This is a genomic window from Auritidibacter ignavus (genome assembly GCF_029853775.1).
In the GTDB taxonomy this organism is placed as follows: Bacteria; Actinomycetota; Actinomycetes; order Actinomycetales; family Micrococcaceae; genus Auritidibacter; species Auritidibacter ignavus.
In genome coordinates this window covers 2,421,027-2,478,697 of the sequence record NZ_CP122564.1, presented here as the reverse complement: position 1 = coordinate 2,478,697, position 57,671 = coordinate 2,421,027, and the positions used below count along the sequence as shown (strand labels likewise).

Below are 57,671 nucleotides of genomic sequence, written 5' to 3'. Positions count from 1 at the left end.
TGGTCTCGTCCTTGGTGATGGTCACCTTCCGAGCGGTACCCAGCATGTCAACGGTGGCGTTCTCCAGGGTCAGGCCGACTTCTTCAGAGATGACCTGCCCGCCAGTGAGGACAGCGATGTCGTTGAGCATCGCCTTACGACGGTCACCGAAGCCCGGAGCCTTGACCGCCACAGATTTGAAGGTGCCACGAATCTTGTTGACCACCAGGGTAGCCAGGGCTTCGCCTTCAACGTCTTCAGCGATAATCAGCAACGGCTTGCCGGACTGCATGACCTTTTCCAGCAGACCGACCATGTCGCGAGCGTTGGAAATCTTGGAGTTGACGATCAGAATGTAGGGATCTTCCAGAACCGCTTCCTGACGGTCAGTATCAGTGACGAAGTAACCGGAAAGGAAGCCCTTATCGAAGCGCATGCCTTCGGTCAATTCCAGGTCCAGGCCAAAGGTGTTGGACTCTTCAACGGTCACCACACCTTCCTTGCCGACCTTATCTAGGGCTTCCGCAATCAGTTCGCCGATCTGTGGGTCAGCAGCAGAAATAGAGGCGGTCGCTGCGATCTGCTCCTTGGTCTCGACCTCGTGGGAGCGAGCAACCAGCTTCTCAGTCACAGCCTGTACGGCCTTGTCGATACCGCGACGAATCGCGATGGGATCAGCCCCGGCAGCGACGTTGCGCAGTCCCTCTTTCACCAGGGACTGAGCCAGCACGGTCGCAGTGGTAGTACCGTCACCGGCAACATCGTCAGTCTTCTTCGCGACCTCTTTGACCAGTTCGGCCCCGATCTTCTCATAGGGGTCATCGAGATCAATTTCTTTAGCGATAGACACACCGTCGTTGGTAATGGTCGGAGCGCCCCAGGATTTCTCCAGGACGACGTTACGACCACGCGGGCCGAGCGTCACTTTGACGGCGTCAGCCAGCGTGTTCAAACCCTTTTCGAGGCCACGGCGTGCTTCTTCATCGAATGCAATGGTCTTAGCCATGAAATGCACAAGTCCTTTCTGGACGAATCTCTCGGTGAAGTCCCACACTCAAGTGCCCGCGACGGACGGTGAGGAGCAACCACCGGGTGGCGGTTTACTCCCGACCTCACTGGAGTGAAGGGCGTCTACTTCTTAGGGCAACTTTGGCAGTCACAACCTAAGAGTGCTAACTCCATTATTAGCACTCCCCCCGGGCGAGTGCAAGTAGAGTTCCGGGGCTGTTCATCGCAAGACGAGCCCTACTGAACGACCACTACGGTCAGACCGCTGACCGTGTCATTCTGCTGGGCTTGGCCACCCACCTGAGAGGCAACTTCTTCGGCGGTGGCTTGCAGTGCTGGATCATCAAAGTAGACGATGTTGGAGGTCACCGGGCCCCCATTCCAATCTCCGACGGTCACAACATTGAACCCAGCTTGGGTCAACTCAGCTTCGGTTTGGGCAGCGAGACCGTTAATGGTGGTCGAGTTATATACCGAGACGGGAGCTTGATAGTCAACCTCCGCGGATTCCTGAGTCTCTTCCGTGGCAGAGGGCTCAGCACCGGTTGCGTCCTCGTCGACAGCCGTCTCAGCGTCGTCCGGGACGGCGGAATCAGCGGGATCCGGCGAGCCAACATCGTTGCTAGCATCCGAGGCGTCTGTGGGTGATTCCAAGACAGCGTCCGGATCCTCCTCGGGCGAGGGGCCTGCCACCACAGGAGCATCAGCGAAAATTTGCGACCGTAGTTGAGGGAGCAAAATGAAACTGAAAGCACCAATGGCCAACGCCAACCCTGCGGCCAGAATGATCCAGATCAGGTGGGCGCTGGATTCGGGGCCACGGAAATCTGCCCGGTGGGCCCCGTGCTCGGTGGTGTATTCCGGAACGTGAGAGAACCGGTCTGGCTCATACTCTGTCTTGGACATCTTGTTCATCTAGTGGTGCTCTGTGGGTGGCGGTCGGCGCGGTCGGCGGTGCGACGACGTTGGCGAATGCGGTTGATCAACATCGGGTCGGCGGCGATGGCGCGTTCGTCGTCAACGAGCCGTGTCAGCAACTGGTAGTAGCCGGTGGGCGTCATGCCCAAGTCATCTTGAATGGCCCGGTCCTTCGCTCCGGAGTACCGGAAAGAACGGCGCTCCAAGTCCAGCACCTTTTTTTCACGGTCGTTCAGCGGTTCCAACTTCGTCATCGTGGCCCAGTCTAGTAGAGCAGGCTGGTTCTCACCGGTTAGGCTCGCACTATGGTTGCACCTTCGGCAGACTCCTCCAGACCCTCCAGCGCCTCCGGCTCGGCCCGTGACTCAGCCGCTACCGCCTCACAGTTACCGCCGATGCGTCATCCATTGGATCCTGGCTGGGCCCAGGCGTTGGCACCGTGTGCGACACAGTTTCAGCTCATTGCTGACCGGCTGGGTGACCTGAACGCACGGAATGTGGAAGTCTTGCCGGAACCCGACAACATTCTCCGGGTGTTTCGCCAGCCTTTTGATCGCGTACGGGTCTTAGTGCTGGGACAGGACCCCTATCCCACTCCAGGGCATCCGATGGGGATGAGTTTTTCTCTTCATCGTAACGTCCGGCCCCTGGCACGGTCGCTGACCAATATTTTTCAGGAATTACACGATGACCTGGGCATCACCCCGTCGCAGCATGGCGATCTCACTCATTGGGCCGATCAAGGCGTGCTGATGCTCAACCGTGTGCTGACCGTCACCGCTGGATCGCCGGGGTCACACCGCGGACTGGGGTGGGAGGAGATCACTCAGCAGGCAATTGAAGCATTGGTCGCTCGAGGAACGCCGCTGGTAGCTCTGCTGTGGGGCGCTGATGCCCGCAAAACCAAGCCCCTGATTCTCGGCGGCACCAACACTGCGGTCATTGAGTCACCGCACCCCTCACCCCTCTCGGCCCGACGGGGCTTTTTTGGGTCCAGACCGTTCTCCCGCACCAATGAGTTCTTGGTCGCCCACGGGCTCCAACCGATTGACTGGGAACTTCCGCAGTAGGTGAACCCCTGTCGTCTTTGCGACTAACGACGACCAATCCGGCGACGCTCGTTATCGGAGAGTCGACCGGTCAGCGGCCGAGCCAGAGTATCACCGAGCACCGACCCGAAGGCCATAGCCAGAATGATCACCATCGCGTTAAACATTCCAATCAAGCCCGAGGGGACGGTTTCAGCTGAGATGGTGATCCGGTACATCGAGCGGAAGATCATCAGCCCGGGTAGCAAGAACATGATCGCCGGCACGGCAACCACCAGCTGGGGTGCGCCCAATCGGAGCGCGACAATACGTGCTAGGAAACCGACAGCCACTGCTGCGAACGCGGGCGTGACCGTGGGCCCCAGGCCGAGATTTTCTCCGGCCACATACGCCAAGTAACCGATGCCGGAGACCAAGCCGGTGGGCAACAGCAGTCGCACCGAAGACTGATCACTCATGGCCGCAAACAGAGCGGCCATCAGGATGAATAAGGCCAGCAGCCATACCGGGTATTCATAGTCCGGAACCCGGGTCAGGTCGATTTGTGGCACTCCGATCAGGTCCGAGATCGCCACAGCGACCACAATGCCCGCCACCAGACCGATATAACTGAGCAGGGATGAAACCATACGTCCGGCAGCCGTCATCGGGAAGCCGTTAATACCGTCCTGCACAGCCGAGACGATGCGAAGCGCAGGTAGGAGCATCATCAGCGACCCGGCGATGACCGCCGAGGGGTCTTGGAAAACATCGAAGGCGTACAAAGCCAGCGCCACCCCGGTAGCCACCGCGCCACCGGTCATGGTGGCAAAGACTTCAGGCATGCGGATCCGTCCCATCAGATCCACGGCCGTCATGGTCATGATCATCGAGAAAAACGTCATCAAGCCGGCCATTGGACTACCGCCGATGAACATCACGAACGACGTGCCGAATAGTCCAGTGGCCAGCAGTGCAACCCAGCCCGGGAAGGTCTTGGACTGGTGACGGATCTCGGCCAGTTTTGCTTCGGCCTCGTCTCGGGTGGCGTCGCCGTTGGCAATCCGGGTGACCAGCTGGTGGAGGAAGGACAGCCCCGCGTAGTTCGAGGACCAGGAACGCACCACGCGCTGATAGGTGAAGGGGGTTTCCCCGGCGGGAACGTAGTTCAGAGAGATCGCTTGGTTGGTGATGTCGATTTCCGCGTCGGGGACGCCGAATGCTTGGGTGACCACAATAATGGAGGTTTCGACCTCCAGCGCACCAGCTCCGAAACGGAACATGGTCTCACCCAAACGCAACGCAAATTGCAACGTATTGCCAACATCAGCATTTTCAGCGACTTGACGATAGTCGCGTCCAGCGTTGGCAACTCGTCGGGCTTGATAGGGCGACTGGAAAAGACGGTTATTGAGCTGGAGCGCTTGGGTAGGGATCGAGTCAACGAAGGAGTGACGATCCTCTGCGGCGTTACTGGGAGCAGTATCAGTGGCGCTTTTCCGAAACACGCCCCCGCGGGTGCGCCCGCCGAGATTGGGTTTCCAGGTCGGTAGCCCGGGAAAACGACGACGGGAAGGCTCGGCTTCCGTCTCGGTCTCCGAGGCATAGCCAGCTGGAACTATCGGCTGAGGGTCGGTCGCGGGACGCCGCCATTCATCAAACTCATGACGTTGGTCCTCACTAGTCTTCTCGGGCGAGGAGCCACCGCGCTCGGACTGGTCCTCCGAGTCTCGGGGAGTAACCGAGGGAAGGTCCGTGGTGGTAGACGACAGCACCGAGGTAGGCACCGGGTCATGATCAGCCACCGGTTCCGGTTCTTCGTACACCGGTGCGGTCTGTGGCGCTGACGCATCCGGGTTGGGTGCCACCACAGCCGGGCGAATGACGGGAATGACGTCCGAATCTGTGCTGGGCTGTTCTGTCGGGGCCTCAGAATGATCCGTTGAGGTGGTTTCTGTGACGTCTTCGTCGCGTTCGGTACGCACATTTTTAGACATACTGCCTCCTCAAAAAGTTCATTCTGATGCCGAGATTCTCAGCCTTAACCCACCCTAAATTTTAGGCCGTGTTGAGCTGGTCCGTGACAGTTGTCGTGAGAGTGACTCATCACGTTCTACTCTCCAGTAAGGCGCTTTATGCGACGTGAATTGGCGAAGCACACGAACAGTGATGCACGTTGCTGTTCCGTCGTGAGCTGCGCGTTAGCCCGGGATTAAAAAAACTCAGTGGGGCTACCCAATTCGGGCATCCCCACTGAGCTAACATCCAGAGCCAAAACTCAGCGCTTAGTGCTCATCGTAGTGATCCTCGTGTAGCGCGTGACGGTGGCCATCGTGAATATAGTCCACGTGATCACCGTGCTGAACTGCTTCGTGGCCGCAGTCCTCGCCGTGCTCGTGCTCTTCAATGGTGTGCTCAGCGTGTACATCTTGCTCGGTCATGACGACTCCTTTTCATCGGTGCCTGTGGGTTCTATTGGCGCGTCAACGCTTGTCTCAGGTTCTTGAACGTGGGCCAGCGCATCATCGATCACGTGACTGACGTGAAGGTCAGCCAAGTGATAGATCACTTCTTTGCCCGATCGGACCGCGGTCACCAAACTGGCCTGCCGAAGGGTCCGCAGATGCTGGGAGACCAGCGGTTGCGACAGTCCTGTCGCTTCCGCAAGCGCCCCAACAGTGCGAGGCTCATGTCCAATCTCGTGCAACAGTTCCAATCGGGGAACGCTACCGAGAACTTTGAACAATTTCGCCGCCTCGGCAACGCCTGATTCGCTGTCCATATTTCTATTCCACCAGACATATAAAGATATTGCAATATGTACACATGACAATAATCGGAGTGCAACACAGATCACTCTCCGCGTTGTCTATCATCTACATCTTAGACATGAAAAAATCCCCGCTTGCTCGGAGCAAACAGGGACTCGCCGTGGATCCTACTGGATTCGAACCAGCGACCTCTCGCGTGTGAAGCGAACGCTCTAACCAGCTGAGCTAAGGATCCGTACAGAGGTCATACTTTAGCAGGAAGATGAGTCAACGCGAAATCGGACGTCGCGGTGACCACACTGCATCGTTAGCCCCGACCATGCCTGAGGACTGTCTGGGAATCGATCCCAGGATGCCAGCCACAGGCGGAAGGTGACCGGCGTGCAGGTTATTCCTCGAATTCAACGCCGAGGGCCCAGTACCCACTAGTGGATACAGGGCCCTCGGCGTCAGAGCCCCCTGCCGGATTCGAACCGGCGACCCTCTGTTTACAAGACAGATGCTCTGGCCAACTGAGCTAAGGAGGCAAAGCCCTCAGGCAACTTCTCTAGCATACCGGATCGGCAGACTTGTCGGCGATTTCATCTTGCAGACGCGAGCGGCCCGAACGGTGGCAGATGCCAACCGGTTCGGGCCGCCCAGCTGCATTCATGCCTCGAGTGCCTAGTCCTCGATGGCGTTATTCACATCGTCCTGGAAGGAATCCTGAGTGGTAAACGTGCCGTTGACCCAAATGGATGGAGTTCCCGCAATACCACCTTCACGAGCCTTCGCCGCGGTGTAGTCCACGAACGGACGGTAGGTGTTATTCGACATACAGTCTGAAACGTCAGCACCGTTATCGCTGGCCAGCTGTTTCAGCTCATCGTTGGACAGGCCTTGGCCCTGATGGGTGCTATAGGTTTCGAATAATGCGGTGAGCACATCATTGAACTTTTCGGGATGCTCTGCAGCGGTGCACAGCGCGGTGTTGGCAGCCCGAGACGAGAAGTTATTCGTTCCGGGGTTATCCAGGTAGTTAACCAAGCGGTACTCGACCGTGATCTCTTCGGCGTCTAGCTTCTCATTAATGAACTCGGAATTGGCCATTTCGAAGTCAGCACAGTGCACGCAGTCCGGGTCGGCATAGATAATGACCTGGGCGGGCTCATCCTGGTCACGTTCTTCCCCGCCGGGCACCTCTTCGGGGGGTTCATCGGTGATATTGGATTCGCCGACCTCGTTGGCGCTGACTTCGCCGAGAGACTCGCCCTCAGCGAATTCTGTCGTGGACACCAAGGTAATACCACCGTGTTCATTGGCGATGGTCGGGGCTTCACCAGATTCAGGAATGGAACGGTTTTGGTTCCATATAAGCAACCCGGCGATCACCGCAATGACTAGAACCACCACACCAACAATGCTCCAGGTGGTGATCTGGGCGTTGCGTTTTTCTTTTTTCAGTTGTTTTTCGTGCATCTGGCGCGCTCTGGTTCGCGCATCCCCTGCGGACTTGGAGTTTTTGGCCATATCTTTGATCCTCGACAACGTGGTGGTCACGGGCTCCTGGGATAGCATAACCGGTGATCGTGCCAAGGATCTGAATATCTTAAAGTTTGTGTCTCAGCTACACAGGACTCGACAGCAACCGGAGTTCGGGGCACACTCATGTACTAATGAATTCCGCTCCACATCCCATCAATGACCAGGTCCGCATTTCCTCGACACACTCCTCTCCCACGCTCAGCGCCGAGCTCTTGGACCTACCCCTGCACCAGAACCTCGAGGATTGGCCCGAGCAGGTGATCACCGCACTGCCCCGTGGTATTTCGCGACACGTCGTGCGATTCGTCCGGTTGCCCTCGGCAGTGGTAGCGCTGAAAGAAACCACACCGGCACAGGCCCAAGCTGAGTACGGATTATTACGCCAGCTCGGCCGGCGCGATATCCCCTGTGTGGTGCCCCTGGCGGTGATTACCGGCCGCCGGGATCCCGCAGACGAACCACTCCCCGCTATGTTGGTCACCCAACATCTACCTTTTTCTCTGCCGTATCGGGCCGTGTTGAGTCAGCAACTCTCCCGCGACACCCTCACCAGGGTGATCGACGCGCTAGCAGTACTGATCGTCCAACTACACCTCGAAGGATTTTATTGGGGCGATATTTCACTGTCGAACGTGCTGTTTCGTCGCGATGCCGGCGGGTTCGCCGCCTATCTGGTCGACGCCGAGACCGGGGAGCTACGCACGAACGTCTCGGCCGGGCAACGCGCCCACGATATGGAGATTGCTCGGACCAATATTGCCGGCGAGCTCATGGATCTGATCGCCGGTGGCTTGTTGGCCGAAACCGTTGACCCGGTGGCCACCGCGGAGCAGGTCTCTGCCAGTTACCGCAACCTGTGGCATGAATTGACCACCGACTTTGCGGTGCCCACCGATCAGCGTATGCACCTACAAGACCGCATCCGTCGGCTCAACGAGCTAGGTTTTGATGTTGAAGAATACGATGTCACGCCCGCCCGCGGTGGTCGTGAACTGGTGCTGAACCCCAAAGTCGTCGATCCCGGCCACCATCGCCGTCGGCTACTGCAATTGACCGGGCTGAGCGTGGAAGAAAATCAAGCTCGCCGACTGTTGCAGGCCATTGACGACTACCGAAGAGAACAACACTGGCAGACCGATGAACACTTGTCTGCTCAGCTGTGGCTACAGCAAGTCTTCGACCCGATCATTCAGCACCTACCGGCAGAACTGGCTGGCAAGATGGAGCCGGCGGAAATCATGCACGAGATTTTGGAGCACCGCTGGTATCTCTCCGAACGGGCCGGACAGCAGGTCAGCCTTGAAGAGACCGTGACGTCTTATCTCCAGGAGATTCTGACACCGCGTGCTCCCGATGATCCCCTCACCGCAGATACGGTCTCCCGCTCACAGGCTTCTCGTCCCAACACCGAGTACCATCACCGCCCCGGGACGTATCAGGGCCCGTCTGGGAACGACTAGCGCCTCCAGGTCGTTGGTGACCACCTCGTGCACCGGATCAAATCCGGTCAGTAGGTGCACATCCTGTGGGCGTTGCTCACGACGTAAGATCCGAGCCTCGACGGGGTCGGGCCCCCAGGCGAGGAGCAGATGCAATCGTGGCACTGCGGGGCTTGGTGCGGTAGGAACAGTCCGGATCAGGTGGATCAGTCCGGTCTCCGGGTCCACCGTGGTGTGCACCGAGTCAAACGAGTCGAGCGCCTCGGGCGATTCGGACTCACCGGTCCGCAGCAGGGCAGGGAGCTGTCGTCGAAGCTGAATCAGCCGGCGGTAGAAGGCCAGAGCTTGCCGGTGCCCCACGCGGTTTGGCTCGTCCCAGTCCAAGACCGCCAGGTCTCGGGTGGCGGTTGCCGTGGGCTCGTGCACGGTGTCGGGGTCCCAACCGGTGGCGGCAAACTCGAGACGTCGCCCGGTTGAGACCCCGGTGATCAGCTCGGGTTCGGCGAAGTCGACAAAAAAGGGGAACGGGGTGCGGGTGGCAAATTCTTCGCCCATGAACAGCATTGGGGTCCCCGGGGCGAGTAGCATCAGGGCCGCTTGCCCCATGGCCCGGGATAACTCGATGCTGGCGGTCGGACGATCGCCAGCGGCCCGGTTGCCGACCTGATCGTGGTTTTGGATGGAAACGATCAGCTGGCTGGGCCGGTGCCGGTGATGGTTCAGGGCTCGGCCGTGGTGGCGACCGCGGAAACTGGAATAGGTCCCGTCGTGGAAAAACCCTTGATCAATGGCTTTGGGTAGCGCGTTCGGGTCGGCGAAATCAGCGTAGTAGCCCTGGGTCTCCCCGGTGGCGGCCACGTGGACGGCGTGGTGGAAGTCATCGGACCACTGCCCATGCGGTCCCAGGCCGTTGGTCTCGAGCCCATCGATCATGCGCGGGTCGTTCAGGTCGGATTCGGCGATCAGCACCCGGTTCACCCCGGTCTGGGCGCCAATCTCATCGGTCAGCGCGCGCAACTGTTGTAGGATGTGGACTGCTTGGGTGTCGGACAGCGCATGCACCGCGTCCAACCGGAACCCGTCGACCTCGTAGTCCAGCAAGAGCATGCGGGCCTGATCGAGAATATAGGTCCGGACCTCGTCGGAATCGGGACCGTCCAGATTGGGGCCGGCGCCCCACCGGGTCTCGTCGGCGCGTTGATAGGGGCCGAATTGATTGAGGTAATGTCCTTCGGGGCCCCAGTGGTTATAAACCACATCCTGAATGATTCCGAGCCCACGGGCGTGAGCCGCCTGGACCAGCCGGGCGTATTCGGCCGGTCCGCCGTAACTGGCCTGAATAGCGAACCAGTTCACGCCGTCATAGCTCCACCCGAAACGACCGGGGAATCCTGCCACCGGCATGAGTTCCACGTGGGTAACCCCTAGCTCGACGAGATAGTCCAGCCGTTCTATGATCCCGGCAAAATCCCCGGTGGGGCTGAACGTGCCGGGATGTAGCTCGTAAATCACCATCTCGGCGAGTTCATTGGACCGTGCTGGGTGGCTGGGTGCCGTCTGCGACGATGCGCACGGTAACGGTGGTACCGGCCGGGAGGGGCCGTGCACGCCGTCGGGTTGATACCGCGAGCGCGGGTCCGGGAAGGGCCCGGACCCGTCCAGCACGTAGCCGTACCCTGCCCCGTTGGGGATCTCGCCCCGGTGTTTCTCATTCAACCACCACCAGCCCCCGGCCTGATCATCGGTGGTCAACCGGTAGCGGGCAGTCACCGGCCAGGTGTCTGCGGTGGCCAGCCCGTCAGTGCGTTGAGCGAGCTCACCGGCAGGTTCGGTGACGATTACCAGCTCGATTTCTTCAGCTTCGGGGGCCCAGACCGCATACCGGCGACGGCTGGCCGGGGGAGAGTGGAAGTGAAAGGCCGAGTCGTTGTTCATCACGGGACTAGCCTGCCTGTTCTGTGTCACCGGCTGTGTCCGGATCGTCTTGGTGCACCAGGTCCTGTGGGGCAAGCAGGGCCACCGGAAGAATGTGGAGTACATCAGCCACCTCGATGCGGCGGTTAGCATCCGAGCGGTAGCTGGTACCGGTCAGCAGGTCTAGGTAGACGCATTCTGCCTTCGGCACCACAATGCTGGTCGTGGTGTCCCATCCGCCCTGGCGTTCCAGGCCCAGCGGCCACCGGGTTGCCACCGCAATGGCTTGGCCACGGATGCAGCCGATCACGTGGTCGTCCCCAGCCTGGTCACTATGTACCTCAAGCGGGATGTATTCGGTGAACCAGTCAGGACAATCCGAACGCAGGTGCAAGACCTGGGTGGTGATCCACAACTTCGTCAGATCGGCGAACTCGCCCCAGGCCGCTCGATCGATGCCGGCACCGGGCGCTGGGTCGGGCGGCGGGGTCAGACCGGGCGAACCCAGCGCCTCGACCCGTCGGTCCAACTCATCGAGCAGATCGGCGCGGTAGGCGAAATCCACCGCGCACCGATTATCCGGGTCTACCATAGTCGGGAACACGATTTCGGTGCCCTGATAAATATCGGGCACACCCACCGAGACCAGGTGCAAGAGCTTCAGGCTGAGCTGATTCGACACCGCGGCCGGCACCAGCTCGCTGGTGAACTGCTCCCACAGCGCCCCGACGGGGTGGGCATCATCGAGTAACAATTCCAGGGCCTCGCCCAGCTGGTGTTCATACTCCTGATCTTGCTCGGTCCAGGAGGTGATCGCCCCAGACTCCCGGGCTGCTTTGACCGCGTAGTCGTCCCACCGCTGATATTCCAGCCCAGCGTTGGACAGTGGCTGAGCGCCGAATCCAGTTTCTACCACGATTTTCCATAGCGCCAGATCGTCCCCCACCCGTGGGAGCTGGTCGGTGATCATCCGCGTCAGTTGCGCGAAGGTCTCGGCCCACTGCTGGGCACACTCGCTGAGCACGTGGATGCGAGCGCGCACGTCTTCCGAGCGTTTGGTGTCGTGGGTCGAGATGGTCGTCATCGTTTCTGGCCACCGGGTCAGCCGGTTGCGTTGCTGGTCGTGAAATTCTTGGACACTGATGCCGATTTGGGCTGGGTCTGCGCCGACTTCATTGGCTGAGCTGAGCAGACTGAACCGATAGAAGGCGGTGTCTTCGACTCCCTTGGCCATCGCCATCGAGGTGGTTTGCTGGAATCGGATGGCGCCGGGATGTTGCGGGTCGGCCAGGACCGGCATCAGCTGTCCAACGACCTCGGCGACGCTGGGATCGCGCTCGACCGCCACCGCGGCGGCCTGATGCAGGTACTCCTCGCCGAGTGGCACATAGCTACGGTACACCGGGAAGGCACACATCAGCGTGGTCAATCCGACCAATAACTGCTGGTCATCGGACTCGCGTCCCAGGTCCGGGGCCACCAGCCGGGCCACCGCGTGCAGGTCCGGAGTCAGCATCTGTGTCACCGCCCGGTGTTTGAGCTGGTAGACCAGGTCCCGGTACCGCTCGACCGGATCGTGCTGCCGGGGTGTTTCCGCTGCCTCGCTGGCGGTCATACCCGCTAAAACCTGGGTTCCGCGCGGGTCGATGAGTACCCGGTCGAGTGCCTGCAACGTGTCATAGCCACAGGTGCCCTGCACGGGGAAGCTCTCAGGTAGTGCTTCTCCGGGTTCCAGAATCTTTTCGGCCACCACCCAGGCGTTGTCGCCAATGTGGTCCCGGAGCTGACGCAGAAACTGCCCCGGATCGGCCAGTCCGTCGATGTGGTCCAGGCGTAGCCCGTCTGCCACCCCGTCGGCGAACCAGCGACGGATTTCTGTCGTGGCTTCTTGGAAGACTATCGGATCTTCTATCCGCAGCGCGGCCAACTCGTTGATCGCAAAAAACCGTCGATAGTTGACCTCGTACTCGCCATCTCGCCACGGCTCGAGCCGGTAATGCTGCTGGTCGTGGATACCCCGCACCCAAGCGGCATAAGCAACTGGGTCGTCCTGCGGGGGTTGGCCCGACAGGTCGGTGTCTTCGGCCAATGGGTACTCATTGTCGTCGTAGCACAACCGCAGATCTGTTATGCCTTGGTCTGCCCCGGCCCCGGCCTCCGCAGTGCTTTCGCGCACGCACAGCCGGTCGCGTTCGGCGCCCGGGTCTTGTGCGGTGCCCTCCCCGAGCACCGGAATAACCAGCCGGTCGTCGCCGGCCGCCCAGTCAATGTCGAAAAATCGCGCGTAGCGCGAGGTCGGGCCATGGGCGAGCACATCCCACCACCACGGGTTTTCGGCTGGCACCCCCACCCCGACGTGGTTGGGCACTACATCGATGATCAGCTGTCCCCCGTCGGCATGCACCTGCTCGGCCAGCGCCTGCAGGGACTGGGCACCACCGCGGGAAGCATCCACGCAGGTGGGGTCCACCACGTCGTAGCCGTGGTCTGACCCTGAGTTGGCCTGCAATATCGGAGACAGGTATAGTCCGGTCACTCCTAACCGACGCAAATATCCCCACAGCTGGCCAGCATCGGCCAAGGTGAAATGGTCGCTCAGCTGCACGCGGTAGGTAGCGGTAGGTGCTGTCATCGAGGTGTCCTCACTGTTGATTCTCGTCCGTCTCGCCACTGATATGGGGTTCACCGGTGTGCTCATCGAAGATGATCCGAACTCCAGATTCTTCACGACCGTCCTCATAGACCAGCGTGGCGTCCAGGGCATAACCGATCCAGCGATTGGGTTCGACTTCCACGACCTCGGGATATTTGGTCGTGACGTTGTTGGTGATGACCCGGTTGGTATTCGCGTTGGTCACCAGCCCCCAGATCAGTAGCCCGGCGCCGATCACCACCAACCCGAGTCCCGCCCAGGTTTCAAAGCGGGCATCGATCCGGCCCTCGGGACCTTCCACCCGGGCGTCGGCGCCTTCAAAGGCCATGGTCTTACCGGTGTCGATAGCCCGGTAACGGCGTTTCCGCCAGGCGGCATGAGCCGATACGGCGAGCCCCGCAATCGCCAGGATGACTCCCAGCCCGATCAGAAGGTTCCCGCTCTGTAAATCAAGTGTTTCGTACATATGTCCATTCTCGCCTATGGCAACCTCGCCGTTCACAGCTATTGATGAGTTCATCGCTGAGGCCACACTCCCGGCGGCCATCAGCCATCCGGTTGCCACCGCTCCTATTCGTGCGGAGAGCTCCTCGGCGATACGGGCCCCACCGGCCCGCTGAAAGACCGCGCCACCCGACAAGGGCGAGTAGGCCTGAATCTCAATGCCCAGCGTGTCGCGGTGTTCGATCACTCCCATCCAGCCGGGGTACCGGTTGGGGTCCACCACTGCCCCCAGCACGTCGGGGACGGTCAGACTGGCTTGCACCTGGTGAGCGCTAATCGTTAACGTCCCCTGGGAAGCCTCGGCCAACACCTGGTTGAAGGCCTCCAACCGGGGCGCGGAAAAATTGGAAACGCCCACCTGCCGGGTGATCTTCTGTCGGTGTGCACCGACCAGGGCCAGAGCAGTATCCCGCAACGAAGTCCGTGGATCGGGACGGTGAATCAGCACCCGGTCAATGGTGTCCACACCGAGGTGTTGCAGGCAACGTTCCAGCCCGGCGCGGATGTGGTCGCCGGAGTTGTTATAGCAGGTTGGGGTTTCGTCGGTGCCGGCAACGACGCCAATTCTTGTTTGCACCTGTAACTGCTCGCGCCATTCGGGTTGTTCGACCAACAACCAACCCAGCGCTGTCTCTGCACGACCCCGACGATAAATATCCGCGGTGTCCACCCAGAGCTGATGGTCGAACACCGCAGAGCCCGGTTGCTGGTGTGCTTGCACCCAGCGGGAAAGGATCTCACGCGCTCTCACCGGGTCGTCCCATTCCATGGTGCCCAGCATGATTGAGGCCTGCTTACTCATACCCACCACCCTAGGCTCTGACCTGGCAGAAGACGAGAGGAAGCCTATTGTGGTGGTCACAGAATCTGTGGTGGTATGAGGATATGAAGTTTGCGACCTTCCGTGTCCCCGATGAGCCCACCGATAAGCTCGGTGCGAGTTTCGTCGCTTTGATTACCGAAACCGAAACTGACGCACAGGGAACCGAGCACGCCACTCTGGGAGTCCAGATCCCCGAGTTCACAGATGTGGGGCAGCTAGTCACTCAGCCGCCCGAGGTCCGCCAGCAGCTGGCGGAACGCGCCTTAGAGACCACGACAAAGGATCCACGCCAGTTGCTCGATGTCAGTCAGGCTACTTATGACACGCTGATCCCCTACCCCGCAAAGGTGTTCTGCATTGGGCTGAACTACCGCAACCACATCAAGGAAACAGGACTGGAACTTCCGGATTATCCCACGGTGTTTACGAAATTTTCCCAGACACTGACCTCAGCAGAAGCATCCATTGCGATCCCCGCAGTGGACCACCGGCTTGACTACGAAGGGGAACTGTGCGTGGTGATCGGGACACCGGGTCGGAACATCCCCGAAGACCAGGCCCTAGATCACGTGGCCGGCTACACCATTTCCAATGATTTCTCATTGCGTGGCTATCAGGGACGCACCTCGGAGTGGACACAGGGCAAGATTTTTGAAGCTACCACCCCGATCGGCCCCTGGCTGGTCACCCCCGATGAGTTTGACCCCAACGCCCGGATTACCACGCTGGTCAACGGTGAGGTGCGCCAAGACGATTCCGTGGGCGATCTGGTCTTCACCCCGGCACAGTTGATCAGCTACCTCTCCGAGATTATTACGCTGTCACCCGGTGATTTGATCCTGACCGGGACTCCGGGTGGCGTCGCACTGGCGATGAAGAACGACAAAGGTCGCCGACCGTGGCTGGTGCCCGGTGATGAGGTGGAAACTCGCATTCAGGGACTCGGTGTCCAGCATAATGACATTGTCTCGTCCTGACTCGGTCACTCGCTTCGGGATCCTTGGGGCAGGTCGAGCCGGAACCGCGCTGGCCCGGGTCGCCCACCAGGCCGGTTTTGAGGTCGATATTGCTGCTTCCCGGCCACCGCGAGCTCTGAAGTACCATCTAGCACAGTACGCTCCCCATGCTCATGCCGTTGAGGCTGATGAGATTGCAGCCGAAGTTGACCTCGTGGTGTTGATGGTGCCCCAAGAAGATCTGGACGACGTCGATCCTGAGACCCTATCTGGAGTGGTGCTGGTTGATGCCACCAATCGGTGGGAGGAGGAGCCATTGCCGGCCTGGCTGCAGGCACTGCGATCTGAGGGGCTCTCCTCCTCCGAGGCTGTTGCCGCGCACTTCTCCAGCACGCTGGCTGTGGTTAAGGCATTAAATCATATTTCGCATTGGGACCTGGATGCCGCCGATCGGTTCACTGCCACTCCACGACGTGCCTCAGCACTTGCCACCGATGTCCCGCAGGTAGCCACGCTGGTTGCCGGTATGCTCGACCAACTCGGGTTCGCCCCGGTCACGTTACCAAACCTCGCGTCTGGCTGGGTCCTCGAGCCGGGCGAAAAACTCTTCAACCGGCCGATGGACGCTGAGGTGATGATCGATGAGCTCCGCTATCTGTTGCCAGGGTCCCGCCAGGACTAAAATAGCGTATCGGAGAAATAACTAAGCCCTCCGTGCCATGCACGAAGGGCTCAAAGGTGGTCGGGGTGACAGGATTTGAACCTGCGACCTCGTCGTCCCGAACGACGCGCGCTACCAAACTGCGCCACACCCCGGTGGGTTGAGTCCGTGGCCTTTCAGCCACGAGTACCTATCATAAACCCACAACCGGAAATATCCAAAAGACGTCTCGTAGCTCACACATGGACACGTTGTGTTGATTCAGCCACGTCGCATCATCACGTGCGGAATCTCTGCTTCAATGAAAACTTCGCCCTCTCTGCGGAAACCCAACGACGTGTACCAGTTTTCTAAATGCGCCTGCGCGTGCAACTCAATCTGATCTTCCGGATAAGCAGCCACGGCTGCTTGCACCAGAGCTCCAGCCAGTCCTTGACCGCGATAATCACGATGGGTAGCAACCCGACCAATGGCAATACGTTGTGGCCCTTCACGGAGCACACGTAGCGTGCTGATCGGGACGTCACCGTCCTGCAACCACCACATCTCCGCGCCGGGCTCGAGATCTCGACCGTCTAATTCTTCGACGCTGATCACGCCTTGCTCCATGACAAAAACCTGGAATCGCAAACGCGCTATACCGTAGCAGAGTAAGGGGTCCAGGTCTTTCCACTGCCCGCAGTGGGGCAGCCTCTTTCTGCTGGTCACGTAGCTAGTTTAGCGTTGTACTTTGTTCCGGCCCGACACGGCTCCATAGATCGCCAGGACGATCACCGCGCCTCCAACGGCCAGCACCCACGAGGACAGCGACCAGAATTCGTTCACCCCGACACCAAAGATGAGGTTACCGAGCCAGCCACCGACCATGGCCCCAAGTGCACCCACAATCAGAGTGGCGAACCAGCCATGTTGTCGTCCCAGAATCATCCTGGCGATGATGCCGGCCAAGAGTCCAAGTACGAGAAAAGCAAAGAAATTCATGGTGGTTCCTTCCTTCAGTCAACCTACCCAAGACAGTGTCCGTGGTACGCACGGATACTCAGCCAGAAAAGCGTCAACACCCCGAGCTCTACCTCGTGAACGGTCACACAACAATCAAGACCTACCCAGCGAAACAAATAATAGCAAATCAGATTGAAAACCGCGTGCCCGAGCACAAGTCCCGTCCCAAGTACCACCGGAAACATTTCGACGAAGCGAATGCGCAGCAGATCTGTCGCAACCGATCGACAGTCCGCGGAAGAGCTGGGTGGTGTTTGGTGGGTTGAATGGTGGTCGGGGACGAACAGAGCCTGGGCGGTGGTGGCGTCGTTGTCACCAGGGTGGTCTGTTCGTCCCCGACCGTGTAATGATTGTCCGGCGGTGTCCTACTCTCCCACACACTCCCGTGTGCAGTACCATCGGCGCTGTAGGTCTTAGCTTCCGGGTTCGGAATGGGACCGGGCGTTTCCCCTACGCTATAACCACCGTAACTCTTCTCACCAACCCCCGGGGGGTGGGGGTGGGAAACCTTGTCTTCGATTGTGTGGGCCTGTGTGTTTCACACACGGCGGTGTTTGTTGGGGTAATCCCATAGTGGACGTTGGCATGGTTGTGCTGGCTAGAACACGTTGGGTGTCGTGTTTTTTGTGTGTGCCGTGAGTGTTTGCTCGTGATCACCCTGACAGGCCACCCCCGGTTGGGGTGGTGTTGTGTCAGGGTGTGGTGTTGTGTCTGGCTTACGATCTCACACCCCAGACCCGTGATCCTTCACCAACCCCCGGCGGGCGGGGAGTGGTTTGTGGTTGGTTGGGGGTGTTTGTAAGTCTTTGGTCTATTAGTACCGGTCAGCTCAACACGTCGTCAGTCCGTGCTTACACACCCGGCCTATCAACCCAGTCATCTACTGGGAACCTCTCACACCACAAGGGTGTCAGGAGAATTCATCTTGAAGCAAGCTTCCCGCTTAGATGCTTTCAGCGGTTATCTATCCCGAACGTAGCCAATCAGCCATGCACCTGGCGGTACAACTGACATACCAGAGGTTCGTCCGTCCCGGTCCTCTCGTACTAAGGACAGCCCTTCTCAATTCTCCACCGCGCGCAGAGGATAGGGACCGAACTGTCTCACGACGTTCTGAACCCAGCTCGCGTACCGCTTTAATGGGCGAACAGCCCAACCCTTGGGACCAACTCCAGCCCCAGGATGCGACGAGCCGACATCGAGGTGCCAAACCATGCCGTCGATATGAACTCTTGGGCAAGATAAGCCTGTTATCCCCGAGGTACCTTTTATCCGTTGAGCGACGACCGTTCCACAACGAGTCGCCGGATCACTAGTCCCAACTTTCGTTCCTGCTCGACCTGCCAGTCTCACAGTCAAGCTCCCTTGTGCACTTACACTCAACACCTGATTGCCAACCAGGCTGAGGGAACCTTTGGGCGCCTCCGTTACCATTTAGGAGGCAACCGCCCCAGTTAAACTACCCATCAGGCACTGTCCCTGAACCGGATCACGGTCCGAAGTTAGATGTTCACTATGACCAGAGTGGTATTTCACACAACGACTCCACTACCACTAGCGTGCTAGCTTCACAGTCTCCCACCTATTCTACACAAGCCACACCGAACACCAATACCAAACTATAGTGAAGGTCTCGGGGTCTTTCCGTCCTTCTGCGCGTAACGAGCATCTTTACTCGTACTGCAATTTCACCGAGTTCACAGTTGAGACAGCGGGGAAGTCGTTACTCCATTCGTGCAGGTCGGAACTTACCCGACAAGGAATTTCGCTACCTTAGGATGGTTATAGTTACCACCGCCGTTTACTGGGGCTTAACTTCACCACGTCGCCCACAAAGGGCTAATAGCTCCGCTTAACCTTCCAGCACCGGGCAGGAGTCAGTCCATATACATCGTCTTACGACTTCGCATGGACCTGTGTTTTTGATAAACAGTCGCTTCCCCCTGGTCTCTGCGGCCCCTACCCCCTCCACCCAGCACGTGGGTGTCAAGGTCGAGGCCCCCCTTCTTCCGAAGTTACGGGGGCATTTTGCCGAGTTCCTTAACTATGATTCTCTCGATCGCCTTAGTATTCTCTACCTGACTACCTGAGTCGGTTTAGGGTACGGGCAATGTCAACCTCGCGTCGATGCTTTTCTTGGCAGCATAGGATCACCAGATCTCCCACCACGTGGGAGCCCATCACGTCTCAGACACACACAGAGCGGATTTACCAACCCTGCATCCTACACGCTTAGACCAGGACCATTCCACTGCCTGGCCCGGCTACCTTCCTGCGTCACACCTGTTAACACGCTTGCCTCACCAGTTCAGGTCCCACGCTCACCAACCACGTCACCCCGAAAGGTGATCCAGGAAGGCTCGGGTGGTTAGTATCACCAGCTCAGCAGGGACGGTCTACCACTGGTACGGGAATATCAACCCGTTATCCATCGACTACGCCTGTCGGCCTCGCCTTAGGTCCCGACTAACCCAGGGAAGATGAACTTGACCCTGGAACCCTTAGTCATCCGGCGGAAGGGTTTCTCACCCTCCTATCGCTACTCATGCCTGCATTCTCACTCGCACGCTCTCCACAACCGTTCACACGACTGCTTCACCACACGCACGACGCTCCCCTACCCAACCCACCACACGGTGGTTTGTCACAGTTTCGGCGGTATGCTTAAGCCCCGCTACATTGTCGGCGCAAAATCACTTGACCAGTGGGCTATTACGCACTCTTTCAAGGGTGGCTGCTTCTAAGCCAACCTCCTGGTTGTCTCAGCAACTTCACATCCTTTTCCACTTAGCACACGCTTAGGGGCCTTAACCGATGATCTGGGCTGTTTCCCTCTCGACCATGAAGCTTATCCCCCACAGTCTCACTGCCACGCTCTCACTCACCAGCATTCGGAGTTTGGCTGACGTCAGTAACCTTGTCGGGCCCATCAGCCAACCAGTAGCTCTACCACCAGCAAGAAACACGCAACGCTGCACCTAAATGCATTTCGGGGAGAACCAGCTATCACGGAGTTTGATTAGCCTTTCACCCCTACCCACAGCTCATCCCCTCCATTTTCAACTGAAGTGGGTCCGGTCCTCCACGTGCTCTTACACACGCTTCAACCTGGCCATGGGTAGATCACTCCGCTTCGGGTCCAGAACACGCGACTCACCGCCCTATTCAGACTCGCTTTCGCTACGACTACCCCACACGGGTTAACCTCGCCACGCATCACTGACTCGCAGGCTCATTTTGCAAAAGGCACGCTCTCACACCCCACAGGACGCTCGAACGGATTGTAAGCACATGGTTTCAGGTACTCTTTCACTCCCCTCCCGGGGTACTTTTCACCATTCCCTCACGGTACTGATCCACTATCGGTCAATAGGAAGTATTTAGACTTACCAGGTGGTCCTGGCAGATTCACACGGGACTCCACGAACCCCGTACTACTCGGGAAAACACCAAAGCCCGGCCAACGCGTTACCACTACGGGACTCTCACCCACTACGGTGTAGCATCCAAACTACTTCGCATACACGCAACCATCACTCGCCAGCCCGGTAGAACCAGCACAGCGCATCCCACAACCCCCAGCACGCAACCACTACCGTGTATCACACGCACCAGGTTTAGCCTCATCCACGTTCGCTCGCCACTACTAGCAGAATCATTATTATTTTCTCTTCCTGCAGGTACTGAGATGTTTCACTTCCCCACGTTCCCTCCAACTGGCCTATACATTCAACCAGCGGTCACGCACCACCACGATGCGCGGGGTTACCCCATTCGGACATCCTGGCATCAACGCTCGGTTATCAACTCCACCAGGCTTATCGCAGATTCCCACGTCCTTCATCGGCTCCTATTACCAAGGCATCCACCATGCGCCCTTCACAACTTACAAACACCACCAACCCCCACAACCCAACACAACGAAGGAATCACAGGGGGCAACCGGTGGCGCCACACGTAAGCCACAAAACAAGCAACACCAACACCACACACAACACCAAACCAGCATCATGCGATGGTGACTGGACACACAAAACAAACAACTAAAGCAACCACAAAGAAACACCACCACAACCACCAACCCCAACAGGCCAATGATCGCAGCACAAACTCATGCTCTTTGCAGCACAACCACAACACCACAAAACCGCAGTGTCGTGATAGATGCTCACGTCCACTATGCAATTACCACAACAACACCCCACCCACCCCCATCACCACCAACACGATGACAACAAGAGCAGACAGGCCACCAGGGAACAATTACCCCATAACCCAACAGTGCACCAAACACACCAGAACACCACCAGCAACCACCACACTCCACGAACCACACCACACACAACACGCGGCGCGGAACAGTACTAATAGCAGCAACCAGCCATGCCCACAGCATGACCCCCACACAACCAGGGATTCATTGATGATCCACCCAAACAGCACCCTGGCACCAACACCACAACAGCATCAGTCACCACACCAGGGCACCAACAAAAACACTGAGAAAAAAACTTTCTCCTTAGAAAGGAGGTGATCCAGCCGCACCTTCCGGTACGGCTACCTTGTTACGACTTAGTCCCAATCGCCAGTCCCACCTTCGACGGCTCCCCCCACAACGGTTAGGCCACCGGCTTCGGGTGTTACCAACTTTCGTGACTCGACGGGCGGTGTGTACAAGGCCCGGGAACGTATTCACCGCAGCATTGCTGATCTGCGATTACTAGCGACTCCGACTTCATGGGGTCGAGTTGCAGACCCCAATCCGAACTGAGACCAGCTTTAAGGGATTAGCTCAACCTCACAGTATCGCAACCCTCTGTACCGGCCATTGTAGCATGCGTGAAGCCCAAGACATAAGGGGCATGATGATTTGACGTCATCCCCACCTTCCTCCGAGTTGACCCCGGCAGTCTCCTATGAGTCCCCAACCAAATGCTGGCAACATAGAACGAGGGTTGCGCTCGTTGCGGGACTTAACCCAACATCTCACGACACGAGCTGACGACAACCATGCACCACCTGTACACCAGCCCAAAAAGGGAAGAACCATCTCTGGAACGATCCGGTGTATGTCAAGCCTTGGTAAGGTTCTTCGCGTTGCATCGAATTAATCCGCATGCTCCGCCGCTTGTGCGGGCCCCCGTCAATTCCTTTGAGTTTTAGCCTTGCGGCCGTACTCCCCAGGCGGGGCACTTAATGCGTTAGCTACGGCGCGGAAAACGTGGAAATATCCCCCACACCTAGTGCCCAACGTTTACGGCATGGACTACCAGGGTATCTAATCCTGTTCGCTCCCCATGCTTTCGCTCCTCAGCGTCAGTAACAGCCCAGAGACCTGCCTTCGCCATCGGTGTTCCTCCTGATATCTGCGCATTCCACCGCTACACCAGGAATTCCAATCTCCCCTACTGCACTCCAGTCTGCCCGTACCCACTGCAAACTCAGAGTTAAGCCCTGAGCTTTCACAGCAGACGCGACAAACCGCCTACGAGCTCTTTACGCCCAATAATTCCGGATAACGCTCGCACCCTACGTATTACCGCGGCTGCTGGCACGTAGTTAGCCGGTGCTTCTTCTGCAGGTACCGTCACCAAAGCTTCTTCCCTGCTGAAAGAGGTTTACAACCCGAAGGCCGTCATCCCTCACGCGACGTCGCTGCATCAGGCTTGCGCCCATTGTGCAATATCCCCCACTGCTGCCTCCCGTAGGAGTCTGGGCCGTGTCTCAGTCCCAGTGTGGCCGGTCACCCTCTCAGGCCGGCTACCCGTCGAAGCCTTGGTAGGCCATTACCCCACCAACAAGCTGATAGGCCGCGAGTCCATCCAAAACCGCAAAAACTTTCCACAACCAACCATGCGGTCAGAAGTCATATCCAGTATTAGACCCAGTTTCCCAGGCTTATCCCAGAGTCAAGGGCAGGTTACTCACGTGATACTCACCCGTTCGCCACTAATCCACCACAGCAAGCTGTAGCTTCATCGTTCGACTTGCATGTGTTAAGCACGCCGCCAGCGTTCATCCTGAGCCAGGATCAAACTCTCCAAAACAAGAACAACAAAAATGAAGTCACGCCCCAGAAAGAACGATCAAAAGGCAGGCCGGAAAAACCCACCACTGGCCAAACCACAACCCCAAAACCAACGAGGCAAAAAAGAGGCCATGGCAACCAAACAAAAAAAATTTGGCATCAACAAACTTGGCACACTATCGAGTTATCAAACAACCGTTCACTTTCGAACTTTAGCGAATTTTTATCGTTTCCGTCCGAAGCAACTTTACTAATATATGCTCATCACTCTCAGCTTGTCAACTTGATACGTCGTGATCTACATCACAAGCGCTCTGGTGCGAGCTAATATTAGGTTTTTTGTGGATGATGATCCGGTTCGTATCCCGTTCTCATCTGTGCCGACCGATCTTCGTTTCCGAACATCTCCCGGGCACGAGTGACAACATTACACGCTTTTTGCGTGAGTGCAAAATCGGGGTGAACTCCTTGTACTTCCCCGCGATGTCAAGGGTTTTAGCGCGGTGAGAGGTACAGGGTCGTCAATGTGGGAATAGTGATCTGCGCTTCATTCTTAGAGGGGTTTTCTGCGTTTGGGTGCGTGGTGACCTGTCCCAGGTTCCCTCCTCCGTATCCACCGTATTCAACGGCGTTGGAGTTGAAGATTTCGTGCCAGACTCCGGGTACCGGCAACTCGACGGTGTGGTCTCGGTGCTCAATGCCGGAGAAGTTGGTCAAGCACAATACCGGTTGCTGGTTACGGTCCCAGCGCAGGAACGCCACCAGGTTTTTCTCTGCGGCGTGCGCGTCGATCCACCAGAACCCTTCCGGATCATCGTCGAGTTCCCACAGTGCCGGGGTCTTACGGTAGAGCTGATTGAGGTCGGCGATTTCGTTCATGACGCCACGGTGGCTGAGATTTTCGATCAGCCTCCAGTTCAACCCGGCATGTTCGGACCATTCACGGTCGGTGGCAAATTCTCCACCCATGAACAATAGCTTCTTGCCGGGGTGGGCCCACATGAAGCCGTAGTAGGCGCGCAGTGTGGCCAGTTGTTGTTGTCGGGTTCCAGGGAACTTGTTGACCAGGGCGCCTTTGCCATGCACGACTTCGTCATGGGAAAGTGGCAAGATGTATTTCTCCGAGTAGGCATAAACCATCGAGAAGGTGATCTCGTTGTGGTGCCAGCTACGGTTAACCGGGTCTTCGGCAAGGTAGTTGAGGGTATCGTGCATCCACCCCATATTCCATTTCTTACCGAAACCGAGTCCGTCCCAGGAGGTCGGGGCTGTCACTCCGGTGAAGGCGGTCGACTCTTCGGCGACCATGACAATGCCGGGATTGCGCTGGTAAGCCAACTCGTTGGCCCGCTGTAGTAACGAAATCGCTTCGAGGTTGTAGTTACCACCGTAAACATTGGGGACCCATTCACCATCATTGCGCGAATAGTCGCGGTAGAGCATGGAGGCAACGGCGTCGACGCGCAGACCGTCAACGTGGAATTCTTCGAGCCAGTACAAGGCGTTAGAAATCAGGAAGTTGCGGACTTCTTGACGTCCGAAATCAAAAACCTTGGTCCCCCAATCGGGGTGCTCACCTAACCGCGGGTCCTCGTATTCGTACAGTGGTGCCCCGTCAAATTGGGCCAGTGCCCACTGATCTTTGGGGAAATGGGCTGGTACCCAGTCGACCAGGACTCCGATTCCGGCTCCGTGGAGTCGATCGACCAGGTATTTGAAGTCATCGGGAGTGCCGTAGCGTGACGTGGGGGCATAGTATCCGGAGACCTGATATCCCCAGGACCCACCGAAGGGGTGCTCGGCCAGGGGCATGAATTCCACATGGGTGAAGCCGTGGATGGTCACGTAGTCAACGAGTTGATCCGCCAGGGTGCGGTAGCTGACTTTGGTCTGCTCGTGCATGACTTCTGGGGACCAGGACCCGGCGTGAACCTCGTAGATCGAGATGGGACCGTTGTGGACATTATGGGTTGCCCGGTGAGTTATCCAGTCCTGGTCGGTAAAGGTGTAGGCCTTCGGGTGATTCGGATCGAACACCCGCGATGCGGTGGCCGGGGGGACTTCCGTCCAGCGGGCCATCGGGTCGGCTTTGTCGACCCACTGACCATGAGCGCCCAGGATCTGGAACTTGTAGTGGGCGCCGTGACCGACTTCGGGCATCAGTAATTCCCAGATCCCGGATTCTCCGAGGCTGCGCATGGCGTGGAGTCGGCCGTCCCAGTGGTTGAAGTCGCCGATCAACCGCACCGCGCGGGCGTTGGGGGCCCACACGGTGAAGGAGGTGCCACCGGTTTCGGGGTGAATCCTGGCTCCGAGAATCCGCCAGAGATCTTCCACCCCGTGCTCGGAGTGGAAAGCTGCGAGATCCTCGTTCGACACGGTCGGCCAGTGGCGGTAGGGATCGTCGATCTCGAACTGGTCATGTTCGTCATCGGTGTAGCTAATCACCAGACGATAGCCGGGAATATCTTTGGGGTCCTCATGAGCGATGGCTCCGACCCAAATCCCGTCGAACTCATGCACCAGATCAATGCGGTCCCCCTCCTCGGTGACCGCGGTGACCGAGCGAGCAAAGGGGCGCAACACGCGGATGGTGAGTACCCCGGGTACCGCGTGGGCGCCCAGCACTTGGTGTGGCTGGTGGTAGCGGGCTTCCGAGACCAGTTGCAGGATCTCAGCCGGCACCTCGAGTGGGGCCGGGCCGGTACGACGTTCGGAGGGGTTGAGTGGTTGGTGGGTCACGACTGTTCTTCCTCAGGGGGCAACACGGTGAGAATGTGCGCCACGTGAATTCCGGGGTCCAGCCGGATGTAGTTCTGATCGGACCAGGTCCAGACCGCGTCGGTGATCAGGTCCTTGACCTGAAACTCCCCGGTTGCGGGCAACTGCAGGGCCGCACGGTCCAGAGTGATGGTGGCTTCTTGAACATGTTCCGGGTCGGTGGTCAGCACGACAATCACCCGGTCGATGCTGTCGCTGTGTTCCGGCCCGAGACTGTCGGTGACCAGGTCTCGATCGCGGTGGATGCCTGCCGGGGTAGCGTTGCGCACCTTGGAGTAGACCAAAATGTTCGGGGTATCAGCGGAGTGCAACTGCAGGTTCTGCAGCTGCCCTAGTGCTGGGTGGGTGGCGCGAATGGCGTTAAGGTGTCGCAGATAGGGTGCCAGCGAGTTTCCGGCGGCTTCGGCACCGCGAAAATCCCGGGGACGGTACTGATATTTTTCGTTGTCGATGTATTCTTCCGCGCCCGGACGCGGGACGTGTTCGAAGAGTTCAAACCCGGAGTACACGCCCCACAACGGACTGGCAGTAGCGGCCAGGGTGGCCCGGATAGCAAAGGCCGAGCGTAGCCCGGACTGCAAGAACTCGGTCAGGATATCCGGGGTGTTGACGAAGAAGTTGGGGCGGTAGAACGCCGGGGTGTCGTGGGAGATTTCGTGCAGGTACCCGGCAATCTCGTCGCGGGAATTACGCCAGGTGAAGTACCCATAGGACTGCTGGAATCCGATCTTTCCTAGCGCGTGCATCATGGCCGGACGGGTGAAGGCTTCGGCCAGGAAAACCGTCTCGGGGTGGTCCTCCCGGACCGTGGCGATCAGCCACTCCCAGAACCACAACGGCTTGGTGTGGGGGTTATCGACGCGGAAAATCTTCACCCCGAGCTTGATCCAGTGCAACACCACCCGGTGGATCTCTTCAGCAAGGCCCTGCGGGTCGTGATCGAAGTTCAGCGGGTAGATGTCCTGATATTTTTTCGGCGGATTCTCCGCGTAGGCGATCGTGCCATCCAGCCGGGTGGTAAACCATTCGGGGTGTTCTTCCACCCACGGGTGGTCAGGAGAACATTGCAGGGCCAGATCCAACGCGATTTCCAGCTGGTGTTTACGGGCGGTTTTGACGAACCGTTTGAAGTCTTTCTTCTTCCCCAAATCAGGGTGGATTGCATCGTGGCCGCCCTGCGGGCTTCCGATGGCCCACGGGGAACCGGGGTCATGTTCACCGGCGGTGAGGGTATTATTGGGACCTTTGCGATGGGTGGTGCCAATCGGGTGAATCGGTGGCAAATACACCACTGTGAACCCCATCTCGGCTACCTCGGCCAACCGCTTTTCGGCGGTGGCGAAACTTCCGGATACCCAATGTCCAGTGTCTTCGTCGATATAGGCCCCCTCCGAGCGGGGGAAGAATTCGTACCAGCTCCCCTGACCGGCGGCCAGGCGTTGCACCTCTAGCGGATACCCGCCGGTGGTTCCCACGAACGAACGCAGCGGCTGATCTTCCAACACCTGCTGAAGTTCGGCCGTGTTGATCTGTTCCAGTCGTTGTTGTGGGCTCAGCGAAGAATCCCGCAACACGGTGACAGCGTCGGCGAACAGCTCGCAAGCCTGCGGAGTAAACTTCTGGCGTTCGGGGCGGGACCGTTGGACGCGTTCAAACAGGTGCACGCCCTCGTCCAACATCAGTTGCACGTCAACCCCGGCATCAACCTTGATCACCGCGGCCCGGTACCAGGTCAAAAAGTCATCGGCGTAGGACTCGATCGCGAAGGTGTGCCGTCCGAGTGCGGAGGGCCGGATCCTGGCGTGCCACCGGTCAGTTCCCGGGGCGCCGGGATGCATTCTGACCCGCTGGACTTCGTTCCCCTCCGGATCCAGCAACACCACGGTGACGCCCAAGGAGTCGTGGCCTTCCCGGAAAACGGTGGCGCTGACTGGGATATCTTCTCCCAGCACGGCAGTTGCCGGGTAACGCCCCTGATCGACCACCGGGCTGACATCGATGACGGGGATCCGGGTTACGCTCGGGATCACGCTCTCGGCGGTGGGATTGACCTGGTGGGGAATCATCACGGTCTCTACGCTACCGTGGGTCTGCACCACGGGGCCAGAGTTGCCGGATGAATCGTTGCCAATCAGGCCTGGATGCCTAATCCAGCAGGGTTTTATCGTCCAGGACGGCACCTTTGATGCTGGCGAATTTCTCCAGTAAGTCAGCAACGCTCAACTGGGATTTCTCCTCACCAGAAACATCAAAGATGATCTCTCCGTCATGCATCATGATGAGCCGGTTGCCGACCTGTAGCGCCTGGGACATATTGTGGGTGACCATCAACGTGGTGAGTTGCTGTTCTTCGACGACCTTGGCGGTCAGCTCGGTGATCAGCTGGGCCCGTTGCGGGTCCAAGGCTGCGGTGTGCTCATCGAGGAGCATCACCTGCGGATGTGAGAAGGTCGCCATCAACAGGCTCAAGGCCTGACGTTGGCCTCCTGACAACAACCCGACCTTAGTTTTCAACCGGTGTTCTAGTCCCAGTTCCAGCACCGTCAGCTCACGGGCGAATAACTCGCGCTGCTCGCGACGGACCGCCATTGCCAACCCGCGGGTGCGCCCGCGCTTGGCTGCTACGGCCATATTTTGTTCAATGGTCAGATCCGGCGCGGTTCCGGCCAGCGGGTCCTGGAACACCCGCCCGACCAGGGCAGCACGCCGGTGATCTTTAGTACGGGTCAAGTCCTGACCGTCGATCAACACCGAACCGGTGTCGGGCATCAGCTTGCCGGCGATCACGTTTAACAGGGTGGATTTACCGGCACCGTTCGACCCGATCACGGTGGCAAAATCGCCGTCGTTCAGGGTCAGGTTAATGCTCTTCAGCGCCCGGCGCTCGTTAAGCGTGCCGGGGAAGAAGGTTTTGGAGATATTGGTGAGCTCAAGCACGATGACCCTCCTGGGATGTGGCCCGCGGTGCGGTCCCCGCAGTATGTTCGCTGGGCAGGTATTCAGGCATGGGTTGGACCGGACCCAAGGGATCTGCGTTAATCTCGCGCTTGCGTCGTAGTCTCCGCACGATCTTGAGCTTGGGCAACAGCAGCGCTGCGATGACGATCAGTGCCGAAATCAGGCGCATGTCGTTGGGGTTCAGCCCCAGCTCGAGAGCCCCTTGGATCGCCAGGCGATAAAGGATCGACCCGACGACCACCGCGGTGGTGGCGATGAACACGTTGCGTTGACCAAACAGCGCCTGTCCGAGGATCACCGAGGCCAGCCCCACCAGGATCAGCCCGATACCCATCGAGATATCAGCCGATCCCTGTGACTGGGCGACCACGGCGCCACACAGGCCCACCAGGCCGTTGGAGACAGCCAGACCGATGATCTTCATGGTGTCGGTAGAGACCCCGAAACTACGCACCATCGATTCATTATTACCAGTGGCTTGCAACGCCAGACCGAGGTCCGTGGACAAGAACCAGTCCAGAATCAGCTTGATCGCCAACACCACGACCAGCAGGATCAATATCGACACCCAAGTACGGGCGTAGGGGCCCATCCAGGTGAAGATCGTCTCGGTACCCAACAGTGGCACGTTGGCCTGGTTACCCATGATGCGCAGGTTGATTGAATACAACCCGAGCATGGTTAAAATTCCCGCCAAGAGCGGGTTGATGCCACCTTTGGTGTGCAACAGACCGGTGATGATCCCGGCCAGCGCCCCCACCACGAAGGCCGCCAACATGGCCAGCAACGGGTTGCTGCCCCCATGGACCATCATCATCGCTGCCGTGGCGGCACCGGTGGTAAAGGATTGGTCCACCGTCAGATCTGGGAAATCCAGGATCCTAAAGGTCAGATACACACCCAACGCGAGCAGCGCGTAGATCAGCCCGAGTTCAATACCCACCAGCATCTCGGTATCGGTTCCTTTTCGACTTGTCTTTGTCTTGTCCGTTATGTTGTTCTGTGTTTCGTTGATTCTCGAGCGGGCCTGTTGTCTGGCCGCGTTACCTTATTCGGTGTCGTCGCCGACGGTGACGGCCTCGTCGAGGGTCTCTTGCGGGAATTCCAGGCCCATCCGCTCGGCCGCGCCGGGGTTGACAGTCATTTCCATGGTGTCCGGCTCGGCACGGATGACGGCCATCTCTGCCGGGTCGGCACCGTTTTCCAGAATCTCGACGGCCATCTCACCGAGCTGTTGCCCCTGCGCATGGTAGTCGATACCAAAGGTGCCCACCGCACCGCGCTCGACCGAATCAGGTTCGCCGGCAAAGACTGGGATCTGGTGGTCTTCTCCGTAACCGATCACGGTTTCTAGGGTGGAGACAATCACGTTATCGGTCGGGACCCAGATGGCGTCCACATCCGAGAAGGTGTTCACCGCTTGCTGGACCTCGGAGGAGTTCGTCACGGTGGACTCTTCGATCTCGAAGTCGAGTTCTTCGGCGGCCTGACGAGCCAAGCGCACCTGGACCTCGGAGTTACTCTCCGCTGAGGAGTAGGGGATACCGATGGTGGTGGCATCGGGCATTACGTCACGGATCATCTGGAACTGGTCTTCGACCGGGTTCAGATCGGAGACTCCGGTGACGTTTCCACCGGGGGCTTCCCAGTCTTCCACCAGGTTGGCATCCACCGGGTCGGTGACAGCACCGAAGAGGATCGGACGATCGGTGATCGCCGACGCTACACCAATAGCCGAGGGGGTTGCCACGGCCACGATCAGATCCAGGTCGCTATTATTGGCGAAGTTCCCGGAGATGGAGTTCACCGTGGACTGGTCTCCGGCGGCATTTTGCTCATCGTAGTCAACCTCGAGTCCGGCTTCCTCCAGGGCCTCTTTGAAGCCTTCCCTGGTAGCATCCAGAGAAGGGTGAGCCACGTACTGGGAGATCCCGACCTGGTAGGACCCGCCGTCGCCTCCCCCGGAACCGTTATCGCCGCATCCAGATAGTGCCAGGCTGGCCATCACCGCGGTCGCGGATACTGCCAGTAGGTCTCGAGTGTGTTTCATGAGCTCTCCAGTGATCGGTGAGTTGAGTGATACAGTCACCGCTGCACGTGCAGTGACCCAGATTACTTTACACCTCAGAAGCTAGGACTCGTGCCGTTGGACGGAATACATCGACACAGAAAACGGGGCGATGGTGTCGGTCTCACCGGGATAGATTAGTCCACCTTGCCGCGGACGGTCCGGCACGTTGGTGGTCAGCTCACGGACAAAAGGCAGACCCGAGGCGACCGGGATAACGTGTTCCTCGTCTCCGTCGGCAACCTCTGTAGCCAACTCGGCCAGATCGGGGATTCGGAACTGTTCGGATTCCAGCCCCCCATTGAAGACCACGAGACCGTCGACACTACCTTCGGGGGCGGAGAGCAACATTTGCAAGAAACGCTCTTGCGGGGATTCCCACTCGACCGCGCTCATTGGCCGGCCTTCGCCGTTGAACCACAGCATGTTCGACTGCGAGGGGTAAGTGTAGGGCTGGCCGGCCATGAAGTTGCGCCGAATGGTCAGCAACAGGCGCACCGTATCGTGAAGATCTTTACCTTCGGGTGTGTCCAACAGCGACCAGTCGGTCCAGGAGATCTCATTATCTTGACAGTAGGCGTTGTTATTTCCGCCTTGGCTACGTCCGATTTCGTCCCCAGCAGTAATCATCGGGACCCCCAGCGACAAGGCCAGGGTCGCCAACACGTTGCGCTGGGTTTGCATCCGGGCTTGGGAAACCGACGGCAAATCGCTGGGACCTTCCACCCCGTGGTTATAGGACCGGTTGTTATCGGTTCCATCTCGGTTATCTTCGCCGTTGGCCTCATTGTGTTTGTGGTCGTAGCTGACCACATCGGCCAGCGTGAATCCATCGTGGGCGGTGACGAAATTGACCGAGGCCAGCGGCGAGCGCCCGGATTCGGCAAAGATGTTCTGCGAGCCGGCCAGTACATCGGCGAACCGTCCCAGGGTACTGGGTTGTTCCCCGCGCACCAGTGCGCGCCGGCCGAGCACCCAGAATTCACGGACGATATCGCGATAGTGGTCATTCCAGTCGCAAAATCCGGGCGGGAATTGCCCGGTCCGCCATCCTCCCATGCCGACATCCCACGGCTCGGTGATCATCTTGACTTTGGACAGCACCGGATCCTGGGTGATGGCCACCAACAGCGGGTGGGTTGGCGAGAAGGTGTTTTCCTCGTCACGAGCCAGGGTGGTCGCCAGATCAAAACGGAAGCCGTCGACCCCGAAATCACTAGCCCAGGTGCGTAGCGAGTCCAGCGTCATCCGCACCACGGCGGGATTGGAAAAGTCCAGCGCATTACCACAACCGGTGGTGTCGTCGTAGTGCTCACCGGTGGGGTCCCACCGGTAGTACGCACGATCGCCCAACCCGCGCCAGCACAGCACCGGGCCACCTTGGCCTTCTTCAGCGGTGTGGTTATAGACCACGTCCAGGATGACCTCCAGCCCGGCCTGGTGCAACAGCTTGACCATGCCCTTGAACTCGGTGGCCACCGCCGCTGGGCCTTGAGCCTGGGATTCTGCTGTGGCGTAGCGGGGGTGCGGGGAGAAGTAGTTGATGGTGTTGTAGCCCCAGTAGTTATCCAGCCCCTTATCGACCAGGTGATTCTCGGAGACACAGTGGTGGACGGGCAACAGCTCGATCGTGGTGATGCCCAGATCTTTTAGGTAGTCAATCATCACCGGGTGAGCCATGCCGGCATAGGTGCCACGCAGGTGCTCGGGGATGTGCGGGTGTAGCTTGGTCTGACCCGCCACATGGGCCTCATAGATGACGGTGTCACGCATTGGTACCTGGGGGCGGGTCACTCCGTCCCAGTCAAAGGAACTGTGCATGGCCACCGACCACCAATAGCCTTCCCGCTCGGTCACCGCAGCAGCGTAGGGGTCAAGCAGGATGGCCTCGAGGATGTCTTCATCGGCGGTGGCGCGATCGATGATGGCATACATCGCCCCGTCATGCAGATCCGGGATCACCCCGTGGTGCACGCCACCGCTCAATCCCGGCAACTGGACGCGAGTGAGATCCTCCAGGCCGGGAGTGTGGTCCAGCGGTAGCCCGGCGGAGGTGAAGACCACATCAGCGGCCTGCAACCCGGGCGCGTAGACGGCAAAGTTCTGCAACCAGCGGTCGGGAACTTGTTCTAAGGACTCGGACAGCCCCCACGGGTTGGGCCGTGAGGGATAGGTGGATGTCATCGTTTCAGTCATGCACGACCGTTTCGTTGGCGGGAAATTTCATACAGGCTCACGCCCACAGCCACCGAGGCATTAAGTGACTCGGTGGACTCAACAATCGGAATCGAGACAATTTGATCACAAGTATCTGCAACCAGTCGAGACAGTCCTTTTCCTTCGGAACCGACGACCACGCACAGAGGTTCCGTGGCGAGAGGAAGCCCCGGCAGGGTTTGGTTACCGTGGCCATCCAGCCCGATCACAAACATGCCGGCCTTCTGATATTCAACGAGCATGGTCGGCAAATTCACGACCTGGGAGACCGGGAGCCGAGCAGCGGCACCGGCAGACGTCTTCCAGGCGGTGGCGGTCATGCCCACCGAGCGACGGGCGGGCACCACCACGGTGTCGACCCCAAATGCAGCAGCAGAGCGGACCATCGCACCCAGGTTGCGGGGGTCGGTGATGGAGTCCAGAGCCACGATCAATGGCGGCTCGTGCCGGTAGCCACGGTTCCAATCCGCCATCAGCTGCAGGCCCAATTCCGTGGCGTCCTGGTACTTATAGGGCGGAATGTGCAGAGCAATCCCTTGGTGTTTGGCGTCCCGGGTCATCCGGTCCAGCTCGGGCATGGTGGCTTCTAGCACCGGAAGACCTCGATCGGCGGCGAGTTTCAAGGCCTCACGGATCCGTTCGTCCATGGTCACGCCGGTGGCCACATACAATCCAGTGGCTGGAATCTCGGTGCGCAGGGCTTCCACGACCGGGTTGCGTCCGGCCACCGCATCGTGTTTGGTTTTCGGCGCCTTCGTGGGTCGTTTTTTCTTGGGTTTATAGTTTTTGTGCCAGGTGCGATCCTCGGCTTTGGGAGTGGGACCTTTCCCTTCTAGACGGCGCCGTCCTTGACCACCACTACCCTTCGTGGGGCCTTTTTTCTTGCGGGGGTTGCTCATGGTCTCGATGTCCTTTCTGCCAGGTGCCACTCGGCGCCCGAAGGCGTGTCCTCGATGGTAATCCCGGCAGCGGCTAGCGTGTCGCGAATGGTATCGGCGGTAGCCCAATCTTTATCCGCGCGCGCCTGGGCCCGAGCGTCAAGCTGCGCCTGAATTACCGCATCCAGCACCTGGTTGTTTCCGGCCACGTCATCGTTTTCTGGGACATCATCCAGCCCGAGGACGCTAACCATCGTATTGACCTGATCCAGCGCTTGGGCCGCAGCGACAGAATCTCCGGTATCCAGAGCAATATTACCGGCACGCACGGTGGCGTGCAGAGCAGCCAACGCCTGCGGGACATTCAAGTCATCTTCCATAGCCGCCCGGAATTCCGGGGCCACCTGGCGCTCGCCGGTGGCCTCCACGGTACGGGTTGCCCGTGCTTGGAAGGACTCAATGCGTTCCACGGCTGCCTGGGCCTCTTGTAATGAGGAGTCTTGATAATCCAGTTGCGACCGATAGTGGGCCTGACCCAAGAAGTAGCGCACCGCGGTTGGGCGGGCCGAGGCCAACATTTGTTCGGGGGTGACAATATTGCCGATCGATTTCGACATTTTCTCCCCGTTGATCGTCACCAGCCCGTTGTGCAACCAGTATCGAGCGAACCCATCTCCGGCAGCCGTTGATTGGGCCAGTTCGTTTTCATGGTGGGGGAACCGCAGATCGAGGCCACCACCGTGAATATCGAACTGGGCGCCCAGATACTTGGTCGACATCGCCGAGCATTCCAGATGCCACCCTGGCCGGCCCCGACCCCAGGGTGAGTTCCAACCGGCGGTCTCGGGGTCTTTCGGGTCGGCGGCTTTCCATAGCGCAAAATCGCGGGGGTCCTTTTTCCCGCGCGGATCGGCATCGGCTGCATCCTGCATTTGATCGATGGACTGGCGAGTCAACGATCCGTACTCGGCCCATGAGGCCACCTCGAAGTACACGTCAGCTGAGCCGTCCAGGGCCGGATAAGCGTGTCCAGCCTCAATCAGCCGCTCAATGAGCACGATCATTTCCGGAATATGACCGGTCGCGCGTGGTTCATAGCTGACCGGACGCACCCCAACGCTCGTGTAGGCCTCGTGGAAGGCCCGTTCGAAACGGTAGGCCAGCACATACCATGGATCTTCGGACGGATACAGCGAATCGGGCTGAAAGTCTTCCCCATAGGAAGCCGCTGAGCGGTCGAGAATCTTGTCATCGATGTCGGTCACGTTACGCACCGAGATGACGTCGAAACCGCTGTACTCCATCCAGCGAATCAGGATGTCGAAAACAATAGCGGAGCGGATATGACCGACGTGTGGTTTGCCCTGCACGGTGGCACCACAGTAGTACAGCGAGACTTTACCGGGAACCAGAGGTTCAAAGTCGCGGATCTGTGCGGTCTTGGAGTCATAAAATCGTTGTGCCACGCGTACAGAGTCTACCGGGTCGACTTGCTGAACCCTAAGCTGGCATCGGCTGAATGTCGTCGGGTGCTCGGCTAGGCCCCGATGAGGGGATGCCATACAGAAGCATTCGCTAGCTTTTTACGGTAACCTCGGGGTTGAGTTATTTTGACTTTTTCATCGCACCTTTATTGAGGAGAAACCACCGTGAAGGGTTCTATTATCCGTCGCGCGACCGGAGTGGGATTGGTTGTCGCGGCCGCTTTCGGTACCAGCGGTTGTATGTTTATCAACGACCAGGCCACCACCATGGATTATGCGCCGTCCGACGGCGTCCAAGTCGAAGTCTCCGATATGGCGATCCGCAACCTGGCTCTGGTTTCTGATGAGCCCAATGGGGCCGGTCGCTTCATTGGTAGCCTGGATAACCGGTCGGATGCAGAGGCCACGGTCACTATTAAGGTCGGGTCTGACTCGGCCACGTGGACTGTTCCCGCCGGCGAACGGATTGCTCTGGAAGACGATGAGAACGCTGTGGTCATCGACAACACCACGGGTGCGCCCGGCGAGATGGTGGACTCTGAGGTCGAGAGCATGGGCGATTCAGCAGACCTTCAGGTCAGCGTGCTGGATGGCACTCTGCAAGAGTACCGGCAGTTCGTGCCGCAAGAAGACTTTGATCCGGAAGAAAACGTGGAACACCTGCAGGATTACGAAGGCCCCTACTCCGAGGACTACGAAGGGCACTAGCCCGCCTACCCCAGCGCGATCCGGGCCGTCCTACCGGCACACCACAACGGCGGTGGAACTGATCTTCACGATGCAGTCCCACCGCCGTTGTGGTGAGGAAAAGAAAACGCGACGAGAAGACGAGAACTAGAGCTCGAATTTATAGCCCAGACCACGCACCGTGACTAGATAGCGCGGTTCGGCAGGATCTGGTTCGATCTTGGTACGCAACCGCTTGACATGCACATCCAAGGTCTTGGAGTCACCGGCATAATCGGGGCCCCATACCCTATCGATCAGTTGCCCGCGAGTCAGCACGCGCCCGGAGTTGCGCAACAGCATCTCGAGGAGTTCGAATTCCTTCAGCGGCATCGCAATATTTTCACCGTCGACCGATACCACGTGCCGTTCAACGTCCATGCGCACATTGCCCGCTTCGATAATCGAGGCTTCGGTGTCTTCTGGTTCAGACTGGCGACGCAGTACCGCACGTACCCGGGCGACAAGCTCACGCGATGAATACGGCTTGGTGACGTAATCATCGGCGCCAAGTTCCAGGCCCACGACCTTGTCAATCTCGGAGTCCTTCGCAGTGAGCATGATGACAGGAACCGTCGAGTTCTGCCGAATCTGACGGATGACTTCGGTACCTGACTGTCCCGGCAACATCAGATCCAGCAATACCAGGTCAGCACCGTGGCGTTCGAACTCCTCAACCGCCTCATTCCCATCCTCAACGACGGTGGTTTCAAACCCTTCTCGTTCTAAAAGGTAGGACAGTGGATCGCTAATGGAAGGTTCGTCTTCCACCACGAGAATACGGCTCATGGCCGCTCTCCTTTCCCACCGTGATCGGTGGTGGTTTTCGTGTCATCTTTGTCAATAATATCCACAGTGTCAGGGTCGACAAGCGGAAGTCGGATCGTAAATGTCGATCCATGCCCCACGCGCGACCATACCGAAACTTCACCACCGTGGTTAGCAATCACGTGTTTTACAATACTCAGGCCCAGACCCGTTCCGCCGGTTCCTCGAGAACGGGCGCTATCGACGCGATAAAAACGCTCAAAGATGCGTTCTTGTTCGTCGACATCGATGCCCGGTCCCTGGTCCGTCACCGAGATTTGGACCAGGCCCTTAGCGATCTTGACGCCGATGCCCACCGTAGTGTCATCGGGTGAGTAGCTCACCGCGTTATCGATCAGGTTACGGATCGCTGTCATGAGCTGGTCAGCATCGCCGAAGACCATCGCATCGGCCATCTGCGCTGTCTTGAGCGTAATATTTTTCCGTTCAGCTTCCGTACGCACCCGATCCATCGCTTCACGGACCAGTCCAGGAATACGCACAGGTTCGGCCGTATCGACGTGGTCTTTACCCTGCAGGCGCGAGAGTTCGATAATGTCTTGCACCAAGGCACCCAAGCGCATTGATTCCACCGACAAACGATCGGCAAACCGTCGCACCGCCAGCGGGTCATCGGCTGCGTCATCGATCGCTTCGGCCAGCAACCGGATCGCGCCCACCGGGGTTTTCAATTCGTGGGAGACGTTGGCAACGAAATCATGACGGATCGCTTCGGTCCGAGAAACCTGTGAACGATCTTCGGCCAAGAGCAAAATGTATTCGTCACTCAATGGCGCCACCCGCAACTGGACCATCCAGGCGCCTTCTCCCAGCGGTCCACGCGGCAGTTCAAAGCGCTGGTCGATAATTGCACCATCAGCACGGACACGTCTGGTCAATTCGATCAGCTTGTGTTGGGCCAGCCGGTGGCCCCGAACCAGACCGAATGCATAGGCCGATGGATTAGCTCGCACTACACCGTCAACAGCGTCCACGACCGCATAAGCGCGCCCCACCACAGCCAAAACTTCAGCTGCGCCGGTGGGGATCGAGGGCTCGTCGACCTCGTAGTGGATCGCGTGGCGCTGTTCGGATGCTCTCAACGCCCACATGGCCAAAACACCCAGCACAACACCAGCTAATCCGCAGATGATGCCAATAACTACCGGGTCGTTCACACCTCAACACAGTACCGAATTTTTGGGCTTGCGTACGGAGAAAAACGCCTCTGGTCCACCGGAAGTTTTAAAGCCACCTATCGTGCACACCAAGCTAGTTTGTGTTTAAATGACGTTAACTTCAGTACGAGATGGTGGGACGTGGCCGCGCGCCTGCGGCCGGCTACTGTGCTGTTCTCCGTGCTCTGACTGCTCGTTAAACGGCGCGCTGACTAGACTGACAGCAAAGACACCCTAGAAAAGAGGACAATTCACATGCGTGAACTATTCCAGGCCGATATGAAGGCATTGGGAGACCAGCTGGAAGAAATTGCCGGTTTGGTGCGCCGTGCCGTTGAGCAGGCTCGCACCGCGTTCGAAACCGCCGATGTCGAGCTGGCTGAGACCGTTATTTCCGAAGATGCTCGGATCGACTATCTGCAGAACACCCTGGACGAGAAAGCCATCGAGCTGTTGTTGCTACAGTCGCCGGTAGCCACTGACCTGCGCACCCTGGTCGCAGCCCTGCGTATGTCGTCGTCGCTGGAGCGCACCGGCGACCTGGCTCGCCACATCGCTCAGCTGACCCGCTTGCGTTACCCCGAGCACGTCGTTCCGGAATCCCGCCGTGAAGCCTTCAAGGCTCTGGCAGACAACACCGTCGAGGTCGCCGTCAAGCTTGATGAACTGTTGAAGACTCACGACCTGGATCTCACCCGTGAGATCGTCAAGCTCAACACCGAAATCGACGAGATTCACGAAGCGAACTTCGCTGCCATTGCCGACCCTAGCTGGGAAGGTACCCCGTACCAGACCGCTGACGTCACCCTGGCTTCTCGCTACTTCGAGCGGATCGCCGATCACAGCGTTTCCATCGCTCGCAAGGTGGCCTACCTGGTCACCGGTGAGTGGGAGCCGAACGTGGCCTCCGCCGAGTAAGACTGTCACCTCTACCCCGCGCACGGCCCCGGTTCTCCACCGGGGCCGTTTCGCATACTGTAGGACTTATGGTTCCCACCTGGTCTGACACGCTGTACCCACCCCCGCTCACCAAGATGACCGACGGCACCGTCAAACAGACCAACCCATTTTCTGGCACCCAGGTGTGGACCGTCCCCGGCAGAGCCCATCGGCCCCTCAACGTAGCGAGCCCAGCAGTTAAGCCCCTCGACCCCGCCGGGGTCGACCACTTCTGTGCGTTTTGTCCCGGCAGACTGATGGACACGCCCCCGGAAAAATCCCGAATCACCGTGGGCTCAGCCATTCGGACCGGGCTAACTGCCAGCCAGGTGACCGAGGACCCGTGGAACTTCCGGCGGGTGCCCAACCTGTTCGAGATCCTCAGCTACGACTATTGGGCGAAAAACTACGGCTATCAGCTTTCTCATTCCGACCGTGATCGGATGCAACGGTATCTGGCAGATCCGGCAGGTCGGCAACACGTCGACGACATTGTCACCACCAAGCTCCAGGCCTCCGGTATCGAGTCGACCGCCACAGCCCGGGAAAACGCGACACTATCCTTCTTCGGTGGCGGCCACGAGCTGATCATCGGCCGCCACCATTTCCAGCCGGGAGCCACCCGGAGTGACCAGCTAGCCTCAGCCGGTACGTTGACACCCGATGAACATGCGGCGTTCTTTGAACTCAGCGCCGACGCGATGCACAGTATCTATGCCCACAACCGTTACGTGCGTTATGTCCAGGTCTTCCAGAACTGGCTCAAACCCGCCGGGGCAAGTTTCGATCACCTGCATAAACAACTGGTCGGCATTGACCAACCTCCCGTGTGGGCAGCACGTGAAGAAACTTTGCTACGCCAGAATCCCAACCTGTATAACGAAGCCGCCGTTGACTACGCTGGCTATCACAACCTCGTGCTGGCCGAAAACGAGCATGCGGTCATGCTCGCCGGGGTGGGGCACCGCTACCCCTGCTTGGAAGTGTGGTCCCGTTCCGAACACGCCCAGCCCTTCGACCACACCACCGACGAGCTACGGGGCGTCTCCGATCTCGTCCAGGCAATGCACGCCGCCACCGGTCCTCTCGTGCCGGCCAATGAAGAGTGGTACGCCCAGCCGATCGGTTCGGTTGTGAATATGCCGTGGCGGGTGCTGATGAAATGGCGGGTCTCCACGCTCGCTGGTTTTGAAGGTGGCACCAAGATCTATGTCAACACCATCGATCCCTGGACGCTACGCGATCGGGTCCTCCCGGAGCTCTTTCGACTCAGGGATGAGGGTCTCATTGCGGAAACGGTGGCAATCGGCGAGGAGTGCTCCTATCGGCTGAATTCACTCCGGTATCTAGATTGAGCAGTAGCGCACCGGGCAACCCAATACACTAGCCCCGCCAGCTAACCCGGCGCCACCTCGGTTAGCCCCTGTCGCCACTGTTGCTCCACGGGCCTGAAGCTGTCCAGCCACCGGAGGCGCAGGCGCTCGACCCATTCCAACAGATCCTGACTCACCGACGTCCGGCCTACGTTCGGAACAGTGTTCTCTGCCCCGGCCAAGATCACGGCGCTGGGGCCACGGTGCGCATTGAAATAGATGGCTCCCCCCGCTTGAGGATCGGTGACCCGGCGGAGGAAGTCATCGAGCAAGACCGTGCCTGCGGTGATGCGCATCGCCCCGAAGGTACCCCCGGTTTCTGCACACGCCTGTTGGAGCCAGGCCAGACTGGTGGACGGCAGTCTGGCCTCCCCGGAGAAGAACACCAGCTGATCGTCGTCAACCATCGCCAAGGCAGCGCTACCGGCTTCGCACACGGCTCGTCCGTCGTGGAGCACCACATCGTCGATGTCCACGTCCGCCTCTCGGATCGCCGTGGCCCGAGAGTCTTGGGTAAAGGTAGCCAATCTCGCCAGATCGGGGCCTTTGACCATCGGATACCGTCGTGGATCAGGGGTTGCCGGAATCCACAGGCGGGTTATCTGCCGGAACGGGGCCGCAACTCGTAACGACAAGGTCACCTTCGGCGTCGGAGCATCCCGGGCAGACCGATCCGGGATTTCGACCGCAATCCGGGGGAACAGATCCGGGCGCTCGGTGGTCGGGTTTGGCCGGTCGGTGACGTGTTCTGACAACGTTTGAATGCCTCGCCACCAAATGTGTTCGATCGGTGCAGTGCCACCGCTGAGGCAGGGCACAAGGCCAGCGGTCTCCGGTTGCGCACTCAATCGATACCACCCGTCCAGGAAGCGGTCTCGGTGGCGCCGGAGATCCGGTGCGGCACCGTGCCGAACCCGAAAAGACTCGGCCAACACCACCTGGTCCGCGTTCACTCGCCCCTCGGCGCTGGCCTCCGCCGGAACCGGGTCGAACCGGTCGCGGTTCAGGTCATAGACCAGCATCATGGTCGTTCCCCTTTCGGCCTTGTTCGGGTACTGTCGCCGGTCGTCTCCTGGACGGCGCGGTTGAGCGCGGTGATCAGCACCTGGGCTTTGAGATTGCGTTCGGCCAGTTCCGCCTGAGGGTTCGAGTCGGCGACAATGGCCCCACCGGCGCCGATCGAGACCCGTGATCCATGCCGGACCAGCGTGCGAATCACGATATTTAGGTCGGCTTCCCCTTGAGTTCCCAGCCAACCGATGGTGCCCGAGTACACACCCCGGGCGCCAGCCTCCAGCGCATCGATGATCTCCAGGGACCGGACTTTCGGTGCACCGGTCATCGACCCGCCGGGAAAGCTGGCTTCCAGTACCTCGGCCACGCTGGTCTGGGGCGCAAGCCGACCGGTAATAGTCGACACCATTTGGTGCACAGTTGCGTAGGTTTCGATATTCATCAGTTGTGGCACGTGTACGGTGCCGGGTTCGGCCACTCGGCTGAGGTCGTGGCGTAGCAGGTCCACGATCATGAGATTTTCGGCCCGAGTTTTCTCGTCGGTGGCCAGCTCGGCGATGATCTGCCGGTCGCGCTCGGGATCCGCGCTACGCGCCACGGTGCCTTTGATGGGCTTGGATTCGACAATTCGTTCCCCCACAGCGTTTTTCGAAATCGTCAGGAATCGTTCGGGCGAGCTACACAGGATCTCCAAACGATGATCGGTCCGACCGAAGCGGTCGAGCTCGAGCCCTGCAAAACAGTCAAAACACAAGTAACCCGAGTATGGCGCCGGGTTGGCCTGACGTAGCCGGCAATACAGCGCGAAGGTGTCGAGCTGTTCGGGCACGGTTTGGGTGTAAGTATCGGTCAGACATACCTCGTAGGCATCCCCGGCCGCCAGGTGTTCCTGGATCCGGTCGATTGCCTGTAGGTACTGCTCGTCACCCAGTTGCCAAGACCCGGTGTCACCGGGTGGGGTCAGCGAGCTGTCTTTGCTGAGGAGTCGCTCGTCGATTGCCGGTGGCGGGTCAGTCTGGGGACCCAGTGGCACCAGATCCTGGTGGAGATCATCCAGCAGCCGCGGGTCACCGATAGCGTAGAGGTGGACGGTATCGGGCTCGATCACAGTGAAACACTGTGGGCGCAACCAGTACCCGTCGGGTACCTGGGACCGATGACGTGGTGCCGTGAGGAGACCGGGGGTGATGTGCTGCCAAGCTTCATATCCGAAATACCCCAACCACCCACCACGGAATCCAACCGGCCCCGGGGCGGTGTGGCTGAGGTCAGTGGCGTCGGTTAGCAGGTGGTGGTCCTGCAAATATTCCAATACGTTCCCGCGGAGTTGCTGGAAGTTCCCGGCATCCGCAGCCGAGCCGGTGAGCACCCACAACTGCTCATCGGTGGCCCGGTAGCTGACCACTTGGGACAGCGGGCCGATATGTGCAGCCAGGATGCTGCGGATCGGTCCGGTGGCACCGGCTGAGCTGGGCGCGGAGGTATCCAGCCAGATCGCCACATCGGTCTCGGGCGTGCGCGCACGTGCGCGCAGGCGCGCGAAGGTCGCTGCGGTATCGGCCCGATACCCGTTGAGCTGGCGGTGATAGATCCGGTATTCGGCCCGGGCCTGGGGTTCCGGCTGGGATTGGGCGTGCTGGATGCTGGCCGACCGACTGTCCACAGGACTCTGGCAGGTGCTCCCGGATCCAGTAGGCGCGGTGTCTCCGAGAGCCAGAAAGTTCCGGATCAGATCTGGACCGTGCCCGGTCAGCACCGATTCGGGGTGATATTGCACTGCCCAGTGGTTGGTGGGCCCGCCCTGCTCATCGAGAACATTCAGCGCCATGACCACGTCATCCTCGGTGCGGGCATGCACCCGCATCCGGCCCTGAGGCAGATCGGTAACCTGCAACGAATGGTAGCGCACCGCGGTGGTGGGTTGGCGGATCCCGCAAAAGATCCCTTCCCCAGAGTGCTGGATCGCACAGACCTGGCCGTGGGCGGGGTGAGGTAGGCGGTCGATGGTGGCTCCGTGTAGCATCGCCAAGCCTTGCAGACCCAGGCAGACCCCAAGTACCGGAATATCACCGGCTGCTCGGATGATGTCGGCGGTGGCTCCAAAGTTTTGGGTTCGGGTGGGGGTCCCCGGACCGGGTGAGACCACCACATGTGTGTAGGCTCCGGCGCGCACTGCGGCCACCAGCTCAGCAGTGATCTCACGGTGTTCGACCACCGTGGGGGTGGTTGCCGAGATGGTAGCCAGTAGGTCGACCAAGTTATAGGTGTAGGAGTCCTGGTGATCGATCACCAGCAGACGGTGAGCCGACACCATCGTGGCGGATGGCCGGGCCGACTACTTGCCCTGGGAGGCCACCGCGGCAGCACCAGCTTCAGCGGCCTCAGGGTCCAGGTAGCGTCCCGGGGCGATCGGGGCAAAGTCCGTATCCAGCTCGTAGACCAGCGGAATTCCGGTGGGGATGTTCAGCCCGGCAATATCGTCGTCGGAGATGTTCTCCAGGTGCTTAACCAGAGCGCGCAACGAATTACCGTGGGCGGCGATGAGCACGGTCTTGCCCTCGGCCAGATCCGGAATAATCGCGTCGTTCCAGTAGGGCAACAGACGCTCGAGCACGTTCTTCAAGCACTCGGTGCGCGGGGCGTTATCTCCCAGGTCCGCATAGCGGGGGTCACCGATCTGGGACCAGGTGGAGGAGTCTGCCAACTCCGGCGGAGGCGTATCGTAGGATCGACGCCAGATCATAAACTGTTCTTCGCCGTACTCATCGCGTACTTCGGTCTTATTCTTGCCTTGCAAGGCACCGTAGTGGCGCTCATTCAATCGCCAGGAACGCTTGACCGGAATCCACTGCCGATCAGCGGTGTCCAGAGCCAGATTCGCGGTGGTAATGGCCCGGCGCAACAGCGAGGTGTGCACCACATCGGGCAAAAAGCCACCCTCAGCCAGCAGGTCGCCGGCGCGGGTCGCTTCGGCGCGACCATTCTCGGTCAGCGGGACATCCACCCACCCGGTGAACAGGTTCTTTTCGTTCCAAACACTTTGGCCGTGACGCAAGAGCACGAGACGATAATTTTGAGTCATGGCTCCAGCATATCGGGTCTTGTCGGTCACCTCACCCGCGGACTAAAAGGCGTATCCGCCGGTATCTCCTTTGATCTCTCGGCGCGGACCGGCCAAGTACACCGCAGCCACACACAGCGCTACCAGAGTCAGCAGGCCGGTGGTTCCAACCTGGTAGAACAACAACGGCAGGGCGGTCATGATGGTACCGACGGCCGCCGAGATCCCGGTCAGCAACAGCCAGAAGTTTTTCGACTGACGTCCCACAGCCAGGAAGTCACGACTTTTGCGCCCCAGGCAATCGATGAACGCCCAGAGTTGGATGACCAGTGACACCACGGCAAAAATGATGCTGAGCCAGTGCTCAATGGTCAGCACAATCGCCCCGGGGGTAGATAATGTCAGCATGGTGCTATTCTACGCGCAGATCCTGGTTTCGATCTCGATCACACCCTGAGTGTTGCTCGTCGGGTTTTGGGTAGACTGATCCGCGTGAGTCACCCCGCACTTGATCCTGCTTCTGCCCGTCGCCCGGACGCGCTCGACGACCGCACCGGGTATTTTGTGGTGTTTGAGGGTGGCGACGGTACCGGCAAATCCACCCAAAAAACCCGGTTGCACAAGTTGTTGGCCGGTTTGCCGTGGGTGCATCCCGATCAGCGGATTATCCACACCCGGGAACCCGGCGGGACCCCGCTGGCCGAAAACGTCCGGACTTTACTGTTGGAGTCCCCACAGGAGCACATCACGCCGTTGACCGAGGCCTATCTGTTCGCCGCGGCACGCGCCTCCCACTGTGCTGAGGTGATTGACCCGGCACTACGGTCCGGACACGTGGTGGTCAGCGATCGTTTTCTGGCATCGTCAGTGGCCTACCAGGGGGCCGGCCGTCAGCTGGGCGAAGATCTGGTCTCACGGCTCAATGCCCCAGCGGTGGCGGGACTACGTCCTGATCTGACCATCGTGTTGGATCTCGACCCCGAGCTGGGCGCGCACCGACGCCGGGCACGACAACACAGTGTCGGTGAGGATCGGATCGAATCGGCCGGGTACGCCTTTCACACGCGGTTGCGGAACTCTTTCCTCGCCCAAGCGGCCGCCGATCCCGTACACCACCTCGTGTTGGATGCCACCGGTGAGGTCAGCGACATCGCCCGCACCATTGCCCAGCGCGTGCAGCAGGATCTGCTGACCCGGGCATTGATCAAGCCGACGGCGTCGACCGGACCCGCGGGGCCCCCGGAGTCGCGCCGATGAACCACACCGTCAACTCCAGTTTCGCCACTGACTCGCATCTCTCGCGCCAGTTTCCGCCGGTCTGGCACCATCTGGCCGGCCAGCGCCACGTGATTGCCCAACTAACTCGTCCCGAGACACTGCGCGCCCCAGCCCACGCCTGGCTGTTTACCGGGCCTCCGGGGTCGGGTCGCTCCACCGCTGCCCGAGCTTTCGCCCAGTCGCTAGTCTGTCAGCGCGAGGAGCTCGCCGAACGTGGTTGCGGGCAATGTCCGGCTTGTACCACGGTGGCGGCCGGCTCTCACCCGGATGTGAAGATCCTGGCCACCGAGAAGGTCAACTACACGATCGAGGAAGTCCGCTCCCTGGTCGCCGAGGCCCAGGACCGCCCGGCCACCGCGCGCTGGCGGATCTTCATCATGGAAGATGCCGACCGGATGACCGAACGGGCCACCAACGTGTTGCTGAAATCCATTGAGGAACCCCCCGAGCGCACGCTGTGGATCTTGTGTGCCCCCTCCCCGGCCGATGTGCTGATCACTATTCGATCCCGCACCCGATCGCTCAACTTGGCGATCCCCTCGCTGGAGGATGTCACGGATCTGCTGGTCTCCCGCGACGGCCTCGATCCGCAACGAGCGCGATGTGCTGCCCAGCTGGCTCAACACCATGTGGGAATGGCCCGCTGGTTAGCCAGTCACGACGAGGCGATGCGCCGCCGGGATGAGGTGGTGCGCCTGCCGCTGACCATTCGCACCGCCTCGGCAGCGGTGGCAGCCGCCGAAGAACTCGTCGCACTCACCAAGCAAGAAGCCGATGACTCGGCCACCGAACGCAATGCCGACGAACGCGCCAGCCTGTTGCGGTCCTTAGGGTTGAACGCGGATGAAACGATTCCGCCGAAACTGCGCCACCACGTCAAACGTCTCGAGGAGGAACAGACCGCCCGAACGAAACGTAGCGTGCACGATGCATTAGATCGGGCGATGATTGATCTGAGTGGATTGTACCGGGATGTGTTGATGATTCAGCACGTTCCGGATGCCACGACCCGTCACGATATCGAGCTGATCAATCCGCATTTGACCGATCAGCTACTCGACTACGCCCGTACCGTGACCCCGGCCCACCCTCTCAACGCGCTACAGGCCATCAACGAGGCCCGGCTACGCCTGCGGAGCAATGTCCCGCCCCAGCTGGCCCTGGAAGCCATGTTTCTGGCCTTGATCCCACGCCGACCCCGCCCCTGAGTGAGGAAGGATCACCGATGCCCCCATCCCCCACCGCCCCACGCTGGCTGTCTGACCGCACTACTACGACCGCTCTGGCGGTCATCACCGCGCTGAGTCTCGGGCTGTCTGCCTGCTCGTCTGAGCAAGACCAGAACAGCACCAACACCGGTCGCGATTCGCAACCTGTCACTGACGGCCAGGGCTCTGAGGAACCCACCGAGAACGGACAGCCCGAGGATGAGAACCCCGGTATCTCTCAGGAGGCTGGCAACCTGGAGTCCTACTACGATCAAGACCTGGCATGGTCCGAGTGCGAGCAGACGACGGACTTCGAGTGCTCGATGGTGCAAGTCCCCTTAGACTATGACCACCCCGAGGAGGCCTCGATCCAGATTGCGGTGACCCGTCCGGCCGGGACCGCCGCGGATCAGCCCAGCCTCCTCGTCAACCCCGGCGGACCGGGTGCCTCCGGTGTTGATTTCGTTCAGCAAGACCCCGAGACCCTGTTTTCCCAGGATCTGCTCGAGGCCTTCAGCATTACCGGTTTTGATCCCCGCGGGGTGGGTGATTCCTCTGCGGTGGAGTGTTTCGATGATGCCGGTACCGATGAGTTGCGCGCCGTTGATGAGGGCGATCTCTCCGGCGATGAGGGTTTAGCGCAGGTGCGCGAGCAGGCCGAAGAGTATGCCAGCGTCTGTGATGAGAATTCCGGTGAGCTACTCGATCATATCGATACCGACAGTGCTGCCCAGGATATGGACATTCTGCGGGCCGTGCTCGCAGATGAGAAGCTGAGTTACCTGGGTTATTCCTACGGCACCGCGTTGGGTGCCAGCTACGCGGAGCAGTTCCCGGATCGGGTTGGGGCCATGGTGCTTGACGGCGCGCTCGATCCGGCGGTGGGCACCGACGAGATCACCTTGGCTCAGGCCGAAGGATTTGAACAAGCCCTCCACGCCTGGGCCACCTGGTGCACCGAGACCCCGGATCAATGTCAGCTAGAGGGCTCCACCACGCAGATCGTGGAGACCGTCCGCGACCTGCTAGCCGATGTCGCCGAGACGACGCCCACCGCCGCCGATGGGCGGGATGTGCCGATCGGGACCTTCGTGTCAGGGCTGATCGTGCCCCTGTATTCCGAAGCGTCGTGGCCGTTGCTAGGGCAGGGCGTGACCGAGGCCATCGATGGTGACCCGTCGCTGGTGCAGTCCTGGGCTGATATCACGGCCGACCGGGCCCCGGATGGCACCTATACCACCAACAGTTTTGACGCCTTTAATGCCATCAACTGCGCCGACCACCCGGTCGATGCCGATCAACAGCACATGGATGCTCACGCCGAGCAACTCGCGCAGGTCTCCCCGACGTTTGGACCGCATATGTCTCATGGAGCGATCGCCTGTGACGTCTGGCCGATTGAGACCCCCGAGCCAGGCCGTGAAGTCTCTGCCACCGGGGCAGACCCCATTGTCGTGGTGGGCACCACCGGGGATCCGGCTACCCCCTACCAGTGGTCTGAGGCCCTGGCCAGTCAACTCGATTCCGGCGTGTTGGTCACCCATCAGGGTGAAGGCCACGGCGCCTACGTTCCCGGTAACGATTGCATCATCGAGGTGGTGGATGACTACTTGATCCACGGCACCGTACCGGAGGACGGCACCACCTGCCCGAACGCCTAGTCCTCGCCCTGGCGTGCCCCGAACGTCTGTGGTCAGCTGTCATGCTTGAGCACAACGTTTTGCTCAACGGCCACCGCAACCGCTATGATTTCTAGTCGTGGCTTGTTCAGCCTCGCCTCCTTAGCTCAGCTGGCCAGAGCAGCTCCCTCGTAAAGAGCAGGTCACCGGTTCGAATCCGGTAGGAGGCTCCAGACGTGCCCGGTCCGGGCGCCCGGGTGTTCAACGCCCCGACCCGCAACGCTGATTTCTCAGCGAGTGACCCGTTCAGCAATGGCGGTTCCCAGCTCTGCGCACCCCGCGGTCCCGCCGAGATCCGGGGTGAGCACCGCGCCGTCAGCCAGCACCTGCTCGAAGGCGGTGACGATCGCCTGCCCCGCCTCGCGGTACCCCAAGAAGTCCATCATCATCGCACCGGCCCAGATTTGGCCAATCGGATTGGCGATCCCCTGGCCGGCGATATCCGGGGCGGAGCCGTGCACCGGTTCGAACAGCGAGGGAAACCTACCGGTCGGATTGATGTTCCCGCTCGGGGCTATCCCGATGGTTCCGGTGCACGCCGGACCGAGATCGGAGAGAATATCACCGAACAGGTTTGAGGCCACCACCACGTCAAACCGGTCCGGGTGCAAGACGAAGTGGGCTGCCAAAATATCAATGTGGAATTTTTCAACCTCCACTTGGGGGAAGTGTCTGGCGTGCTCAGCCACCCGCTGATCCCAGTAAGGCATGGTGATCGAGATGCCATTGGATTTAGTTGCCGAGGTCAGTTTCCGCTGACGCTGTTCGGCCAGCTCGAAGGCGAATTTCACGATCCGGTCCACCCCGGTCCGGGTCATCAAGGTCTCTTGGACCACGATTTCTCGTTCAGTGCCCTCGAACATGGTGCCACCAATGCGGGAATACTCCCCCTCGGTGTTCTCCCGGACCACCACGAAGTCAATCTCTCCGGGCTGACGGTGGGCCAACGGTGAGGGAACCCCGGGCAGAAGTTTCACTGGACGGAGATTGACGTACTGGTCGAACTCCCGGCGGAATGTCAGTAGCGAGTCCCACAACGAGATATGGTCGGGCACCGTCTGTGGCCACCCCACCGCACCAAAATAGATCGCATCAAACCCGCTGAGAATCGCTTTCCAGTTCTCCGGTAGCATGTGCCCGGTTTGCGACCAATACTGTGCCGAAGCAAACTCAAAGTGCTCAAATTCTAGGGGCACCTGATACGCTTCGGCAACGGCCTGTAAGACCTTGAGGCCTTCGGGCACGACTTCGTGGCCGATACCGTCTCCGGCAATCACTGCAATCCGATGAACCATGGTTCCTGTTCCGCCTCTCTGTGTGGATCGGTTGTGCCGTGAGCTGTCTGAAACCACTCTACGGTGCACGCTGGTATGACTCTGAGCTACCAGCCGTACTTAGGGGCGCACACCGAAGCAGGGCGCCCCGAGAAGACGCGGTAGCACCCGGTAGGCGTCATGGATCCACTCGCACAGTCGCCGGCGGGTGGTTCGGGGATCAATGATGTCTTGGACGCTGAACGTTTCGGCGGTTCGAAACCGTGAGGAGTACCGTTGCAGTTGTTCGGTGATCTCTGCCAAGCGCTGTCCCGGATGGGGATGAGTCGCCAACTCAGAACGGAACGCCGCCTCGATTCCGCCTTGGGATGGTAGCGACCCCCAATCTCCCGAGGGCCAAGCCCAGCTACGCACCGCCCGGTGCCGGTTGACAATCCCAGCACCACCGACCCCGTACACCCGCCGCAGAATGATCTCGGCCTGCGGAATCGTGGCCTGATAGATCGCACTGATTGCCCGAGCACCGAGCCGGATCGTGGCATCTCGTTCCGCGCGGGAGCCGATCGTCATCCCGGCCTGATCGGTCAAACTCACCAACGGCACGTGGAAGGCCTCACACAGGTTCACCAGGCGCTCGACCGCCATCGCACCCTCGCGGGATAACGTCGCACCGTGGGCCGGATTAGCGGTGATGACGCCAACCGGGTGTCCGTCTAGTCGCGCCAGCGCCGTGTAGGTGCCGGCCCCGTATTCGGCAAAGCGGAACACCGAGCCCCGGTCAAAAATACCCTCCACGATCGGCTCGATGGCATAGATCTGTCGTTCGTTGCGAGGAATCGCCGAGACGAGGGCCTCATCGGCTCGATCCACCGGGTCATCGGTGGCAATGGCCTCGGGGATCTCATCGACCGAGGACGGAAGGTAGGACAGAAACTCCCGGACCAGCCGATAGGCGGCCTGTTCATCGGCCACGATTCGTTCCACGGTGCCGTTGCCTCGGTGCACGGTGGCCCCGCCGAGTTCTTCTTTACTCAAGTCTTCACCGGTGGCGGCTTTGACCACCGGTGGTCCGGCCGTGAACAGTTGCCCGATCCCCTCGATCATCACCCCGAAATGAGACATAACAAACCGAGCCGCGCCGAGCCCGACCGTAGGGCCAGCACACACCGAGACCACCGGAACCCGGGAAAGATTGTCGACCACGTGATTCCACGCCGGGTTGACCGGCAGATACATTGCCTGGGCATCCAGCACTTTGGTGACCGACCCGCCCCCACTGGCCCCGTCGAGCACCCGCACCATTGGGACCCGCATTTCCCCGGCCAGTTGCTCGGTGAAGATTTGTTTGTCATAGATCGCGGCATCTCCGGATCCACCACGGATCGTGAAATCATCAACCCCTAACAGCACCCGTCGCCCTGCGATCGAGGCGGTGCCGGACAGATAATTGGTGGGTTTGACCCGGATCAGACGACCCTGGTCATCGTACTCACCGAATCCGGTCAGCGCTCCGATCTCGGCAAAGGAACCTTCGTCAGCCAACTGTGCGATCCGTTCCCGTGCGGTAAGCTTACCCGCGGCGTGCTGGCGTTCGACTTTGGCTGTACCCCCGTGCTGGTGAGCGAACTCGCCTCGCCGGGCTAGCTCGTCCAACTCCGGTTGCCATTCCTCGAGGTTGGTCGAGCTGGTCCGGTCCGAACCCGCCGGGCGATCGGGGTCACTGGACTCGCTCGAGACGGCATTGTGGTCGGACATCGACTGACCATAGGCCAGTGGTTGCCCAGCTTCGACGGTGTCTCCGACCTCGACCAACACACCCTGCACCACGCACTCGGTGCGCGCCCGTACGGGATGTTCCATTTTCATCGCTTCCACCGTGGCCACCGTCGTCCCAGCCGGCACACGCTCGCCCGGTGTCGCCTCGACCGAGATCACGACCCCGGTGACCTGGGTGCTGATGGGTTGCGCCCCTTCAGGAACCGCGCGCCGGCTCTCTGCGGTGACCTGATGTGGAAGCGCTGCCCGCCTAGCTGATACGTCCTGCAACTGGTCGTCTAGTTGCCCGACTGGCGGGTGCTCTCGTAACTGCGGCAGTCGAGCCTGGAGATATCCGGTGGTGATAGCCCCGGACCGGAACTGCTCGTCTGTCAGGATCGCATGCAACAGGCCACGATTGGTGTCCACCGGCGCGGTCGAAAGGTCCTGTAGCGCCCGGGCGGTCACCTGAGCAGCCCCGGCAAAGGTCTCCGAGCGTCCGATCACCTTCGCGATCAGCGAGTCGAACCGGGGATTGATCACCGCGGGTGCCCGAAGCGCGGTATCAACCCGCACATAGCGCCCGGCCGGTAACGATAAATGCTCCACCGTGCCCGCGGTGGGGGTCACCGTTCCGTCGGCCTCCAATACCTCCGCGTTGACCCGGGCCTGAATCGCATACCCTCGCGATACCGGTGGCTGGTCCAGACCGAGTTCCGTCAGTGATGCCCCGGCCGCCAGGTGCACCTGAGCGGCCACCAGATCCACACCGGTGATCTCCTCGGTCACCGTGTGCTCGACCTGCAAGCGCGGATTGACCTCCATAAAGTAGAGGTCGTCGTCGGGTCCCTGACCGGTCACCAAAAACTCCACCGTCGCCAACGACCTCAACTGCACCGCCTCAGCGATCCGTCGCGCCACTGCAGTCAGACGTTCCCGTAGCTGCTCGCTCAGGTGCGGGCTCGGCGCGATTTCCACGATCTTTTGGTGGCGACGTTGCACCGAGCAGTCTCGTTCTCCCAGCTGTTGCACGTGGTGCCCGTCTCCGATCACCTGCACCTCCACGTGGCGCGGGTCGGCCACGAATTTTTCGATCAGCACATCTGCGGCCCCGAAGAACTGTTGCGCTTCCCGGGCGCACTCGCGCATCAGTGACTCCAACTGCGCCGGATCCGACACCCGGCGCAACCCTCGCCCGCCACCACCGGCGAGCGCCTTAATCATCACGGTGCCGTGCTCAGCCAAGAATTCTTGAGCCTGTGGCAAGTCCGGGTTCAACCCCGTGGCAGGAACGACCGGACCCCCCCACCGAGACAGCCAACTGTCGCGACCGGGCCTTATCACCGAAAACCTCCAGCACGTGCGCATCAGGCCCGACGAACACGATCCCAGCCTGCTGGGCGGCCCGGGCTAGCTCCGGATTCTCTGAGAGAAATCCGTACCCAGGGTGAAGGTAACTGGCCTGCACCGACTGCGCGGCTGCGATCACCTGATCGATATCCAGATACGGCCCCACCCCGGTACCGTTGAGCTCCACCGCCACGTCGGCGTGCCGGATGTGTGCCTGATCGTCGGCGGTATAGACCACGGCGGCGCTCATCCCCACCGCGTGGATTGCCTCCACGATACGCACGGCAATCTCTCCACGGTTCGCGACCAGCACGGTGGGCATCGTGGTCCTCCTGATCAAGGGTCTGAGACCTACGTCACTGAATATCCCTGTGAAGTCAATCACCACCGGGGTGACGGTGTCAATGCAAGAGACGCCGCATCAGCCGGCCCCGGTCGAATCGCCGTCTATAATCTCCACGTCGCCATCGCGACGGGGATCTGGTGCCCCGGTGAGGGTCCTGGCCTCATAGTCGATCTCCAAGGCCTGAACGCTGCCGAATACCGCGTCGTTGCGGGTAGTGACCTGAATCTCCCAGCCCTGGTCCTCAGCCAGTTGCGTCACCTCGGCAGCAGGTTCCGTTTCCAAGGCCAAGGTTGAGCCCTGCAGACTGTGTCGCGGTCCGGTAACCGCCTGCTCAAGGCTGGCTCCGCTCAACGTCCACGGCAACACTGTGGAGGCCAAAATATTCGGGATCTGATGTCCCCCGGGGAACCAATGCCCAACACCGGCCGCCCTTGATCATCCAGGAGTAACACCGGTGCAGACCAACTGACCGACTTCCGTCCAGGCGCGGGCTGATTCTGCTCAGTGTCGAGTGCCGCGAACCGGTTAAGCTGATCGTTGAGAAAGAACCCGGCCACATACTCAGACTGATCCCCTCCCCAAAAACTGGTCAGGGTCTGCGTCATCGAAACCGTCATCCCACTGTCATCCACCACGGTGATGTGGGTGGTATTACCGGCTTGCACTGCTTCGGTCTGACGTTGATCGAGCTCAGCCTCGGCCGGCTGGAGCGAGGCCGCCCGTCGTTCAGCGCGAGCTGGTGTTCTTCGGCCTGGCCGCCACGGTCATCGGCCTGGGTACCGCGACCGCGTTGATGCACCTCTTCGGTCCTGTGGGCTCCGAGGCCGGTTGGGATCAGCTACGTACCGCGCAGGGGCACTCCGAAATGCCGTTATGGTTGCTCTCCAGCATCGGGATCGCAGCGGTTATTCTCGGTGTTTGTCTGCTAACCCAGCATTACCTGAAACGGTGGGTCCCGGCCCTGGTATCGGCCGGACGTCTCGCCTTTACCGTCTATTTGACCCACTTGATCATTCTGGCCCTGGTCATCCGTCCCGCCCCGGAGAACTTAGCCCAGGGATATCTGGTCACCATCGGCCTGTCAGCAACCCTCGTGCTAGCCGCCCACGGCTGGTGGGTGAGGTTCGGCACTGGTCCGGCCGAACGCCTGCTGTCCTGGCCACCCCGGCTACGGACCAACCCCTGATCGAGGTCCGCCCGCCCTATGACGTCAGATCGGGTAGTGCGGCCTCAGCGGCCTCAATGTCCTCGATGACTTTCTGGGCCCGACGACCGACGGTATACACATCGGTTTGCCCCCGTCGGAACATCGCAGCCGCCTGGGCCACCGCCGCCAAATCATTAGCAGCCCGTGAAATCCACCGGTGCAGATCCTGAAATTCTCCGGGCACATCAAGGCTCTGCTGATCGGGGCTGGCCCGGCGCGCGGCCACACACAATGCCCGCACCCTGGGCAACAGATCGGCCAAAATATTGCCGGCGTTAATCAACCCGTTGCGTTCTTCAGCCGAGACGAAACCCTGGACGTTGCGGGCGTATTCCTCATCCGGGTCCACGATCTGCCAATAGCGTTGCAGCGAGCGATGAAACCGGTCGTGGGCCTGACGCCACAAATGGTGACCCAACTCCCGGTCATCGCGACGTTGTTGGCGACGACGCGCAAAGGGACCCAGCTTCATCGCCTCAGCTACTTTCGGTCTCGGTGTTCTTCTGTACTGTTTCGTCTGAGCTGGTATCTTACGCCTCGGGCATCCGTAACACGATCTTGCCCTGTCGCTCAGCGTCACCAAACCGGTCGAAGGCCGCTGCGACATCCGTGAGATCAAACACCTCCGGTTCGGAGACACAGATCCGACCGTCTGCGATCAACGGCCAGAGGTGAGCCTGTACTCCTGCGAGCACCTCGGCTTTTTCCTCAGCGGTCCGTGAGCGCAACCGGGTTCCGGTAAACCAGGCCTGTTTGGCCATCAGTCGCATCACATTCAGTGTTCCTTTGGCTCCGCCCTGGGTGCCAATGGTAACAACCCGACCGCCACTAGCCACCGCTTTGACGTGGTCCTCCACATAGGCCCCGCCCACGGTATCCAGGATAACGTCGGCACCGTGGCCGTCGGTCAGCTCCATTACCCGATCGACAAAACTCTCGCTCCGGTAGTTAATGGCCTCGGCACCCATCTGTTGCACGGCCTGGCACTTGGACTCGCTTCCGGCGGTGGCGATCGGGCGCAACCCCAGGCCGAGCCCGGCACGGATCGCAAACTCACCGATCCCTCCGGTACCGCCGTGGATCAGCACAACGTCGCCTGGCTGAGCCCCACCCTGCATCCACACATTGGCCCACACCGTGGCCGCGACCTCAACGAGTCCGGCCGTCTGGGTCATGGACGTATTCTCGGGTAAGGGCAACAGCTGGCGGGCATCCACCGCCACGTATTCGGCGTAACCGCCCCCGGCCAGTAGGGCGCACACCGGCGTACCGAAGTCCCAGTGACCGGCCTGGGCACCAACGGCTTCAATGGTGCCGGCCACTTCCAGTCCGGGAATCTCGCTAGCACCTTCCGGAGGGGGGTAGTTACCGGCCCGCTGGTGGATATCGGCCTGGTTCATCCCGGCGGCAGCAACTTTGATTAATACCTCCCTCGCACCGTATTCCGGGACGGACTCCTCGACAACTTTCACCTCACAGGGGTGGTCGACCGAGGGCTGATCGTGTCCTGCGGGGGTGTAAAACCGTGCTGCAAACATACCTTCATTGTCTCAGACCTGTGCTGGATATAACACCGCAGATGCTCATCGCCCTACCCTTGCTGGGTGGTTCGTCTCGTCGCGAGGGTCATGGTCGCGTCATCTGAAGGTGCCGATCGGGATCAAGACCTGTATGATAGTGCGGTCAGGACGGTTGGCCGAGCGGCCGAAGGCGCTGGTCTTGAAAACCAGTAGGCGGTAACCCCGTCTCGTGGGTTCAAATCCCACACCGTCCGCTGTCAGTGGTCTGTTAACTCACGCGTGATGAGTCAGACAGACCGCAACGCACGGCCCCTCGACACATCAGGCTACGTCGCTTCGCAGTCTGGACGTCGAGGGGCCGCTTCTGTGAGCGGTTCTGTGGATCGAACTAGCCGTTCAGTCGGGTGGTTTCCTGCCCGAAGCTGTCCAGCACGCTGGCGTTTTCAATGGTTGATGGCGTGTTGTATTCCTTGCCCTCGACAATGTCACGCATTGTCCGGCGCAGGATCTTGCCCGAACGGGTTTTGGGCAACGCGGAGACGATCTCAACATCTCGGAATGCTGCCACCGCGCCAAAGTCTGACCGAACTTTGGCGATCAGCTCTTCGGCCAGTTGATCCTGAGAAATCTCGGCACCATCTGCCAAGACAACGTAGGCTACCGGTTTCTGACCTTTGAGCTCATCGGCCACCCCGATCACGGCACATTCGGCCACCGCGTCATGTTCTGCCACCAGACCTTCCAAAGTCCCGGTCGACAGCCGGTGTCCGGCCACGTTAATCACATCGTCCGACCGGCCCAGGACGAAAATGTAACCATCCTCATCGATAAACCCGGTGTCCCCGGTGAGATAGTATCCCGGAAACGTTTCCAGATACGAGCGCTTAAATCGATCTTCCTCGTTCCAAAGTCCGATCAACGCCCCGGGTGGCAACGGAAGCTTGATGACGATATTGCCTTCCATCCCCTCAGCCACGGGTTCTCCGGCTGCATCCACGATAGAGACTTGGAATCCGGGCATCGGCACCGTCGGGGAGCCGGGCTTGAATGGGAGCTTTTCCAGGCCACGGGGGTTGGCCGCCACCGGCCATCCGGTTTCGGTCTGCCACCAGTGATCGACCACCGGCTTGCCAGTGATCTCGACAATCCAGTGGTAGGTGGCCTCATCGAGTCGCTCCCCAACCGAGAACACGTTCTCCAGACGAGACAGATCGTATTTCTTCACTTCCTCACCGCGCGGATCTTCTTTCCGGATCGCGCGGAATGCTGTGGGAGCCGCGTAGAGCATCTTCGCTCCGTATTCTTCCGCGACCCGCCAGAAAGCTCCAGCGTCCGGGGTGCCCACCGGTTTCCCCTCGTAGA

General features: G+C 59.8%; 44 protein-coding genes, 5 tRNA genes, 3 rRNA genes and 1 pseudogene (2 of these 53 cut by a window edge). 14 read left to right on the top strand and 39 right to left on the bottom strand.

The features are described from left to right. The 3 genes from groL to QDX22_RS11185 all read right to left on the bottom strand — a co-directional run. Positions 1-985 carry the 5' portion of a chaperonin GroEL gene (gene groL, locus QDX22_RS11195; protein WP_110099425.1) on the bottom strand. Its footprint begins 650 nt before the window's first position, so 985 of the gene's 1,635 nt are visible here — the first part of the coding sequence; it begins with the start codon at positions 983-985; its stop codon lies off the left edge, out of view. Between the two features lie 239 nt (positions 986-1,224). Further along, entirely contained in the window at positions 1,225-1,893 is a 669-nt protein-coding gene (locus QDX22_RS11190) for a LytR C-terminal domain-containing protein (RefSeq protein ID WP_158524764.1), read from the bottom strand. Between the two features lie 5 nt (positions 1,894-1,898). Next, on the bottom strand, positions 1,899-2,159 hold the full coding sequence (locus tag QDX22_RS11185) for a DUF3263 domain-containing protein (protein WP_110099427.1): 261 nt from the start codon (positions 2,157-2,159) through the stop codon (positions 1,899-1,901). Between the two features lie 141 nt (positions 2,160-2,300). Between QDX22_RS11185 and QDX22_RS11180 the strand changes: the two genes are divergently transcribed. Further along, on the top strand, positions 2,301-2,975 hold the full coding sequence (locus QDX22_RS11180) for a uracil-DNA glycosylase (RefSeq protein WP_110101401.1): 675 nt from the start codon (positions 2,301-2,303) through the stop codon (positions 2,973-2,975). Positions 2,976-2,998: 23 nt separating this feature from the next. On the opposite strand, the gene QDX22_RS11175 is transcribed toward QDX22_RS11180, so the two are convergent. From QDX22_RS11175 to QDX22_RS11150, 6 genes are all read right to left on the bottom strand, one after another. Further along, positions 2,999-4,930, bottom strand: a complete 1,932-nt coding sequence (locus QDX22_RS11175; protein WP_110101354.1) for a threonine/serine exporter family protein — start codon at positions 4,928-4,930, stop codon at positions 2,999-3,001. A 288-nt stretch (positions 4,931-5,218) separates the two neighbouring features. Continuing rightward, positions 5,219-5,374 carry a zinc transporter permease gene (locus QDX22_RS11170; RefSeq protein ID WP_110101353.1) on the bottom strand — a complete coding sequence of 52 codons (156 nt, stop codon included), beginning with the start codon at positions 5,372-5,374 and terminating at the stop codon, positions 5,219-5,221. Further along, a complete protein-coding gene (locus QDX22_RS11165; RefSeq protein ID WP_110099430.1) occupies positions 5,371-5,715 on the bottom strand; it encodes an ArsR/SmtB family transcription factor in 345 nt (114 codons plus the stop codon). The genes QDX22_RS11170 and QDX22_RS11165 overlap by 4 nt, the downstream gene beginning before the upstream one ends. A 150-nt stretch (positions 5,716-5,865) precedes the next feature. After that, positions 5,866-5,939: transfer RNA gene (locus tag QDX22_RS11160), tRNA-Val, on the bottom strand. Positions 5,940-6,157: 218 nt separating this feature from the next. Beyond that, positions 6,158-6,231 (bottom strand) — tRNA-Thr (locus QDX22_RS11155). Between the two features lie 136 nt (positions 6,232-6,367). After that, a complete protein-coding gene (locus tag QDX22_RS11150) occupies positions 6,368-7,213 on the bottom strand; it encodes a DsbA family protein (RefSeq protein WP_279674307.1) in 846 nt (281 codons plus the stop codon). A gap of 146 nt (positions 7,214-7,359) precedes the next feature. Between QDX22_RS11150 and QDX22_RS11145 the strand changes: the two genes are divergently transcribed. Beyond that, positions 7,360-8,688, top strand: coding sequence for a DUF4032 domain-containing protein (locus QDX22_RS11145; RefSeq protein WP_110099432.1), 1,329 nt, complete (start codon positions 7,360-7,362; stop codon positions 8,686-8,688). Here QDX22_RS11145 and treZ read toward each other — a convergent pair. Genes treZ through QDX22_RS11130 form a run of 3 tightly spaced genes read right to left on the bottom strand, consistent with a single transcriptional unit; the run spans position 8,614 to position 14,540 of the window. Further along, positions 8,614-10,602: a malto-oligosyltrehalose trehalohydrolase gene (gene treZ / locus QDX22_RS11140; protein WP_233488017.1), complete on the bottom strand. Its 1,989-nt coding sequence runs from the start codon at positions 10,600-10,602 to the stop codon at positions 8,614-8,616. The genes QDX22_RS11145 and treZ overlap by 75 nt on opposite strands. A 7-nt stretch (positions 10,603-10,609) precedes the next feature. Beyond that, positions 10,610-13,213, bottom strand: a complete 2,604-nt coding sequence (treY, locus tag QDX22_RS11135; RefSeq protein WP_158524762.1) for a malto-oligosyltrehalose synthase — start codon at positions 13,211-13,213, stop codon at positions 10,610-10,612. Between the two features lie 10 nt (positions 13,214-13,223). Next, positions 13,224-14,540, bottom strand: a complete 1,317-nt coding sequence (locus QDX22_RS11130) for an aldo/keto reductase (protein WP_279717866.1) — start codon at positions 14,538-14,540, stop codon at positions 13,224-13,226. 83 nt (positions 14,541-14,623) lie between these two features. On the opposite strand from QDX22_RS11130, the gene QDX22_RS11125 reads away from it, so the two are divergent. Both QDX22_RS11125 and QDX22_RS11120 read left to right on the top strand, forming a co-directional pair. Further along, positions 14,624-15,538 carry a fumarylacetoacetate hydrolase family protein gene (locus QDX22_RS11125; protein WP_110099436.1) on the top strand — a complete coding sequence of 305 codons (915 nt, stop codon included), beginning with the start codon at positions 14,624-14,626 and terminating at the stop codon, positions 15,536-15,538. Next, entirely contained in the window at positions 15,519-16,199 is a 681-nt protein-coding gene (locus tag QDX22_RS11120) for an NADPH-dependent F420 reductase (RefSeq protein WP_110101351.1), read from the top strand. Before QDX22_RS11125 ends, QDX22_RS11120 begins: the two co-directional genes overlap by 20 nt. 57 nt (positions 16,200-16,256) lie before the next feature. On the opposite strand, the gene QDX22_RS11115 is transcribed toward QDX22_RS11120, so the two are convergent. The 6 genes from QDX22_RS11115 to QDX22_RS11090 all read right to left on the bottom strand — a co-directional run bounded on the left by QDX22_RS11115 (position 16,257) and on the right by QDX22_RS11090 (position 23,227). After that, positions 16,257-16,333 (bottom strand) — tRNA-Pro (locus QDX22_RS11115). 106 nt (positions 16,334-16,439) lie between these two features. Beyond that, positions 16,440-16,787: a GNAT family N-acetyltransferase gene (locus tag QDX22_RS11110; RefSeq protein WP_110101350.1), complete on the bottom strand. Its 348-nt coding sequence runs from the start codon at positions 16,785-16,787 to the stop codon at positions 16,440-16,442. Positions 16,788-16,895: 108 nt separating this feature from the next. Further along, positions 16,896-17,159, bottom strand: coding sequence for a GlsB/YeaQ/YmgE family stress response membrane protein (locus tag QDX22_RS11105; RefSeq protein ID WP_110099439.1), 264 nt, complete (start codon positions 17,157-17,159; stop codon positions 16,896-16,898). 373 nt (positions 17,160-17,532) lie between these two features. Further along, a 5S ribosomal RNA gene (gene rrf / locus QDX22_RS11100) occupies positions 17,533-17,649 on the bottom strand. Between the two features lie 325 nt (positions 17,650-17,974). Then, positions 17,975-21,072 (bottom strand): 23S ribosomal RNA (locus QDX22_RS11095). 631 nt (positions 21,073-21,703) lie between these two features. After that, positions 21,704-23,227: ribosomal RNA gene (locus QDX22_RS11090) — 16S ribosomal RNA — on the bottom strand. The 16S, 23S and 5S rRNA genes sit together here, the layout of an rRNA operon. A 13-nt stretch (positions 23,228-23,240) precedes the next feature. Between QDX22_RS11090 and QDX22_RS11085 the strand changes: the two genes are divergently transcribed. Continuing rightward, the gene (locus QDX22_RS11085; RefSeq protein ID WP_148707521.1) at positions 23,241-23,462 is read left to right on the top strand and encodes a hypothetical protein; all 222 of its coding nucleotides are present in this window, start codon (positions 23,241-23,243) and stop codon (positions 23,460-23,462) included. Positions 23,463-23,703: 241 nt separating this feature from the next. Here the strand turns inward: QDX22_RS11085 and glgB are convergent, their stop codons facing one another. From glgB to cysS, 8 genes are all read right to left on the bottom strand, one after another. Beyond that, positions 23,704-25,950, bottom strand: a complete 2,247-nt coding sequence (gene glgB / locus QDX22_RS11080) for a 1,4-alpha-glucan branching protein GlgB (protein WP_110101184.1) — start codon at positions 25,948-25,950, stop codon at positions 23,704-23,706. After that, positions 25,947-28,055 (bottom strand): alpha-1,4-glucan--maltose-1-phosphate maltosyltransferase, encoded by a 2,109-nt coding sequence (locus tag QDX22_RS11075; RefSeq protein ID WP_110099903.1) that lies wholly within the window; start codon positions 28,053-28,055, stop codon positions 25,947-25,949. Before QDX22_RS11075 ends, glgB begins: the two co-directional genes overlap by 4 nt. Before the next feature lie 79 nt (positions 28,056-28,134). After that, a complete protein-coding gene (locus tag QDX22_RS11070) occupies positions 28,135-28,926 on the bottom strand; it encodes an ABC transporter ATP-binding protein (protein ID WP_110099902.1) in 792 nt (263 codons plus the stop codon). Then, on the bottom strand, positions 28,919-29,896 hold the full coding sequence (locus tag QDX22_RS11065; RefSeq protein ID WP_110099901.1) for an ABC transporter permease: 978 nt from the start codon (positions 29,894-29,896) through the stop codon (positions 28,919-28,921). Before QDX22_RS11065 ends, QDX22_RS11070 begins: the two co-directional genes overlap by 8 nt. A 99-nt stretch (positions 29,897-29,995) precedes the next feature. Further along, positions 29,996-30,997: an ABC transporter substrate-binding protein gene (locus tag QDX22_RS11060; RefSeq protein WP_110099900.1), complete on the bottom strand. Its 1,002-nt coding sequence runs from the start codon at positions 30,995-30,997 to the stop codon at positions 29,996-29,998. A gap of 81 nt (positions 30,998-31,078) precedes the next feature. Next, on the bottom strand, positions 31,079-33,199 hold the full coding sequence (gene glgX, locus QDX22_RS11055) for a glycogen debranching protein GlgX (protein ID WP_233242881.1): 2,121 nt from the start codon (positions 33,197-33,199) through the stop codon (positions 31,079-31,081). Between the two features lie 8 nt (positions 33,200-33,207). Further along, complete coding sequence (rlmB, locus tag QDX22_RS11050) at positions 33,208-34,131, bottom strand: 23S rRNA (guanosine(2251)-2'-O)-methyltransferase RlmB (protein WP_110099898.1); 924 nt, start codon at positions 34,129-34,131, stop codon at positions 33,208-33,210. Then, entirely contained in the window at positions 34,128-35,576 is a 1,449-nt protein-coding gene (cysS, locus tag QDX22_RS11045; RefSeq protein WP_110099897.1) for a cysteine--tRNA ligase, read from the bottom strand. The genes rlmB and cysS overlap by 4 nt, the downstream gene beginning before the upstream one ends. 183 nt (positions 35,577-35,759) lie before the next feature. On the opposite strand from cysS, the gene QDX22_RS11040 reads away from it, so the two are divergent. After that, positions 35,760-36,302, top strand: a complete 543-nt coding sequence (locus tag QDX22_RS11040) for a hypothetical protein (RefSeq protein WP_110099896.1) — start codon at positions 35,760-35,762, stop codon at positions 36,300-36,302. 126 nt (positions 36,303-36,428) lie between these two features. Here QDX22_RS11040 and QDX22_RS11035 read toward each other — a convergent pair whose 3' ends face one another. After that, positions 36,429-37,109: a response regulator transcription factor gene (locus QDX22_RS11035; protein WP_110099895.1), complete on the bottom strand. Its 681-nt coding sequence runs from the start codon at positions 37,107-37,109 to the stop codon at positions 36,429-36,431. After that, the gene (locus QDX22_RS11030; RefSeq protein ID WP_110099909.1) at positions 37,106-38,239 is read right to left on the bottom strand and encodes a sensor histidine kinase; all 1,134 of its coding nucleotides are present in this window, start codon (positions 38,237-38,239) and stop codon (positions 37,106-37,108) included. The genes QDX22_RS11035 and QDX22_RS11030 overlap by 4 nt, the downstream gene beginning before the upstream one ends. 321 nt (positions 38,240-38,560) lie before the next feature. On the opposite strand from QDX22_RS11030, the gene phoU reads away from it, so the two are divergent. Both phoU and QDX22_RS11020 read left to right on the top strand, forming a co-directional pair. Beyond that, the gene (gene phoU, locus QDX22_RS11025) at positions 38,561-39,223 is read left to right on the top strand and encodes a phosphate signaling complex protein PhoU (protein WP_110099894.1); all 663 of its coding nucleotides are present in this window, start codon (positions 38,561-38,563) and stop codon (positions 39,221-39,223) included. 68 nt (positions 39,224-39,291) lie between these two features. Continuing rightward, positions 39,292-40,599 carry a DUF4921 family protein gene (locus tag QDX22_RS11020; protein ID WP_199223056.1) on the top strand — a complete coding sequence of 436 codons (1,308 nt, stop codon included), beginning with the start codon at positions 39,292-39,294 and terminating at the stop codon, positions 40,597-40,599. A 41-nt stretch (positions 40,600-40,640) separates the two neighbouring features. Here the strand turns inward: QDX22_RS11020 and QDX22_RS11015 are convergent, their stop codons facing one another. Genes QDX22_RS11015 through QDX22_RS11000 form a run of 4 tightly spaced genes read right to left on the bottom strand, consistent with a single transcriptional unit; the run spans position 40,641 to position 45,100 of the window. Continuing rightward, positions 40,641-41,642 carry an aminotransferase class IV gene (locus QDX22_RS11015; protein ID WP_110101185.1) on the bottom strand — a complete coding sequence of 334 codons (1,002 nt, stop codon included), beginning with the start codon at positions 41,640-41,642 and terminating at the stop codon, positions 40,641-40,643. Beyond that, on the bottom strand, positions 41,639-43,945 hold the full coding sequence (locus QDX22_RS11010) for a chorismate-binding protein (RefSeq protein ID WP_110099892.1): 2,307 nt from the start codon (positions 43,943-43,945) through the stop codon (positions 41,639-41,641). Before QDX22_RS11010 ends, QDX22_RS11015 begins: the two co-directional genes overlap by 4 nt. A 21-nt stretch (positions 43,946-43,966) precedes the next feature. Continuing rightward, the gene (locus QDX22_RS11005) at positions 43,967-44,713 is read right to left on the bottom strand and encodes a phosphoglyceromutase (protein ID WP_110101186.1); all 747 of its coding nucleotides are present in this window, start codon (positions 44,711-44,713) and stop codon (positions 43,967-43,969) included. Positions 44,714-44,755: 42 nt separating this feature from the next. Further along, on the bottom strand, positions 44,756-45,100 hold the full coding sequence (locus QDX22_RS11000; protein WP_110099890.1) for a DUF2516 family protein: 345 nt from the start codon (positions 45,098-45,100) through the stop codon (positions 44,756-44,758). Between the two features lie 84 nt (positions 45,101-45,184). Between QDX22_RS11000 and tmk the strand changes: the two genes are divergently transcribed. The 4 genes from tmk to QDX22_RS10980 all read left to right on the top strand — a co-directional run bounded on the left by tmk (position 45,185) and on the right by QDX22_RS10980 (position 49,030). Next, positions 45,185-45,949, top strand: a complete 765-nt coding sequence (tmk, locus tag QDX22_RS10995) for a dTMP kinase (RefSeq protein ID WP_279717865.1) — start codon at positions 45,185-45,187, stop codon at positions 45,947-45,949. Continuing rightward, on the top strand, positions 45,946-47,178 hold the full coding sequence (locus QDX22_RS10990) for a DNA polymerase III subunit delta' (protein ID WP_110101188.1): 1,233 nt from the start codon (positions 45,946-45,948) through the stop codon (positions 47,176-47,178). Before tmk ends, QDX22_RS10990 begins: the two co-directional genes overlap by 4 nt. Positions 47,179-47,195: 17 nt before the next feature. After that, positions 47,196-48,839 carry an alpha/beta hydrolase gene (locus tag QDX22_RS10985; protein WP_110101189.1) on the top strand — a complete coding sequence of 548 codons (1,644 nt, stop codon included), beginning with the start codon at positions 47,196-47,198 and terminating at the stop codon, positions 48,837-48,839. Positions 48,840-48,953: 114 nt separating this feature from the next. After that, a tRNA-Thr gene (locus QDX22_RS10980) sits at positions 48,954-49,030 on the top strand. A 57-nt stretch (positions 49,031-49,087) separates the two neighbouring features. On the opposite strand, the gene QDX22_RS10975 is transcribed toward QDX22_RS10980, so the two are convergent. The 4 genes and pseudogenes from QDX22_RS10975 to QDX22_RS10960 all read right to left on the bottom strand — a co-directional run. Further along, a complete protein-coding gene (locus QDX22_RS10975; RefSeq protein ID WP_110099886.1) occupies positions 49,088-50,152 on the bottom strand; it encodes a tartrate dehydrogenase in 1,065 nt (354 codons plus the stop codon). 99 nt (positions 50,153-50,251) lie between these two features. Continuing rightward, the gene (locus tag QDX22_RS10970) at positions 50,252-53,152 is read right to left on the bottom strand and encodes an acetyl-CoA carboxylase family protein (protein ID WP_279717864.1); all 2,901 of its coding nucleotides are present in this window, start codon (positions 53,150-53,152) and stop codon (positions 50,252-50,254) included. Next, the gene (locus tag QDX22_RS10965) at positions 53,124-53,558 is read right to left on the bottom strand and encodes a biotin carboxylase N-terminal domain-containing protein (protein ID WP_279672437.1); all 435 of its coding nucleotides are present in this window, start codon (positions 53,556-53,558) and stop codon (positions 53,124-53,126) included. The genes QDX22_RS10970 and QDX22_RS10965 overlap by 29 nt, the downstream gene beginning before the upstream one ends. Before the next feature lie 99 nt (positions 53,559-53,657). Continuing rightward, a pseudogene (locus QDX22_RS10960) lies at positions 53,658-54,259 on the bottom strand (gamma-glutamyltransferase); the annotation flags it as partial. Positions 54,260-54,321: 62 nt separating this feature from the next. Here QDX22_RS10960 and QDX22_RS10955 point away from each other — a divergent pair. Beyond that, positions 54,322-54,768, top strand: coding sequence for a DUF418 domain-containing protein (locus QDX22_RS10955; protein ID WP_110101191.1), 447 nt, complete (start codon positions 54,322-54,324; stop codon positions 54,766-54,768). 16 nt (positions 54,769-54,784) lie between these two features. Here the strand turns inward: QDX22_RS10955 and QDX22_RS10950 are convergent, their stop codons facing one another. Continuing rightward, positions 54,785-55,261 (bottom strand): hypothetical protein, encoded by a 477-nt coding sequence (locus QDX22_RS10950; protein ID WP_183145620.1) that lies wholly within the window; start codon positions 55,259-55,261, stop codon positions 54,785-54,787. A 58-nt stretch (positions 55,262-55,319) separates the two neighbouring features. Continuing rightward, the gene (locus tag QDX22_RS10945) at positions 55,320-56,327 is read right to left on the bottom strand and encodes an NAD(P)H-quinone oxidoreductase (RefSeq protein WP_110101192.1); all 1,008 of its coding nucleotides are present in this window, start codon (positions 56,325-56,327) and stop codon (positions 55,320-55,322) included. Between the two features lie 148 nt (positions 56,328-56,475). On the opposite strand from QDX22_RS10945, the gene QDX22_RS10940 reads away from it, so the two are divergent. After that, a tRNA-Ser gene (locus tag QDX22_RS10940) sits at positions 56,476-56,563 on the top strand. 134 nt (positions 56,564-56,697) lie between these two features. Here the strand turns inward: QDX22_RS10940 and QDX22_RS10935 are convergent. Next, a protein-coding gene (locus QDX22_RS10935) for an AMP-binding protein (protein ID WP_110101193.1) crosses the window boundary here: on the bottom strand, positions 56,698-57,671 show its 3' portion. 940 nt of this gene lie beyond the right edge of the window; the window shows 974 of its 1,914 coding nt (coding positions 941-1,914); its start codon lies beyond the right edge, outside the window — the gene reads right to left on this strand; the stop codon is at positions 56,698-56,700.

Coding starts and splice junctions, on each gene's coding strand:
- QDX22_RS11010 (WP_110099892.1), bottom strand. CDS start 43,945: ATGGTGTCGGCTCACCGTCTGCTGGTGATCGATCACCAGGACTCCTAC.
- QDX22_RS11175 (WP_110101354.1), bottom strand. CDS start 4,930: ATGTCTAAAAATGTGCGTACCGAACGCGACGAAGACGTCACAGAAACC.
- QDX22_RS11105 (WP_110099439.1), bottom strand. CDS start 17,159: ATGAATTTCTTTGCTTTTCTCGTACTTGGACTCTTGGCCGGCATCATC.
- treY (WP_158524762.1), bottom strand. CDS start 13,213: ATGACAGCACCTACCGCTACCTACCGCGTGCAGCTGAGCGACCATTTC.
- rlmB (WP_110099898.1), bottom strand. CDS start 34,131: ATGAGCAACCCCCGCAAGAAAAAAGGCCCCACGAAGGGTAGTGGTGGT.
- QDX22_RS10945 (WP_110101192.1), bottom strand. CDS start 56,327: ATGTTTGCAGCACGGTTTTACACCCCCGCAGGACACGATCAGCCCTCG.
- QDX22_RS10985 (WP_110101189.1), top strand. CDS start 47,196: ATGCCCCCATCCCCCACCGCCCCACGCTGGCTGTCTGACCGCACTACT.
- QDX22_RS10990 (WP_110101188.1), top strand. CDS start 45,946: ATGAACCACACCGTCAACTCCAGTTTCGCCACTGACTCGCATCTCTCG.
- glgX (WP_233242881.1), bottom strand. CDS start 33,199: ATGACATCCACCTATCCCTCACGGCCCAACCCGTGGGGGCTGTCCGAG.
- QDX22_RS11060 (WP_110099900.1), bottom strand. CDS start 30,997: ATGAAACACACTCGAGACCTACTGGCAGTATCCGCGACCGCGGTGATG.
- QDX22_RS11015 (WP_110101185.1), bottom strand. CDS start 41,642: ATGATGCTGGTCTATGACCTGAACCGCGACCGGTTCGACCCGGTTCCG.
- QDX22_RS11185 (WP_110099427.1), bottom strand. CDS start 2,159: ATGACGAAGTTGGAACCGCTGAACGACCGTGAAAAAAAGGTGCTGGAC.
- QDX22_RS11075 (WP_110099903.1), bottom strand. CDS start 28,055: ATGATTCCCCACCAGGTCAATCCCACCGCCGAGAGCGTGATCCCGAGC.
- QDX22_RS10950 (WP_183145620.1), bottom strand. CDS start 55,261: ATGAAGCTGGGTCCCTTTGCGCGTCGTCGCCAACAACGTCGCGATGAC.
- QDX22_RS11130 (WP_279717866.1), bottom strand. CDS start 14,540: ATGAGTAAGCAGGCCTCAATCATGCTGGGCACCATGGAATGGGACGAC.
- QDX22_RS10965 (WP_279672437.1), bottom strand. CDS start 53,558: ATGCCCACCGTGCTGGTCGCGAACCGTGGAGAGATTGCCGTGCGTATC.
- QDX22_RS11165 (WP_110099430.1), bottom strand. CDS start 5,715: ATGGACAGCGAATCAGGCGTTGCCGAGGCGGCGAAATTGTTCAAAGTT.
- QDX22_RS11000 (WP_110099890.1), bottom strand. CDS start 45,100: ATGCTGACATTATCTACCCCCGGGGCGATTGTGCTGACCATTGAGCAC.
- phoU (WP_110099894.1), top strand. CDS start 38,561: ATGCGTGAACTATTCCAGGCCGATATGAAGGCATTGGGAGACCAGCTG.
- QDX22_RS11030 (WP_110099909.1), bottom strand. CDS start 38,239: ATGTGGGCGTTGAGAGCATCCGAACAGCGCCACGCGATCCACTACGAG.
- QDX22_RS11005 (WP_110101186.1), bottom strand. CDS start 44,713: ATGACTCAAAATTATCGTCTCGTGCTCTTGCGTCACGGCCAAAGTGTT.
- QDX22_RS11085 (WP_148707521.1), top strand. CDS start 23,241: ATGAAGTCACGCCCCAGAAAGAACGATCAAAAGGCAGGCCGGAAAAAC.
- QDX22_RS11065 (WP_110099901.1), bottom strand. CDS start 29,896: ATGCTGGTGGGTATTGAACTCGGGCTGATCTACGCGCTGCTCGCGTTG.
- QDX22_RS11020 (WP_199223056.1), top strand. CDS start 39,292: ATGGTTCCCACCTGGTCTGACACGCTGTACCCACCCCCGCTCACCAAG.
- QDX22_RS11190 (WP_158524764.1), bottom strand. CDS start 1,893: ATGTCCAAGACAGAGTATGAGCCAGACCGGTTCTCTCACGTTCCGGAA.
- QDX22_RS11145 (WP_110099432.1), top strand. CDS start 7,360: ATGAATTCCGCTCCACATCCCATCAATGACCAGGTCCGCATTTCCTCG.
- QDX22_RS11150 (WP_279674307.1), bottom strand. CDS start 7,213: ATGGCCAAAAACTCCAAGTCCGCAGGGGATGCGCGAACCAGAGCGCGC.
- QDX22_RS11170 (WP_110101353.1), bottom strand. CDS start 5,374: ATGACCGAGCAAGATGTACACGCTGAGCACACCATTGAAGAGCACGAG.
- QDX22_RS11035 (WP_110099895.1), bottom strand. CDS start 37,109: ATGAGCCGTATTCTCGTGGTGGAAGACGAACCTTCCATTAGCGATCCA.
- QDX22_RS11180 (WP_110101401.1), top strand. CDS start 2,301: ATGCGTCATCCATTGGATCCTGGCTGGGCCCAGGCGTTGGCACCGTGT.
- treZ (WP_233488017.1), bottom strand. CDS start 10,602: ATGAACAACGACTCGGCCTTTCACTTCCACTCTCCCCCGGCCAGCCGT.
- QDX22_RS11110 (WP_110101350.1), bottom strand. CDS start 16,787: ATGGAGCAAGGCGTGATCAGCGTCGAAGAATTAGACGGTCGAGATCTC.
- QDX22_RS10975 (WP_110099886.1), bottom strand. CDS start 50,152: ATGGTTCATCGGATTGCAGTGATTGCCGGAGACGGTATCGGCCACGAA.
- QDX22_RS11125 (WP_110099436.1), top strand. CDS start 14,624: ATGAAGTTTGCGACCTTCCGTGTCCCCGATGAGCCCACCGATAAGCTC.
- QDX22_RS11120 (WP_110101351.1), top strand. CDS start 15,519: ATGACATTGTCTCGTCCTGACTCGGTCACTCGCTTCGGGATCCTTGGG.